The sequence below is a fragment of the Streptomyces sp. NPDC008313 genome, assembly GCF_042956125.1.
GTDB lineage: Bacteria > Actinomycetota > Actinomycetes > Streptomycetales > Streptomycetaceae > Streptomyces.
In genome coordinates, this window is record NZ_JBIBFR010000010.1 from 111673 (window position 1) to 167384 (window position 55712).

55 protein-coding genes and 1 pseudogene (2 of these 56 only partly in view) are annotated in these 55712 nt (G+C 73.6%); 29 read left to right on the forward strand and 27 right to left on the reverse strand.

Features of this window, described 5'->3' with window-relative positions:
• The 4 genes from ACFY93_RS15500 to ACFY93_RS15515 form a co-directional block, all read left to right on the forward strand.
• Positions 1-650, forward strand: the 3' portion of a protein-coding gene (locus ACFY93_RS15500; RefSeq protein ID WP_391358309.1) for an alpha/beta fold hydrolase. 208 nt of this gene lie to the left of the window's left edge; the window shows 650 of its 858 coding nt (coding positions 209-858); the start codon falls outside the window, past its left edge; its stop codon occupies positions 648-650.
• 161 nt (positions 651-811) lie between these two features.
• Entirely contained in the window at positions 812-1054 is a 243-nt protein-coding gene (locus ACFY93_RS15505) for a DUF397 domain-containing protein (protein WP_391358310.1), read from the forward strand.
• A gap of 240 nt (positions 1055-1294) precedes the next feature.
• Positions 1295-2197: a universal stress protein gene (locus ACFY93_RS15510; protein ID WP_391358312.1), complete on the forward strand. Its 903-nt coding sequence runs from the start codon at positions 1295-1297 to the stop codon at positions 2195-2197.
• Positions 2198-2260: 63 nt separating this feature from the next.
• Entirely contained in the window at positions 2261-2758 is a 498-nt protein-coding gene (locus tag ACFY93_RS15515; protein WP_391358315.1) for a hypothetical protein, read from the forward strand.
• 83 nt (positions 2759-2841) lie between these two features.
• Here the strand turns inward: ACFY93_RS15515 and ACFY93_RS15520 are convergent, their stop codons facing one another.
• Both ACFY93_RS15520 and ACFY93_RS15525 read right to left on the reverse strand, forming a co-directional pair.
• Entirely contained in the window at positions 2842-4833 is a 1992-nt protein-coding gene (locus tag ACFY93_RS15520) for an N-acetylmuramoyl-L-alanine amidase (RefSeq protein ID WP_391358317.1), read from the reverse strand.
• 331 nt (positions 4834-5164) lie between these two features.
• Positions 5165-6337, reverse strand: a complete 1173-nt coding sequence (locus ACFY93_RS15525) for a phosphotransferase (protein ID WP_391358320.1) — start codon at positions 6335-6337, stop codon at positions 5165-5167.
• 232 nt (positions 6338-6569) lie between these two features.
• Here ACFY93_RS15525 and ACFY93_RS15530 point away from each other — a divergent pair, with 232 nt between their 5' ends.
• A complete protein-coding gene (locus ACFY93_RS15530) occupies positions 6570-8081 on the forward strand; it encodes a hypothetical protein (protein ID WP_391358322.1) in 1512 nt (503 codons plus the stop codon).
• Between the two features lie 39 nt (positions 8082-8120).
• On the opposite strand, the gene ACFY93_RS15535 is transcribed toward ACFY93_RS15530, so the two are convergent.
• The 5 genes from ACFY93_RS15535 to ACFY93_RS15555 form a co-directional block, all read right to left on the reverse strand.
• Positions 8121-9551, reverse strand: coding sequence for a SpoIIE family protein phosphatase (locus ACFY93_RS15535; protein WP_391358325.1), 1431 nt, complete (start codon positions 9549-9551; stop codon positions 8121-8123).
• 570 nt (positions 9552-10121) lie between these two features.
• Positions 10122-11144 carry a Gfo/Idh/MocA family oxidoreductase gene (locus tag ACFY93_RS15540; protein WP_391358328.1) on the reverse strand — a complete coding sequence of 341 codons (1023 nt, stop codon included), beginning with the start codon at positions 11142-11144 and terminating at the stop codon, positions 10122-10124.
• Positions 11145-11352: 208 nt separating this feature from the next.
• Positions 11353-12450 carry a chemotaxis protein gene (locus tag ACFY93_RS15545; protein ID WP_391358329.1) on the reverse strand — a complete coding sequence of 366 codons (1098 nt, stop codon included), beginning with the start codon at positions 12448-12450 and terminating at the stop codon, positions 11353-11355.
• A 51-nt stretch (positions 12451-12501) separates the two neighbouring features.
• On the reverse strand, positions 12502-13011 hold the full coding sequence (locus tag ACFY93_RS15550; protein ID WP_391358331.1) for a DUF4232 domain-containing protein: 510 nt from the start codon (positions 13009-13011) through the stop codon (positions 12502-12504).
• A gap of 130 nt (positions 13012-13141) precedes the next feature.
• Positions 13142-14731: an alpha/beta fold hydrolase gene (locus tag ACFY93_RS15555; protein WP_391358334.1), complete on the reverse strand. Its 1590-nt coding sequence runs from the start codon at positions 14729-14731 to the stop codon at positions 13142-13144.
• A gap of 255 nt (positions 14732-14986) precedes the next feature.
• On the opposite strand from ACFY93_RS15555, the gene ACFY93_RS15560 reads away from it, so the two are divergent.
• Positions 14987-15850 carry a GNAT family N-acetyltransferase gene (locus tag ACFY93_RS15560; RefSeq protein WP_391358336.1) on the forward strand — a complete coding sequence of 288 codons (864 nt, stop codon included), beginning with the start codon at positions 14987-14989 and terminating at the stop codon, positions 15848-15850.
• Between the two features lie 55 nt (positions 15851-15905).
• On the opposite strand, the gene ACFY93_RS15565 is transcribed toward ACFY93_RS15560, so the two are convergent.
• The gene (locus ACFY93_RS15565; protein WP_391358645.1) at positions 15906-16961 is read right to left on the reverse strand and encodes an acyltransferase family protein; all 1056 of its coding nucleotides are present in this window, start codon (positions 16959-16961) and stop codon (positions 15906-15908) included.
• 212 nt (positions 16962-17173) lie between these two features.
• Here ACFY93_RS15565 and ACFY93_RS15570 point away from each other — a divergent pair, with 212 nt between their 5' ends.
• Positions 17174-17968, forward strand: coding sequence for a GNAT family N-acetyltransferase (locus tag ACFY93_RS15570; RefSeq protein ID WP_391358338.1), 795 nt, complete (start codon positions 17174-17176; stop codon positions 17966-17968).
• A gap of 30 nt (positions 17969-17998) precedes the next feature.
• Here the strand turns inward: ACFY93_RS15570 and ACFY93_RS15575 are convergent, their stop codons facing one another.
• The 3 genes from ACFY93_RS15575 to ACFY93_RS15585 all read right to left on the reverse strand — a co-directional run bounded on the left by ACFY93_RS15575 (position 17999) and on the right by ACFY93_RS15585 (position 19949).
• Positions 17999-18880: a GNAT family N-acetyltransferase gene (locus ACFY93_RS15575; protein WP_391358341.1), complete on the reverse strand. Its 882-nt coding sequence runs from the start codon at positions 18878-18880 to the stop codon at positions 17999-18001.
• Between the two features lie 237 nt (positions 18881-19117).
• Positions 19118-19381, reverse strand: a complete 264-nt coding sequence (locus ACFY93_RS15580) for a GlsB/YeaQ/YmgE family stress response membrane protein (protein ID WP_391358344.1) — start codon at positions 19379-19381, stop codon at positions 19118-19120.
• A 127-nt stretch (positions 19382-19508) separates the two neighbouring features.
• Entirely contained in the window at positions 19509-19949 is a 441-nt protein-coding gene (locus ACFY93_RS15585; RefSeq protein ID WP_391358346.1) for an SPW repeat protein, read from the reverse strand.
• Between the two features lie 279 nt (positions 19950-20228).
• Here ACFY93_RS15585 and ACFY93_RS15590 point away from each other — a divergent pair, with 279 nt between their 5' ends.
• Positions 20229-21470 carry an FAD-dependent oxidoreductase gene (locus ACFY93_RS15590; RefSeq protein ID WP_391358348.1) on the forward strand — a complete coding sequence of 414 codons (1242 nt, stop codon included), beginning with the start codon at positions 20229-20231 and terminating at the stop codon, positions 21468-21470.
• Positions 21471-21501: 31 nt separating this feature from the next.
• Here the strand turns inward: ACFY93_RS15590 and ACFY93_RS15595 are convergent, their stop codons facing one another.
• A complete protein-coding gene (locus ACFY93_RS15595) occupies positions 21502-23016 on the reverse strand; it encodes a DUF2867 domain-containing protein (protein ID WP_391358351.1) in 1515 nt (504 codons plus the stop codon).
• Between the two features lie 325 nt (positions 23017-23341).
• On the opposite strand from ACFY93_RS15595, the gene ACFY93_RS15600 reads away from it, so the two are divergent.
• The 3 genes from ACFY93_RS15600 (at position 23342) to ACFY93_RS15610 (ending at position 26144) form a co-directional block, all read left to right on the forward strand.
• Positions 23342-23509: a hypothetical protein gene (locus tag ACFY93_RS15600; protein ID WP_391358354.1), complete on the forward strand. Its 168-nt coding sequence runs from the start codon at positions 23342-23344 to the stop codon at positions 23507-23509.
• A 234-nt stretch (positions 23510-23743) separates the two neighbouring features.
• Positions 23744-24634 carry a glycoside hydrolase family 19 protein gene (locus ACFY93_RS15605; RefSeq protein WP_391358356.1) on the forward strand — a complete coding sequence of 297 codons (891 nt, stop codon included), beginning with the start codon at positions 23744-23746 and terminating at the stop codon, positions 24632-24634.
• Between the two features lie 130 nt (positions 24635-24764).
• Entirely contained in the window at positions 24765-26144 is a 1380-nt protein-coding gene (locus ACFY93_RS15610) for a phospholipase (RefSeq protein ID WP_391358358.1), read from the forward strand.
• Between the two features lie 23 nt (positions 26145-26167).
• Here the strand turns inward: ACFY93_RS15610 and ACFY93_RS15615 are convergent.
• Positions 26168-26876: pseudogene (locus tag ACFY93_RS15615) on the reverse strand (dienelactone hydrolase family protein).
• Between the two features lie 339 nt (positions 26877-27215).
• Here ACFY93_RS15615 and ACFY93_RS15620 point away from each other — a divergent pair.
• Together ACFY93_RS15620 and ACFY93_RS15625 are read left to right on the forward strand one after the other, a co-directional pair.
• Complete coding sequence (locus ACFY93_RS15620) at positions 27216-27632, forward strand: VOC family protein (RefSeq protein ID WP_391358360.1); 417 nt, start codon at positions 27216-27218, stop codon at positions 27630-27632.
• A complete protein-coding gene (locus ACFY93_RS15625; RefSeq protein WP_391358363.1) occupies positions 27629-28717 on the forward strand; it encodes an adenosine deaminase in 1089 nt (362 codons plus the stop codon). The genes ACFY93_RS15620 and ACFY93_RS15625 overlap by 4 nt, the downstream gene beginning before the upstream one ends.
• A gap of 4 nt (positions 28718-28721) precedes the next feature.
• On the opposite strand, the gene ACFY93_RS15630 is transcribed toward ACFY93_RS15625, so the two are convergent.
• Both ACFY93_RS15630 and ACFY93_RS15635 read right to left on the reverse strand, forming a co-directional pair.
• The gene (locus tag ACFY93_RS15630) at positions 28722-29222 is read right to left on the reverse strand and encodes a DUF664 domain-containing protein (protein ID WP_391358366.1); all 501 of its coding nucleotides are present in this window, start codon (positions 29220-29222) and stop codon (positions 28722-28724) included.
• A 53-nt stretch (positions 29223-29275) separates the two neighbouring features.
• Positions 29276-30205, reverse strand: coding sequence for a LysR substrate-binding domain-containing protein (locus ACFY93_RS15635; RefSeq protein WP_391358369.1), 930 nt, complete (start codon positions 30203-30205; stop codon positions 29276-29278).
• 111 nt (positions 30206-30316) lie between these two features.
• Between ACFY93_RS15635 and mgrA the strand changes: the two genes are divergently transcribed.
• On the forward strand, positions 30317-31315 hold the full coding sequence (mgrA, locus tag ACFY93_RS15640) for an L-glyceraldehyde 3-phosphate reductase (protein WP_391358648.1): 999 nt from the start codon (positions 30317-30319) through the stop codon (positions 31313-31315).
• A 92-nt stretch (positions 31316-31407) separates the two neighbouring features.
• Here mgrA and ACFY93_RS15645 read toward each other — a convergent pair whose 3' ends face one another.
• On the reverse strand, positions 31408-31785 hold the full coding sequence (locus tag ACFY93_RS15645; protein ID WP_391358372.1) for a nuclear transport factor 2 family protein: 378 nt from the start codon (positions 31783-31785) through the stop codon (positions 31408-31410).
• 415 nt (positions 31786-32200) lie between these two features.
• Between ACFY93_RS15645 and ACFY93_RS15650 the strand changes: the two genes are divergently transcribed.
• Entirely contained in the window at positions 32201-32611 is a 411-nt protein-coding gene (locus tag ACFY93_RS15650) for a hypothetical protein (RefSeq protein ID WP_391358374.1), read from the forward strand.
• Between the two features lie 12 nt (positions 32612-32623).
• Here the strand turns inward: ACFY93_RS15650 and ACFY93_RS15655 are convergent, their stop codons facing one another.
• Together ACFY93_RS15655 and ACFY93_RS15660 are read right to left on the reverse strand one after the other, a co-directional pair.
• Complete coding sequence (locus ACFY93_RS15655) at positions 32624-33907, reverse strand: streptophobe family protein (RefSeq protein WP_391358375.1); 1284 nt, start codon at positions 33905-33907, stop codon at positions 32624-32626.
• A 110-nt stretch (positions 33908-34017) separates the two neighbouring features.
• Positions 34018-34662: a GNAT family N-acetyltransferase gene (locus ACFY93_RS15660; protein ID WP_391358377.1), complete on the reverse strand. Its 645-nt coding sequence runs from the start codon at positions 34660-34662 to the stop codon at positions 34018-34020.
• A 195-nt stretch (positions 34663-34857) separates the two neighbouring features.
• Between ACFY93_RS15660 and ACFY93_RS15665 the strand changes: the two genes are divergently transcribed.
• The 5 genes from ACFY93_RS15665 (at position 34858) to ACFY93_RS15685 (ending at position 40475) form a co-directional block, all read left to right on the forward strand.
• Positions 34858-35310, forward strand: a complete 453-nt coding sequence (locus tag ACFY93_RS15665) for an ATP-binding protein (RefSeq protein ID WP_391358380.1) — start codon at positions 34858-34860, stop codon at positions 35308-35310.
• A gap of 161 nt (positions 35311-35471) precedes the next feature.
• Positions 35472-36713: a SpoIIE family protein phosphatase gene (locus ACFY93_RS15670; protein WP_391358383.1), complete on the forward strand. Its 1242-nt coding sequence runs from the start codon at positions 35472-35474 to the stop codon at positions 36711-36713.
• Positions 36710-38392 carry a CHASE3 domain-containing protein gene (locus ACFY93_RS15675; protein ID WP_391358384.1) on the forward strand — a complete coding sequence of 561 codons (1683 nt, stop codon included), beginning with the start codon at positions 36710-36712 and terminating at the stop codon, positions 38390-38392. The genes ACFY93_RS15670 and ACFY93_RS15675 overlap by 4 nt, the downstream gene beginning before the upstream one ends.
• Complete coding sequence (locus tag ACFY93_RS15680; RefSeq protein WP_391358386.1) at positions 38389-38832, forward strand: response regulator; 444 nt, start codon at positions 38389-38391, stop codon at positions 38830-38832. The genes ACFY93_RS15675 and ACFY93_RS15680 overlap by 4 nt, the downstream gene beginning before the upstream one ends.
• A 176-nt stretch (positions 38833-39008) precedes the next feature.
• The gene (locus ACFY93_RS15685) at positions 39009-40475 is read left to right on the forward strand and encodes a diacylglycerol kinase family protein (RefSeq protein WP_391358389.1); all 1467 of its coding nucleotides are present in this window, start codon (positions 39009-39011) and stop codon (positions 40473-40475) included.
• Positions 40476-40562: 87 nt separating this feature from the next.
• On the opposite strand, the gene ACFY93_RS15690 is transcribed toward ACFY93_RS15685, so the two are convergent.
• A complete protein-coding gene (locus ACFY93_RS15690) occupies positions 40563-41453 on the reverse strand; it encodes a SigB/SigF/SigG family RNA polymerase sigma factor (protein WP_391358391.1) in 891 nt (296 codons plus the stop codon).
• 158 nt (positions 41454-41611) lie between these two features.
• Positions 41612-43081 (reverse strand): esterase, encoded by a 1470-nt coding sequence (locus tag ACFY93_RS15695; RefSeq protein ID WP_391358394.1) that lies wholly within the window; start codon positions 43079-43081, stop codon positions 41612-41614.
• A gap of 205 nt (positions 43082-43286) precedes the next feature.
• Here ACFY93_RS15695 and ACFY93_RS15700 point away from each other — a divergent pair, with 205 nt between their 5' ends.
• Positions 43287-43751 (forward strand): helix-turn-helix domain-containing protein, encoded by a 465-nt coding sequence (locus tag ACFY93_RS15700; protein ID WP_391358397.1) that lies wholly within the window; start codon positions 43287-43289, stop codon positions 43749-43751.
• Positions 43752-43800: 49 nt separating this feature from the next.
• On the opposite strand, the gene ACFY93_RS15705 is transcribed toward ACFY93_RS15700, so the two are convergent.
• Together ACFY93_RS15705 and ACFY93_RS15710 are read right to left on the reverse strand one after the other, a co-directional pair.
• The gene (locus ACFY93_RS15705; protein ID WP_391358400.1) at positions 43801-44403 is read right to left on the reverse strand and encodes an ATP-dependent Clp protease proteolytic subunit; all 603 of its coding nucleotides are present in this window, start codon (positions 44401-44403) and stop codon (positions 43801-43803) included.
• Between the two features lies 1 nt (position 44404).
• Positions 44405-45058, reverse strand: a complete 654-nt coding sequence (locus ACFY93_RS15710) for an ATP-dependent Clp protease proteolytic subunit (protein WP_391358401.1) — start codon at positions 45056-45058, stop codon at positions 44405-44407.
• Positions 45059-45328: 270 nt separating this feature from the next.
• Here ACFY93_RS15710 and ACFY93_RS15715 point away from each other — a divergent pair, with 270 nt between their 5' ends.
• The 4 genes from ACFY93_RS15715 (at position 45329) to ACFY93_RS15730 (ending at position 48088) form a co-directional block, all read left to right on the forward strand.
• The gene (locus ACFY93_RS15715) at positions 45329-45811 is read left to right on the forward strand and encodes a VOC family protein (RefSeq protein ID WP_391358403.1); all 483 of its coding nucleotides are present in this window, start codon (positions 45329-45331) and stop codon (positions 45809-45811) included.
• 161 nt (positions 45812-45972) lie between these two features.
• The gene (locus ACFY93_RS15720; protein WP_391358406.1) at positions 45973-46347 is read left to right on the forward strand and encodes a hypothetical protein; all 375 of its coding nucleotides are present in this window, start codon (positions 45973-45975) and stop codon (positions 46345-46347) included.
• 177 nt (positions 46348-46524) lie between these two features.
• A complete protein-coding gene (locus ACFY93_RS15725) occupies positions 46525-47322 on the forward strand; it encodes a VOC family protein (RefSeq protein ID WP_391358409.1) in 798 nt (265 codons plus the stop codon).
• Positions 47323-47383: 61 nt separating this feature from the next.
• Positions 47384-48088, forward strand: a complete 705-nt coding sequence (locus ACFY93_RS15730) for an RNase H family protein (protein WP_391358650.1) — start codon at positions 47384-47386, stop codon at positions 48086-48088.
• 59 nt (positions 48089-48147) lie between these two features.
• Here ACFY93_RS15730 and ACFY93_RS15735 read toward each other — a convergent pair whose 3' ends face one another.
• On the reverse strand, positions 48148-48627 hold the full coding sequence (locus ACFY93_RS15735) for a hypothetical protein (protein ID WP_391358411.1): 480 nt from the start codon (positions 48625-48627) through the stop codon (positions 48148-48150).
• 216 nt (positions 48628-48843) lie between these two features.
• On the opposite strand from ACFY93_RS15735, the gene ACFY93_RS15740 reads away from it, so the two are divergent.
• From ACFY93_RS15740 to ACFY93_RS15750, 3 genes are all read left to right on the forward strand, one after another.
• Positions 48844-50058, forward strand: coding sequence for an FAD-dependent monooxygenase (locus ACFY93_RS15740; protein ID WP_391358413.1), 1215 nt, complete (start codon positions 48844-48846; stop codon positions 50056-50058).
• 150 nt (positions 50059-50208) lie between these two features.
• The gene (locus ACFY93_RS15745; protein WP_391358416.1) at positions 50209-51723 is read left to right on the forward strand and encodes an MFS transporter; all 1515 of its coding nucleotides are present in this window, start codon (positions 50209-50211) and stop codon (positions 51721-51723) included.
• The gene (locus ACFY93_RS15750) at positions 51720-52361 is read left to right on the forward strand and encodes a TetR family transcriptional regulator (RefSeq protein WP_391358652.1); all 642 of its coding nucleotides are present in this window, start codon (positions 51720-51722) and stop codon (positions 52359-52361) included. Before ACFY93_RS15745 ends, ACFY93_RS15750 begins: the two co-directional genes overlap by 4 nt.
• Positions 52362-52387: 26 nt before the next feature.
• Here the strand turns inward: ACFY93_RS15750 and ACFY93_RS15755 are convergent, their stop codons facing one another.
• Positions 52388-52768, reverse strand: a complete 381-nt coding sequence (locus ACFY93_RS15755) for a DoxX family protein (protein ID WP_391358418.1) — start codon at positions 52766-52768, stop codon at positions 52388-52390.
• 278 nt (positions 52769-53046) lie between these two features.
• Between ACFY93_RS15755 and ACFY93_RS15760 the strand changes: the two genes are divergently transcribed.
• Positions 53047-53793, forward strand: a complete 747-nt coding sequence (locus tag ACFY93_RS15760; protein ID WP_391358420.1) for a nitroreductase family protein — start codon at positions 53047-53049, stop codon at positions 53791-53793.
• A gap of 22 nt (positions 53794-53815) precedes the next feature.
• On the opposite strand, the gene ACFY93_RS15765 is transcribed toward ACFY93_RS15760, so the two are convergent.
• From ACFY93_RS15765 to ACFY93_RS15775, 3 genes are all read right to left on the reverse strand, one after another.
• Positions 53816-54442, reverse strand: a complete 627-nt coding sequence (locus ACFY93_RS15765) for an alpha-ketoglutarate-dependent dioxygenase AlkB (RefSeq protein ID WP_391358422.1) — start codon at positions 54440-54442, stop codon at positions 53816-53818.
• Between the two features lie 156 nt (positions 54443-54598).
• Positions 54599-55276, reverse strand: coding sequence for an AIM24 family protein (locus ACFY93_RS15770; protein WP_391358425.1), 678 nt, complete (start codon positions 55274-55276; stop codon positions 54599-54601).
• A gap of 85 nt (positions 55277-55361) precedes the next feature.
• On the reverse strand, positions 55362-55712 hold the end of the coding sequence (locus ACFY93_RS15775; protein WP_391358654.1) for a DUF2264 domain-containing protein. It continues 1641 nt past the right edge of the window; only the last 351 of its 1992 coding nucleotides appear in the window; the start codon falls outside the window, past its right edge — the gene reads right to left on this strand; it ends in the stop codon at positions 55362-55364.

Sequence of the window (55712 nt, forward strand, 5' to 3'; positions counted from 1 at the left end):
GCTGCGACCGCCTCGTCGGCGACGTCGAGGCGCTCCGCGTCCATCTGGGGCTGGAGCGCGTAGACGTCCTGGCGCACTCGGCGGGCGGAAATCTGGCGATGCTCCACGCGGCCCGCCACCCTGAGCGCGTACGGCGGCTCGCGCTGATCGCGGCCACCCCGTGGGCCCTCGGACTGCCCGTCACCGTCCAGGACCGCCTGGCGGCCGCGCGAAGGCGCGCGGGCGAGCCCTGGTTCGCCGAGGCGTATCCGGCCTTCGAGGCGCTGTGGTCCGGACGCGAGGCGGACGACCCCCTGTCCTACGCGCCCTTCTTCTACGGCCGCTGGGACGAGACGGCACGGGCCCACATGGCGGCCGACGAGACCCAGACCAACGACGAGGCCGCAGGCCTGTACGGCTCCGCGGGCGCCTACGACCCGCCCGCGACCAGGGCGGCCCTCGCCTCGCTGACCGCACCGGTCCTCGTGTACGCGGGAGAGCTGGACGGCGGGCCCAGCCCCGAACTCGCCGGGCGTGTCGCGGCTCTGCTCCCCACCGCCCGGCGTGTCGTGCAGCCGGGCGGCGGCCACTTCCCGTGGCTGGACGACCCGGAGTGGTTCACGCGCTATGTCGCGAAGTTCCTCGCGGCCCCCGTGGAGCCTCCCGCGTAGCCGGAGCCGTCGGCGGCCGCCCGCGCCGGAGGCGGCCCGGAGCGGCGGGCGGGCGGGAACGGACCCTTCATCTTCCGGGGGTCGTCCCGCCCCGCGGCCTGTCCGCCGCCGGGGCCGGTCGCTAGGCTGGCCGCGGACGACGAACCGGGAGGAGCACGGACGTGGCCGAGAGCACCATCCAGCAGCACCCGTTCACGGGCTGGGACAAGCCGGAGCTGGACCTCAGCAACGCGCAGTGGCAGTCCAGCAGCCGAGGACGGGGAGACGTCCAGATCGCTTTCGTCGAGGGCTTCATCGCCATGCGCAACAGCGGCCGCCCCGAGAGCCCCTCCCTGATCTTCACTCCGGCGGAATGGGGCGCGTTCGTGTCGGGAGCGCGCGAGGGCGAGTTCGACCTCACCTGAGACAGCCCGCACGGCGACGGGACCCCGGAACCGGGCGACCGGGCCGGGCGACCGGGCCCTGCACCCATCGGTGGAGCCCACCGGTGGAACCCATCGGTGGAGCCGACCGGTGGTTCCCGGGAGGTGAATCCTCGCTTTTTCCGGACACGTGACCTACGACCCCCTCCCTGGGGCGGCACCTGAGTCAGTCTGGCCCCGGGAAGCAGTCGATCGGGGCTTCGTGCCGGAGGCGAGGAATCCATGAGCACTCTGCCGGTCATCGCGGCAGTCGACGGATCGGACGACGGTCTGCGCGCCCTGGACTGGGCGGTCACGGCCGCCCGTACGCGCGGGGCGACGCTGCGCGTGGTCCACGTGAGGCAGTACGCGGTCTGGCCGCAGTCGGTGGTCCTGGTCGCCGGACCGCCTGACCCGGCCGTCGACCCCGTCCTCGACCAGGTGCGCGACCACCTGGAGAAACGGACCGACCGGCCGGAGACCGAGTACGTCGGACTGGAGGGCGCCCCCGGCGCGCTGCTGCCCGAACTCGGCTCCACGGCCCAGCTGATGGTGCTCGGATCCCGGGGCCGGGGCGGGTTCGCGAGCCTGCTGCTCGGCTCGAACGGCATGGCGGCCGCGCGGGACGCCGAGTGCCCGGTCGTCGTCGTGCCCGGCCCCGGGCGCCACGTCGACGAGGAGCTCGACGTCGAGCCGGGACCGCGCGTGGTCGTCGGCCTGCACGCGGAAAGCCCCGACGACGCGACGCTCGCGTTCGCGTTCGCCGAGGCCGGCATGCGCGGCGCCCGCGTCCACGTCGTCGCCGCGTACCCCTGGCCGGTCCAGACGTGGGCCGCGCCGGGCGAGTTCACGCTCGACGGCGCCGATCTGGAGGCCCTCGAACGTGAGACCAGGGCCCTCGCCGAAGGCTTCCTCGCCCCGCACCGCGAACGCCACCCGGACCGCGCCGTCGACCTCCGTGTCCCCCCGGGCGACGCGGCCGGGCTGCTGGTGGCGGCGTCCCGGGACGCCGTTCTCGTCGTCGTCGGCCGCCACCGCCGCCGGCTGCTGGCACCGGCGCGCATGATCGGCTCGGTGACCCAGGCCGTCCTGCTGCACGCGGCGAGCCCCGTCGCGGTGGTGCCGCCGGCCGCCCCGGACAGCTGACGCCGCGGGCGCACGCCGGGCGCCCGCGGGTGGTGCGTGCGGCCGGGCACGTACCATGGCCGCATGTCCTTCCTCCGCCGCCGCAGCGCCACCCCCGCCGGGCCCGAATTCGATGTTCTGGCCATGGATCCGGGTGACTGGCCGGGCAATCTCGGCGCGGGCCTGCTGCCCGCGCCCGACGGCAGCTGCCAGGGTGTCTTCCTGCGCTACGACCTTTTCGGCGGCCGCGGCCCGGCGATGATCATCGGCAATCTGCCGGAGGGCTCACCGGCCCGGGAGGTCGCCGACGACGAGGTCCCGTTCGAGGTCGCCCAGCTGCTGCTGGCCCTGGAGAACGAGGAGGACGTCACCGTCGTCGGCTCCGAGGACATGCCGGTGATGCAGGGCGACAACCTCCTGATCGTGCGCCGCCTCAAACTCTCCGAGGGCCGGATCTCCTGCGTCCAGTTCGACCGCAGCGACAACGTCCTGGTGACCATCGCCGCCTGGGACCGGCCCATCACCGACGACCTCTACGCGCTCCTGAAGCCGCTCCCGGCGGAACTCTTCCAGCAGCGCTGACGTTCTCCCTCACGTCCGCGTACGTACTTCACGTACGGATGAGGGGCCGGGTCGCCTCCCCGCGAGCCCGGCCCCGGCCCGTGTCAGGACGTCGACGGCACCAGCCGCACGTCGGCCGCCCTCACGTACGCCACCCGGTGACCGAACTGGATCTCGTAGTACATGTCCTTGCCGGTCACCACCCGGTGCACGGACGTGTCGAAGGTCGGGGCGTAGAAGTACTCGCCCGGCATCCTGTCACCCGCCGCGTACCGCTGGCCCGCGAGCAGTTTGTACGGCAGCGGGGAGACGGACTGGACGGGAACGCCCGCCGGGTACGCCTCCTTCTCCGGGTAGGCCCGCCCGTAGACCGGGACCTCCGTCAGGCCGTCCCTGGGGGTCACCACCAGGCCCGCGGCGTCGACGGCCGTCGGGTGCTTTCGCGGGTTCTCGAACCAGGCCTTCTGGCCCAGGTACCAGATCGCCGTCCAGTCACCGGCGCGCTCGGCGACCGCGTACCGCTGGCCGGTGGAGACCCGGGACCCGACGTCGTTCACGTCGATCGTGGAGTCGCCGCCCCCGGGACGCAGCCCGATGTCCTTGATCAGCGGTGCGCTCTCGTCCGGTTGGGTGTGCAGCCGGACCTCGCTGGAACCGTGCGCCGGGCACGGCTCACCGGCGGCGGTGCAGCCCGTGTACAGCGGCTGGTTCGACGCGTAGTCCGGGGCGACGGTCACCAGCCCGCCGCCGGGGCCCGCCGTGCGGTGGAAGGGGCGGCCGAGCAGCGTGAAGTAGTGCTGCCAGTCCCAGTACGGGCCCGGGTCCGTGTGCATCCCCGGGATGCCGGACGCCGTCGGCGCCTGCACGTTGTCGTGCCCGAGGATGTGCTGCCGGTCCAGCGGGATGCCGTACTTCCTGGACAGGTACTTCACCAGCCGCGCCGAGGACCGGTACATCGCCTCCGTGTACCAGGCGTCCGGCGAGGTGAGGAAGCCCTCGTGCTCCAGGCCGATCGACTTGGAGTTGACGAACCAGTTGCCCGCGTGCCAGGCCACGTCCTTGTTCTTCACATGCTGGGCGATGTGCCCGTCCGTCGAGCGCAGGGTGTAGTTCCACGACACGTACGTCGGGTCCTGGACCAGCTTGAGGGTGGTCTCCCAGGACCCCTCGGTGTCGTGGATGACGATGTAGTCGATGCTCGACGAGTCGGGCCGGTCACCCAGATCGTGGTTGCCGTAGTCGCCGTCGCCGAACTCCTCGTACGGCGCGGGAACCCACTCGCACCCCACGGACGCCGGGCACTCGGTGCCGGAAGGGGAGGCGGCCCGCAGCCCCGCGCCGCGCAGCTGGGCCGTGTCCGGGGCGAGGTCCGGCTCGGCGGCGAGTGTCACGCGCTGGCCGGCGTCCGTGGTGCGCCGCTCGCCGTCGCCGATCACGTCGTAGACGTCGTCGGCGTAGGCCGCGGCCGTCGCCCGGTCGTCCGCGCCGGAGAAGCGCGCCACCGCCCCGTACCAGGCGGCCGGGTCGTCGCTCAGGGGCCGGCCGAGCTCCTTCTGCGCGGCGGCGAGCAGCGCGGCCCCGCCGGCCACGTTCGCCGCCGGGTCGCTCCGCAGCCGCTCGGCCGGGAGGCCGGTGAGCTTCGCCGCCCGGGGCAGCGTCTTCAGCCGGGCGGGCAGCTGCGCGTTCTCCGGCACCTTCACCTCGGGCAGCAGCGCCGGGCGGGAGTCGTCGCCGCGCGCGTCCTCGGTGCCCTCGCCGTGGTGGGGGGCCTCCGCGATCGCGGTCCGCGCGTCGGTCAGGTGCATCGGCCCGTAGCCACCGCCCGCGCTCGCCGCTCCGTTGTGCTCGTCCCAGCGGGACTGCAGATAGGAGACGCCGAGAAGGACACTGCGCGGGACGTGGTAGTCGGCGGCGGCGGACGCGAAGGCGCTCTGCAGCCGGGTGGCGGACGACGGCTGCGCCGCACTGTCGGCACCGTCGGACGGAGCCGCGCCGATCAGCGGCAGCAGCAGCGCCGTCGAGGCGACGGCGACCGCGGTCCTGCGGGAACGTCTGGGGCCGTCGGCGGCGTTGGGGTCGGTGGCGGATCCTCGCAAAGCAGCCTCCTGGGACGGTCGAGCGCGATGGGGCGTGCGGGGGCCGAACGCGTCAGTGCTACCGGCTCTCCGACGATCCGTCAATCATGCCCGGGGCACCGCGATTTCCCACGTCAACGGCGAGCGGCCGGGTTTTCGTGGCGGGCGGGGCGGCGGCCTGCGGAGCGTCAGTGGCGTGGACCTCTGACCCACTCGTGTGACCTGCGGAATCCCGTGGAGGCGAGGCGGGCGCGCGGCGCCCGGGTGACGGGGTCGCGCGGTACGCGTGCCGGGGCAGCACGAGGTCCGCGGTGCGCCGTTGTCCCGGGCGCACCGCGGACCGTCGTCCCCGTCAGCGAGTCCCGACCGCCGCTCGGACAGCCCTGCGGGCCAACTGGCAGTCGTCGTGCAGCCGCCTCAGCAGCAGCCGCTGTTCCTCGCCGGACGGCGCGGCACCGGGGTGGGCCGGCCCTGGTGCGGTGGGGGCCGCGTCGTGCATCGAACGCTGCACGGCCGTCTCGTAGGTACGGATCTCCCGCGTCAGCACCAGCATCAGGTTGACCAGGAACGCGTCGCGCGCGGCGGGCCCCGCCGACTGCGCGAGCTGGCTGATCTGCCGCCGGACCACCGGAGCGTCCCCGAGCACCGCCCAGAGCGTCGCCAGGTCGTACCCCGGCAGATACCAGCCGGCGTGCTCCCAGTCGACGAAGACCGGGCCCGCTGGGGACAGCAGGATGTTCGAGAGCAGGGCGTCACCGTGGCAGAACTGGCCCATGCCCTGGCGCCCCGACGAGTGCGCGATGCCGTGCACCAGCTTCTGCAGGTCGCCCATGTCCCGGTCCGTGAGCAGCCCCAGCTCGTGGAAGCGCGAGATCCGCTCCGCGTAGTCCAGTGGGGCGCCGAACGTCCCGGCCGGCGGACGCCACGCGTTGAGCCGGCAGACGGCGCCCAGCGCGGCCCTGATGTCGGCCCGTGGCGGAGCCTCCAGCGGATGCCGCTGCAACGCCGCCACCCGGCCGGGCATCCGCTCGATGACCAGGGTGCAGTTGTCCGGGTCCGCCGCGATCAGCCGGGGCGCCCGGACCGGCGGCCGGTGCCGCACGAAGGAACGGTAGGCGGCTATTTCGTGCCGCATCCGCTCGGCCCGGAGGGCTGAGTGCTCCAATAAGCACTTGGCCACGGCGGTGGTGCGGCCCGTGGTGCCGATCAGGAGGACCGAGCGCCCGGTGCGGCGCAGCACCTGTACCGGGGCGAACTCCGGGCAGATGCGGTGCACCGCCGTGATCGCCGTGCGCAGCTGCGCGCCCTGGGGGCCGGACAAGTCGATTCTCCCGCTGACCGGTTGAGTGCCGAGTCCCGCCGCACGCCGCGTCCTGCCAGCATCCATCGCCGGGGCCGCCATGCGCGCGGGATCGAGATAGGGGCCGCCGCGCGCCAGGGCCGACGCCTGCCCCGCACGGGGGGAGCCGAGCGGCTGGCTGAGCGGCCGGGGCGGGGCGGACACGGAGGACGATGCTGTGTACATGGGCTGAACAGATCCCTTCGTGTGCCTGCGAGTTGCCGCGCTGCCCGGCCCCGGACGACGGGGATCACCCTGGGGAGTGGTCCCCGCGACCGGGTCGGGGTGGCGCATTCCTACCTGACACCCGGTGGCCACTGGCACACCATCTGGCGCAGCCTGGCGAACCCTGGCGAATAGTCGCTCAGCAACTGACAGAGGGCTACTGTCAACTCAGCCGAGAACCTGGGGGCTTGACGTGAGCGGACAACCCAACACCCGCTTGGCGGACCTGTTCGGCCTGGCCGGCTGGTCCAAGGGCGAACTCGCGAGGCTGGTCAACCGGCAGGCGGCGGCCATGGGCCACCCCCAGCTGGCGACCGACACCTCTCGGGTGCGGCGGTGGATCGACACGGGAGAGATCCCGCGCGATCCGGTGCCGAGGGTGCTGGCAGCACTGTTCACCGAGCGTCTCGGCCGTGTCGTGACCATCGAGGACCTCGGTCTGGTCCGGCACGGGCGCGTGGGTGGACGGCAAGGCGGCGGAAGCGCTGAACATCCCGACCACATGCCCTGGGCGCCCGAGCGGACTGCTGCGGTCCTCACCGAATTCACGGGAATGGACCTCATGCTCAACCGACGCGGCTTGGTGGGCGCGGGCGCCGCGCTCGCCACGGGATCCGCACTCAGCACCGCCATGCACGACTGGCTGCACACCGATCCGGCCCTCACGGCCGACGCCCCACGGCACCACGATCCGCTGCGCGCCGAGCCCGCCGGGTTCGACCGCTACGAGGCCGCTCCCATCGGGTCGCAGGAGATCGAGGAACTGGAGCGTTCGGTCGAGGTGTTCCGGGCCTGGGACGCGGCCCGCGGCGGCGGACTGCAGCGCAAGGCTGTGGTGGGCCAGCTCAACGAAGTGGGAGGCATGCTCTCCTACCGGCACCCCGACCATCTCCAGCGGCGCCTGTGGGGCGTCGCCGCCAATCTCGCCGTCCTCGCGGGCTGGATGTCGCACGACGTCGGCCTGGAGCCCACGGCCCAGAAGTACTTCGTCATCGCCGCGCACGCGGCGCGGGAGGGCGGCGACCGGCCGCGCGCCGGGGAGGCGCTCTCACGCGCCGCCCGCCAGATGGTGCACCTGGGTCGGCCCGACGACGCCCTCGACCTGATGAAGCTCGCCACGTCGGGATCGGGCTCCGAGACGCTGCCGCGCACCCGGGCCATGCTCCGCACCATCGAGGCCTGGGCGCAGGCGTCGATGGGCAAGGGGCAGGCCATGCGGCGCACGCTCGGCGAGGCGGAGGAACTGTTCGTCTCCGACAAGGGGGACGTGCCGCCGCCGAGCTGGATGCAGATGTTCGACGAGGCGGACCTGCACGGTATGCAGGCCCTGGCCTACCGCACCCTCGCGGAGCACGACCCGGACGCGGCGGCCACCGCCCAGCGGCACGCCAAGGCCGCGCTGGGACTGCGGGAGAACGGGCGGCAGCGGTCGCAGATCTTCGACTGGCTGTCGCTGGCCTCCGCCTGTTTCATCGCCGACGATCCCGAACAGGCCGACCGGTACGCGCGGCTGGCCCTCGTGTCGATGGGGGCGAACTCCTCCCACCGCACCTGGGACCGGCTGCGCGAGATGTACCGGCTCACCGCCCAGTACTCGGGCTACCCGAAGATCAGCGAGTTGCGGGAGGAGATCCAGCTCGCCCTTCCCAAGCAGGTCTCCAAGCAGGTCTCCAAGCAGCGCGGCGGCGCGAGCGCCCGCGCCTAGGAGAGCGGAGCGGAAGCGGGAGGGGCGGCGGGGACGGCGTCAGCCGATCCGGGCGACGAGCACGCAGGCGTCGTCGGCACGCTCGGCGTCACCGAACTCCTCCACGACCGTCCGCAGGCAGTCCTGGGCCGTGCGGGCCGCGCACAGGCGCGGGGCCAGGCCGAGGAGCCTTCGGACGGCTGCCGGTCCGCCGTGCCCGGAGACCAGTCCGTCGGTGTGCAGAACGAGGAGGTCGCCCCGTTCGAGGACTTCGTCGGCCTGCCCGTACGAGGTGCCCGGTGCCGCCCCGAGCAGCACGCCTCGCGGTGGGCTCAGCAGGCGCCCCGTCCCGTCGCGGAACAGCAGCGGGGCGGGGTGCCCGGCCTGCGCCCAGGTGAGGGTGCGGGTGCCGGGCCGGTAGCGGGCGCACAGGGCGCTGCCCAGGGCGGGCCGCGCGGAGACGTCGACCAGCCGGTTCAGCGTGCCGAGCAGCCGACCCGGTGCGATGCCGGCCGTCGCCGTGCCGCGCAGGGCGCCGAGCAGCGTCGCCATGCCGGAGGCCACGGCCACCCCGTGGCCCGTGAGGTCGCCGACGCCGAGCACCGTCTGCCCGTCGGGCAGTTCGAGGACGTCGTACCAGTCGCCTCCGACGGGTGATCCGGCGGAGGACGTCAGACAGTGGGCGGCGAGGTCGAGGGCGCCCGGCTCCCGCCGCGCCGGCCGCTGGAGCCCGCGAGGCGGTGGCAGCAGGGCCTCGCGCAGTTCGGCGGCGGCCCGCAGCTCGGCGGCCCGGGCGCGGTCGCGCCGACGGCGCAGTGAGTCGTGGCTCTCGCGCACGGTCCGCTGGCTGACGCGCAGTTCGCTGACGTCGCGCAGGACGGCCCACATCGAGGCGGTGCTGCCGTCGGGGGCGAGCACCGGTTCCCCCATCATGTGCACGGTCCGTACTCCGCCGTCGGAACGCCGGACGCGGAACTCCCCGTCGATGGGCTTCGCGTCGACCAGGCAGTCGGTCACCATCGCGGTCAGCATCGGCCGGTCCTCGTCGACCACCAGGGAGGGCAGTTCGTCGAGGGTGAGCGGGGGAGCGGTGGGGGCGCGTCCGAGGATCCGGTACATCTCGCCGGACCAGCTGGCCTCGTCCGTCAGCAGATTCCATTCGGCGCTGCCGACACGGCTGAGCAACGCGCCGTGCGGGGACGCGGCGGGCAGGGCCCCGGCGCCGGACACCGACGCCGTCGGGTCGGCGGGTACGGGGGGCGGGCCGTCGCGCAGCTGTTCCAGATGGGTGTCGAGATCGTCGAGCTGATGCATCGCCAGATCGCACAGCGCGCGCTGCCACCTGTCCTCGGGCTCCGTGCCGTCGACGGGTGCCTCCCGCCGGACGGCGTCCATCTCGCCGCGCAGCCGCCGCGTCTGCGAGATGAGCGCGTCGACCGCGCCGCGCCGCGCCGGGGCGGCTGAGCGGTCCGCGGAGAGGGGGGACGGCATGACGTACTCCGATGGCGGGGACGGTACGACCAAGGCTGACGGAAGGACCGTTACGACTGTGGCACAGCCCGCGGAGCGCTGTAAGGCATTTGGCAACACACGATGCGGTGGTGCTTGTGGCATATGCCGCCGTCCTCCCGGAGGCAGCGGCTCCGCATCGCCCGACTCGTCGGGCCTTTGATCAACTCCCTTGCACGTCAGGGTACTTGAGCCCGCACGGCCCGTGCTCGGGCACGCGTGAGCCTATGCCGGGCAGTTGTTCGAATGGGGAGAAATCCCCCGCCGGAGCGCCCGGTGGCCGGCCGGGCGGCTCGCGGCCGTGGACCGTGTACTTCGCACCTGGGCGCGGCGGACACCAAGAGCTGACCTTCCGTGAGAACCGCCCGCCGCTGCTCCGGTACCCGCCCGGCGCTGAGCCGGTACGTCCCCGAGGGCGCGGGCCGCCGCGGTCGTCGGCAGTACCGGCCCGGACGCACCGTCGCCTCCCGATACCCGGCCGACGCCGCCGGGCCACCCGGTCGAGATCCCCGCGTCGGGCGGAGGGCCCCGCAGGGGTTCCTGCCGGCCGCCTCAGGCTTCTTGGGTGTACAGGGCCGGGCGCGGGGCGAGTTCGACTGTGTGGCGGGCCCCGGTGCGCTGGGACCGGACGCCGGTCTCGGCGACAAGGGCGGAGGCGTAGCCGTCCCAGGCGCTCGGGCCCGAGACCCGGCCGCGACGCGTCTGCTCCACCCACTCCCGCACCTCGCGGTCGTAGGCGTCCGCGAACCGTACGAGGTAGTCCTGGGCCACGTCCTCGACCGCTCCGGCGGCCGTGGTGACGACCATCCCGTGCTCGTCACCGATCCGGGCGCTCCCGGACTCGCCGACCGCCTCGCAGCGCACCTGGTAGCCGAACCCGGAGTTGACGAAGATCTCCACGTCGACGAGCGCGCCCCCCGAGGTCTCGAAGAGCACCAGCTGGGGGTCTGCCAGCCCCTCGGGAGCGTTCCCGGAGGGGCGTGGGCGCAGGACCGTCACCGCGGTGAGTTCCTGGTCCAGCAGCCAGCGGGCCGCGTCGATCTCGTGCGAGACGGAGCTGTCGACCAGCATGGCCGTGGTGAAGCCGGGCGGCGAGGAGACGTTGCGGTGCGTGCAGTGGAGCATCAGCGGACGCCCCAGCGCCCCGCTCGCCAGAAGGGACTTGAGCCGGCGGTACCCGGCGTCGTAACGGCGCATGAACCCGACCTGCACCAGCCGTCGGCCCAGCCGGGCCTCGGCCTCCACCACCCGCAGCGCGCCCGCCGAGTCCGGGACCATCGGCTTCTCGCAGAGCACCGGCAGGCCCCGCTCGAAGGCCCCCAGCAGCGCCTCCTCGTGCGCGGGACCCGGAGACGCGATCAGTACCGCCTCGACTCCCGGCGCGTCGAGCGCGGCCAGGGCGTCGGCGTGCAGCGACACGCCGTCGATGCCCGCCGTCGCCGCCTCGGCGCGGCCCCGGTCGGGGTCGGCCACCGCGACGACCCGCGCGCCGCTCACCACGCGGTCGAGCCGGCGTATGTGGTCGGCACCCATGTGCCCCGCGCCGAGAACCGCCACGCCCAACTGACCGCCCATGCTCTCGCACTCCGTTCGCCCGACTGATTCACCCGTGCGGCCCGGCTGTCCGGCTGCCCGGGCCGCGCGTGCGGAAGGGGCCGCGCGCACGGCCCGCGGTGCGCGGTCGGCGCAGGTCCGTACGGTGATCAGCCTTTCACGCCCGTCAAGAGCCGGCTCCGCGCCGGGCCGGCGGCGCGGAGCCGGCAGGGGGAGCCGGATCGCGGGGTCAGAAGCGCAGCGCTCCCGCGATGCCCTGGGCGTCGGTGAGCGAGCCGTCGGGGACGAAGCGGACCTGGGCCCCGGTGTCCAGGCAGCGCTCGATGATCTCGTCCACGACGTCCTCACGCGCGTCCAGGTCACCGCCCTCGGCCGGGACCAGATGGTCGCCTCCGTCGTCGCGCACCGTCACGCGGTAGTTCTCCTCCACGGCCAGCAGCCGGATCCGGCCCTCGGTGGCGTTCTGCCACACCTCGTCGACCCCCGCCGCGAACTCCTTGCGCCCGCGGGCCGCGTCCAGGTCCCGGGCCACCGCGTCCGCCTCCTTGCGCTCCTCTGCCGCGACCAGCGGACGCACCGCCTGCCACACGGCCTCGGGTCCCGCGTGCGCGAGGCCGCCGTGCGTGACGTGGGTGGCGCTCCGGCCGACCGTGCCGACCTCGTCGAGAAGGGCGAGCGCGGCCGGGTCGCCGGTGACGTACAACGGCCGGTGCCGCTCGCGCAGGAGAGCCGCGAGGGCGACGTCGGCCTCCCGCAGGAACTGCCGTGTCCGTTCGTCACGGAAGGTGCTGGGCACGTCCCCGACGCGCTCGTTGCGCTCGACGTCGGGGTCCTCGAGGCTCCGGGTCATCGGGAACCCGCCGCTGTGCTCCTCGACGACGCGTTCGTTGCCGCCGTTCCACAGCGAGATCCGGTCCGCCGAGACCGACAGCACCCAGAACGCCCGCTCGGAGGCGTGCGCGGCGACGAGGTTGCGGGTGAGGAAGGTGTCCGAGAGCACGACTCGCTCGGGCACCGTCCGGGCGAGCGACCAGACCTGGTGCTCGCCCGGCGCCGCGAAGATCAGCAGCCCCTCCTCGGCGTGTGCGAGGTCCACCTCGGCCACCGCCTGGTCGAGCTGCCGGACGAGGTCGGAGCGCCGGTCGCGGGTGACCGCGGGATCGGCTTCGAGCTGCTTCTTCGCCTCGGCGACGACATTGCGCAGCCGCACCGCGTCCTGACTGTTCTCGGGCTCCCGGCGGTGGGTCGGCGTCAGCACGGACACCGCCGGGTAGGGCCGCGGACGGCGCAGTTCGGTGAGAGCCGCAGGGCTCAGGGCTTGGTCCATATCAGCACGATAGGTCTGAATCGGATGTACGGCATTCGGGGCAACGGACGCCTACCCGGCCGCGTCCGCCAGCGCCTCGTCCGCGGCCGCCGCGGACGGCTGCCACCAGGTCGTGACCGGCTCCCACACGAGGACGGCGTCACCCGCGCCGATCTCCCGCGCGGTGAAGGTGCGCCCGTGGTGGGAGGGCGCGGCCGCCACGCCGACCGTGCCGACCCGCCGTACCCGCGGGTCCGCCGGGTCGACGACCGTCCGCAGGGCGGCGTACGCCGTTCTCCCGGGGCCGAGGCGGTACGACGCGCTCTCGGCCGGGGGCACCGGCACGGCCGGGCCGTCGAGGTCCCCGAAGACCACTGTCGGGAAGCGGTCGACGGCGCAGTGGCGCGCGCTGCGGTTGGTGACGCCGAGGTGGATCACCGTGGGGTCGGCCGTCGCCGCCGCCGACACGACGACGGCCTTCTCGGGGCAGACGGCGGCCGACGGGGCGGCCCAGCTCTGGGGCGTCGTGAGGGCGAGGGCGGCGACGGCGGTCGGGACGGCGAGGACGGTGCGGGTGCGCATGATTCGGTTCCCCCTGATGGGTGGCCTACGGGTGTGGCGCGCGGGAGGCGTCGCCTGCCCGGTATGACCGCCGAGCAGGCCCGCAGGTTGCCCCCGTCCCGCGAGCCCGGCCCGCTCCGAACGGGTGACTCTAGTGGTCCCCGTCCTCCGGTCCGCACGAACTGCCGTCGTGCGGAAGGGATCCGTACAGGAGGAAGTCGTCGACCTTCTTGTGGACGCACGCGGAGGAGGCGTAACCGGTGTGGCCCTCGCTCCTGTTGTCCAGGACGACGGCGGAGGGGCCGAGCCGGTCGGCGGTCTCCAGGGTCCAGCGGTAGGGAGTGGCGGGGTCGCCGCGGGTGCCGACGAGCAGCATCTTCGCGGTGTCGACGTCGTGCACCTTCTCCCGGATGTAGTCGGTGCCCGCCGGCCGTCCGTAGCACATCAGGACCTGGGTGAGCCGGTACTCGCCGAAGACGGGTGACGCCTCCTCGTACGCGGCCCGCAGTCTGCCGATCTCGTCGGTGGCCCCGGTCTCGGTGAGCCGGTCGGGGTCGTCGGCGCAGTTGATGGCCATGAGGGCGGCCGGCAGGTTGTCCATCGGGACGTCCTCCGCGTCGACGAGCCCTCCGTCCGTGCCCCCCGTCCCGCCGGTACCGGGGCCGAGGGGGCGCCGGGTGGCCGGGAACGCGGTGCCGTACGAGAGCTGTTCGAGCCCGCGGGTGTCGCCGTCCTGGATCAGCGAGCCGAGCGCCTGCTCCAGCACGGGCCACATCTGCCGGCTGTACAGCGCCTGCCCGATGGCGCCCGCGAGGTCCTGGTCGGTGAACTGCCCGCCGAAATCGGTGGGAACGGGATCCCTCTCCAGCGAGTCGGCGAGCTGGACGACCCGCGCCCTCGCCGTGCGCGCGTCCTGGCCGAACGGGCAGGCGATGTTCTCGGTGCACCAGCCGAGGAAGCTCTCCAGGGCCGTCTGCTGCCCCTCGGCGGCCACCAGGCCCTGCTCGGACAGCGGCTCGGTGAGCGTGTCCACGCCGTCGAGTGCCATCCGGCCCACCTTGCGGGGGAACTGGGCCGCGTACACCGCGCCCAGCCGCGTCCCGTAGGAGAAGCCGAGGTAGTTGAGCTTCTTGTCGCCGAGTGCCTGCCGCATCACGTCCATGTCCCGCGCGGCGTTCACCGTGCCTATGTGCTCCAGGACCGGTCCGGAGTGCTTGGCGCAGTCGGCGGCCGTCTTCTTCAGTGCGCCGAGCACGGCCCGGGGGTCGTCGTCACCGGGGCCCGTGGCCGAGGTGTCCGGGGCCTGCCCGGGGGTCTCGCCGCAGCTGACCGGAGAGGACCGGCCGACGCCGCGGGGGTCGAAGGTCACCACGTCGTACCCGTCGGTCAGCCCCATGAAGTCCTTGCCGCCGAGGGCGAGCTGGTCGATGCCCGAGCCGCCGGGGCCGCCGAAGTTCAGGAACACGGAACCCCGCGATCCGCCGGTGGCGCGGAAGCGGGCCAGCGCCACGTCCATCGTGCCGTCCGCGGGCCGCTCGTAGTCCAGCGGTACGGTCACCTTCCCGCACCGCATGTCCTCGGGCATCCCCTCGCCCTCGCACGCCGACCAGGTGATCCGCTGGTGGTAGAACCGGGACAGGTCCGGGTCCCCGCCGGCCGCCGCGGCCGGCGGAAGACCGGCCCCGAACAGGGTCAGCGCCGCGACCGAGGCGCACGCACAGCGTTGGTGCACGGTCAGCATGGATGCCTCCAGGGACGTCCGGCTGCGAACGGGCGGGCGCCGCGGCCGTCGGCCACGAGCGCCCCGGATCACCATAGGCGGGCCGTCGCACCCCTGCCTCCGGGCGGGCGGACCGGCGCCGCGTGGCCTACCCTGCGCCCCTTCGGCGCCCCGCTGCGCGCGCCGGGGCGCCATGGCGTCGGCCGCGCCGATCCGGAAGGATGCCCCGTGCGGCCGATCACCGCACCACGCGACCCCTACGAACGGAGCGCACCGATGACCTCTCCGGGTCCCGACGAACTCGTCGTCACCCAGGCCTCGCCCGGCGACTGGCCGGTGATCCGCGGCTGGGCGGCGGACGAGGGCTGGAACCCGGGCACGTCGGACGGCCCGAGTTTCTTCGCCCAGGACCCCGAGGGCTTCTTCCTCGGCAGGATCGGCGGCGAGCCGGTCTCCGCGATCTCCGTCGTCAACTACGGCGACGACTACGCCTTCCTGGGCTGCTACCTCGTACGGCCCGACCTGCGCGGGCGCGGATACGGGTTCGCCACCTGGAAGACCGCCCTGGCGCACGCCGGAAGCCGCACGGTCGGCCTCGACGGCGTCCCGGCGCAGCAGGACAACTACCGCAGGTCCGGCTTCGAACTCGCCCACCGCAGCGCGCGGTTCAGCGGTGTCGTGCCCGAGGCCGCGCTGCGGGAGCCCGCCCCCGGTGTCCGGCCGGTCACGGCGGCCGACCTGCCGGCCGTCACGGCGTACGACAGCGCGTGCTGCCCGGCCGACCGCCCCCGGTTCCTGGAGAGCTGGCTGACGACGCCGGGACACCGGGCACTGGTCCGCGTCACGCGGGGACGTGTCACCGGCTACGGCGTCGTCCGCCCCGGCAGGGAAGCGCCCCGCGTCGGCCCGCTGTTCGCCGACACCGCCGACGACGCCCGCGCGCTGCTCACCGCGCTGGCCGCCGGAGCGCCGGGAGAGGCCGTCGCCGTGGACGTGCCCGGGACGAACAAGGAGGCCGTCGCGCTCGTCGAGGGCCTCGGCCTCACGCCGTCCTTCGAGACGGCCCGCATGTACACGGGCCCGGTGCGCGCCTTCGCCCAGGAGCGCGTCTACGGCATCACGACGCTCGAACTCGGCTAGCGGCACCGGCCACGCCCCGCCGCGTCCCGCTCCATCCGCTCCGGTCGGGGGCATCTCAGCCCCCGCCGGCTCCGGCGGCCCGTGCCGGGGCACCGTCGCGCGGCCGGAAGGCCCAGTCCATCCGCGGCTCCACCACGTACCGGAAGGCGGACCGGACCGGGGGCGTGCACAGCAGCGTCATGACAGCGACCGCGGCGGCGGTGACGGCGAGTTCACCGAGCGGGGTGTGCAGCCAGGGGCGGTCGTACCAGTCCCAGAAGCGCGACGACTTGATCAGGAAGCCGTGCAGCAGATAGCCGTACATGGTGCCCGCGCCGAGCGGGGTGAACCAGCGACTCCGCCCCGGCACCCAGGCGAGGAAACAGGCGGTCAGCAGCAGGGCGAGCACGAACAGCGCGGGGGTGGTCAGCAGGCCCGCCCAGCGCGGCGCGCCCTGGCCCGTCACACTGCCCCGGTGGTAGAGCCAGCCCGCGTCGAACCGGGGCGCCACCGCGTACGCGGTCACGAGCGCGCAGCCGGCCACCGGCAGCGCCGCCAGCCGCACCCGCCGGGCGCGGAGCCGCTCGAAGTGCTCGGGGCGCAGGGTCAGACCGAGCACGAAGCACGGCAGGAAGCCGAGCACCCGTTGCAGGGCGAGGTCCCCGCCGAGCTCCGGTGAGACCGAGGCCAGCACCGCGAGGCCCAGCGCGAGCGGCAGCGGATGCCGCAGGGCCGCCCACACCGGGGCGGTCATACGCCAGACGAAGAGCGCGACCAGGAACCACATCACGTACCAGGGGTCCAGCAGGCTCAGCGGATACCCCGGATCGTCCTGGGCCCAGCGGTAGAAGAGCGTGTAGGCGGTCTCGAAGACGAGGTACGGCGCTACGACACCGGTGACCAGCCTGCGCAGTCGTCCCGGCGCCATGTCGAACCCGCGGGAGAAGTATCCGGAGATCAGCGCGAACGCCGGCATGTGGAAGGCGTACACCGTCAGATACACGGCCGTAACGGCCCGGCTGCCGTACGTCAGCGGCTCCCACGCGTGACCGCAGACCACCAGGACGATGGTGAGGTACTTCGCGTTGTCGAAGTACGGGTCCCGGCGTGCGGCCCGGGGCGCGGGCGGCACCGCGGTGCCGGGTGGCGACGACGCGGTGGGCGTGCCGTCGGCCGGTACCGGCGCGAGCCTTTCGTCGTGCTGCACCACGTGATCCCCGGGCGAGGTCGATGGGTCCGGACCCGGGGCGCCTGCCCCGCCCCGCCCGTCCCACACCTCCCGGCGGCGTCGCACCGGGCCCGACTCCGTTGCCGTACGCGCGCGGGGGTGGTGAGGTGGCGTCCATGGATCACGCGGCGGTACGGGACATGTTCGACCGGGACATGCGCGAGGGCGCGCCGCCCGAGGGGCCGGGCGCCCGGGTGGAGCGTGTCGGAGCGGTGGTGCGTCACACCGGTGCGGAGCACGGCTGGAACGGCGTGCTCTGGTCCGCTCTCGACGAGGCGGGCGCGGACGAGGCGATCGCCGGGCAGATCGGCCACTTCACCGGGCTCGGGCGCGCCTTCGAGTGGAAGCTGTACGGCCACGACCGGCCGGCGAACCTCGGGCAACGGCTGAGCGGCGCCGGTTTCGACGCCGGGCCCGAGGAGACGCTCATGGTCGCCGAGGTGGCGGACCTGGCCCTCGACGCGGCGCCGCCCGAAGGCGTACGCGTCCTGCCCGTCACCGACGCCGCCGGTGCCGCCCTCGTGGCGGACGTCCACGAGAGGGCCTTCGGCGCGGACGCCTCACGGCTGCGCCGGCAGCTCCTCGACCAGCTCGCCGGGGACCGCGACACGGTCGTCGCCGTCCTCGCCCTCGCGGGCGGTGAACCGGTGGGCGCGGCCCGGCTGGAGCTCCTGCCCGGCACACGGTTCGCGGGCCTGTGGGGCGGCGGCACGGTCGGGGAGTGGCGCGGCCGGGGTGTCTACCGCGCGCTCGTCGCCCACCGCGCCCGCGTCGCCGCCGAACGCGGCTACCGCTACGTCCAGGTCGACGCGGGCCCGCTGAGCCGGCCGATCCTCGCCCGCCTCGGCTTCACGCCCCTGACGACGACCACGCCGTACGTGTACACGCCGGACGGCGCAGGGACGCGGTAGCACCGGATGCCGCGCGACCGCAGCCCCGTGTCAGAGGGCGAGCTGGTACTCGACCGCGCTGTGCGTGGGTACGTAGCCGAGGGTGTCGTTGACGCGGCGCATCGGCGCGTTGCTGTCGGCGGTGTCGGTGAGCAGTCCGGACAGCTCCGGGTGGCGCTGCCGCACGCGGCGGATGGCCTCGGCCTTCATCCACAGGCCCAGTCCGCGGCCGCGGTGTCCGGGCAGGACGCCCGTGCCGTAGTGCTGTCCGTCGCCCCGGCCGTCGCCCGGTACCACGAGTTCCGTGAATCCGGCGATCGAGCCGTCGGAGACGTCCACGGCGGCGACGGTGTGCAGCGACTCCCCGCGCCTCGCGACGGCTTCGGCCGCCGACACGACCCGCTCGACGTCCCAGACGACGGTGCCGTAGTCGGTCTCCTCCATCGGCATGTCGTCCATGGCCCGCCGTGACGCGGCGAAACTCCGCGCCAGGGCGGGTGGCACGGTGCCGTACCACTGCGTCAGCTCGTAACCGGGACGGGGCTGCTGCGCGATCGCGTCGATCCGGTCGAGGTCCACCTCGGCGAGCGGCAGCCGCGCGTACGTCAGGGCCAGCACCTGCCGGAAGCCGCGCGCGGACAGGAACAGGTCGGCGGGGGAGCCCTTCCCGGCCTGTGCGACGACCGACCGCCGGCCCTCGTCGCGCGCCATGGCGACGGCGGCGTCCAGCAGCCGCGTGCCGACGCCCCGCCGCCGCTCACCCGGGTGCACCGCGACCTCCAGCTCGGCGAGGTGCCGCTGGCCCTCCCGCGTGAACAGACGCAGGAAGGCGGAACCGAGGGGCACCCCGTCGGTTCCGGTGGCCAGCCACGCCAGTCTGCGGCTCGACGCAGTGACGTCGGGGTCGGTCAGTGCGGTGATGCGCAGGGGCAAGGTGTCTCCGAGTCACGGGTGCGGGTCCGTCCGGCGCCGGTGTGCGGGCGCCGGGTCCGATCGCCGCCGGGGGCCGGGGGCGAAGCCCGCAGACCGTAGCCGGGGGGAAGTCCGCCACGCAACGCTATTTCGGTGCTCGTCGCGGCGGTGACGCGGCACGCACGGCGGCCGGCCGGAGCGTTCACCGTGTGAACGTTCCGGCCGGCGTGCCGCCGGGTCGCGCCGCGACCCGTGCCGTCAGCGCCGCGCCCGCGACCTGTCCAGCGCGGCCACGCCCACCGCGGCCAGGGCGATCTGGATCAGCCACTCGACCCAGTCGACGCCGTCGGTGTCGGCGACGTCCAGCCCGGCCGCGATCCACGAGCCGATGAAGGCGGCCACGATGCCCACAAGAATCGTCCACAGAACGCCGATCCGCTGGCGGCCGGGGAGGACGAGCCTGCCCAGTACACCGATGACGATGCCGATCACTATGGCGCTGATGATGCCCGAGATCTCCATGTCCACCCCTCCTGTCGTGTGTCCCCGCAGCTATTCGGTGCCCCGGGTCGGCGGGGGCAGTCCTGGGCGGACCGAAACACGGGTGCCGGCCCGCTGGGCGGGCCGGCACGTCGAGCGAGCCGCGACGCTACGTCCGGGACGCGCTCCGCATCGCCGTGACCGCGCACACCGCTCCGAGCAGCACGGCCAGGACGCCGATGACGATGTTGTTCACGACGACTCCGGCGTCCGGGCTGTCGCCGACGATCCACGGTGAGATGATCATCCACGCGCCCATCGCGCAGATGGCCCAGCTCATGCCGTACATCCTCTCCGGTGTGATGGTGAACCCGAGGGCCAGCAGGCCGATCGCGATGCCCATGATCAGGTTGTGCGTCACGAGCGCGGGCTGGCTGGTGGTGTAGTGCAGAATCCACGGCGACACGGCGCAGTACAGACCGAGCAGGAACACCGGTCCGTCCACGAGCGCCACGTCGCGGCCCTCGGCCATGCGGGCGTACCTGGCCCGCATCTCCGAAACGTCGGGGTGGCTGGTGATGTCACCTCTGGTGTGTGAGACGTCGGCCATGACTCGTCTCCTTCGGTCTCGCAGGCCTGACCGCGCGTCGTGCCGTGCGTGCGGTATGCGGTGAAGCGCCGCGTACCGCACATTCTGCTCTTATTTCCTCTTTATGTGTAGACGTCGGCGTCACCTCTTCGGCGTGGGAACGGTGCCGACGACGCAGACGCCGGCGTTCACCGGGCGGCGTGGTTTCACCCCGGCCGGTCCGTGGAACCGGGGCAGGACGACGCGAGGGCGGCGAGCCGGGCCCCCGGCCGCACAGGCCGTACGAGAAGGGTGGTACCCATGACCGCGACCGGTGGCGCCCCCGACGTACTGGTGGCCGGGGCGGGGCTCGCGGGCCTCGCCTGCGCCCGCGACCTGCTCGCCGCCGGGCTCGCCGTCCGGGTGCTGGAGGCGTCGGACGGGGTGGGCGGACGGATGCGCTCCGACCGCCACAACGGTTTCGTCATCGATCGCGGCTTCCAGGTCTTCAACACGTCATATCCCCAGTCCCGGCAGCGGCTGTCCCTGCGCGACCTGCGGCTTCGGCCCTTCACCCCGGGAGTCCTGGTCCACACCGAGCAGGGCCGGCGCCGCTTCGTGGACCCGACCCGGCGCCCGCGCGAGAGCGCCGACCTGCTGCCCGGACGGCTCGCCGGACCCCGCGACCTGCTCGCCCTCGGCGCCCTGTCGGCCCGCTACATGCTGGCGCCCGTGGGAACGCTGAAACGCGGGGAGGAGAGAACCACGCGCACCGCGCTCGCGGCGGCGGGCTTCTCCGAGGAGTTCGTCGACCGCTTCTTCCGCCCCTTCCTGTCCGGCGTCTTCCTGGAGGACGGGCTGGAGACCTCGAGCCGCTTCTTCCACCTCGTCTGGCGCAGCATGCTGCGCGGCACCCTGTGCCTGCCGACCGACGGCATCGGCGCGGTTTCCCGGCAGCTCGCGAGCGCGCTGCCCACCGGGGTCCTCGCCCTGGAGACGCCCGTCGAACGGCTCACCGACGACGGGGTGGAACTGGCCACCGGCCGCGAACTCGAGGCCCCCGTCGTCGTGGTGGCCACCGGGCCGGGCCCGGCCGCCGCGCTGCTGCCCGGGCTGCGCCTGCCCGCCTACCGTGTCGTCACGACGTACTACCACGCGGCGCCCCGCGCACCGCTCGACGAGCCCACGCTGCTCACCGACGTCCGCCACCGCTTCCTCAACACCTGCGTGCTCAGCGAGGTCGTCCCGCAGTACGCGCCGGAGGGCGCCTGCCTGGTCGCCACGTCGGTGCTCGGCGGGGACACCGAGGGCCGGGAGACCGCGCTGCGGGAGGCGCTGGCCGAGGTGTACGGGACGGACACCACCGGCTGGGACCGGCTGGCGGTCCGTACGGTGCCGGACGCGCTGCCGGCGATGCCGCCGCCGCTTCCCCTCAGCCGCCCGGCCCGGACCGGCCCGGGACGCTACGTGTGCGGGGACCACCGGGCCACCGGCTCCGTCCAGGGGGCGCTGGCCTCGGGTGCCAGGGCGGCCCGGGAGATCCTGCGGGACCTGGGCCGGTGAGGCGCTGGCCCGCGCGGGCCGGGGCGGGCGGTCATGAGGTGACGCCCGTGCGGCGGGCGTCACCGGCGGCGGTCCGCGCGATGTTGCGGGCCATGCCGCCGAAGACCACGGCGTGGAACGGCGAGACGCTCCACCAGTACGCGTGTCCGAGCAGTCCGTGCGGATGGAACAGGGCCCGCTGCCGGTAGCGGGTCACGCCGTCGTCCCCCACGTCGGCCCGCATCTCCAGCCAGGCGAGTCCCGGCAGCCGCATCTCGGCGCGCAGCCGCAGCAGCCGGCCCGGCTCGATCTCCTCGACGCGCCAGAAGTCGAGCGAGTCCCCGGCCCGCAGCCGCGACGCGTCGCGGCGGCCGCGGCGCAGCCCGACGCCGCCCACCAGCCGGTCCAGAGCGCCGCGTGCCGCCCAGGCCAGGGGGAAGGAGTACCAGCCGTGCTCGCCGCCGATGCCCTCGATCACGCGCCACAGTGTCTCGGGCGGTGCGTCCACGGCGCGTTCACGGTGGTCGGTGTAGAGGCTTCCGCCCGCCCAGTCGGGGTCGGTGGGCAGCGGGTCGCTGGGGGCGCCGGGCACCGAGGCGGACGACCACCGGGTGGCGACCCGCGCGTCCCGGACCCGCCGCAGCGCCAGCGACACCGCCTCGTCGAAGCCGATCGGCCGCCCGGGGAGGTCGGGCACGTAGCGGGCGATGTCGTGCTCGCGGCACACGACCTCGTGGCGCAGCGACTCGGTGAGCGGGCGCGCGATGGACGCCGGGACCGGTGTGACCAGGCCGACCCAGTGACTGGACAGCCGGGGGGTGAGTACCGGCACCGGCAGGATCAGCCTGCGCGGCAGCCCGGCCACGGCCGCGTAGCGCCGCATCATGTCCAGGTACGTGAGGACGTCGGGACCGCCGAGGTCGAACGTGCGGCTGACGTCGGCGGGCATGCGCGCGCTCGCGACGAGAGCGCGCAGCACGTCCCGTACGCCGATGGGCTGGATGCGGGTGCGCACCCAGCTCGGGGTGACCATGACCGGCAGCCGTTCCGTCAGGTACCGGAGCATCTCGAAGGACGCGGAGCCGGAGCCGATGATGACGGCGGCGCGCAGCACGGTGGTCGGCACGCCCGAGTCCAGCAGGACGCGGCCCACCTCGGCGCGGGACCTGAGATGCGGTGACAGTTTCCGCTCGGGGACGCCCGCGGGGGTGAGACCGCCGAGATAGACGATTCGCCGGACACCGGCCGCGCGGGCCCGCTCCCCGAAGATCCGGGCCGCCTCGCGGTCGGTCCGCTCGAAGCCGCGCCCCGTGCCCAGCGCGTGCACCAGGTAGTACGCGACGTCGATGCCGCGCATCGCCTCGGCGACGGAGACGGCGTCGGTGACGTCCCCGCGCATCACGTCCACGTCTCCCGCCCAGGGATGGTCGCGGAGCTTGCCGGGGGAGCGGGCGAGACAGCGCACCCGGTGCCCCGCGGCCAGCAGTTCGGGCACCAGCCGTCCGCCGAGGTAGCCCGTGGCCCCCGTCACCAGGCAGTCGAGGGGGCCGTCCGCGTCGGCGCTCATGAATTCCTCCGGATCTCGGCGTCGCTGTCGCTCGTCTCCCTCACCCCTTCCCCGCCGCGGACCCGTGCGACGGGGCGCGGCCTCGTTCGGCGCAACGCGGGGCCGGCGCGGGACCGGCTCGGGAACCGGCGCGCGGCCGGGCGGGGGACGGAGGCGCGGCCGGCTCGGGCACGAAGCGCGGCCGACGCGGAGTCGGTACGGGGCCCACGCGCGGCGTCGCGTCCGAGCCGGGGGACATGTCCACGGCTGTCGCGGGCATCCGTAACGCACGGTCACGTGAGCCGGACGGGCCGGGTCGGCGGTCGAGGGTGGAGGTGCCTGCCGTATGGGCGCGAAGGTGTTGGAGCGGTTCCCCGCGGGAGGCCCGCGCGGTTCGTGGCTGGCCGAGGAGTACGCGGCCCGGCGCCGCGCCGAGGGCCAGCCCGCGACGGTGGTGATGGACCTGACCACGGACGCTTTCCTCGTCGTGGTCCCCTCCGGCGACGAGGACTGAGACCGCGGTGGACACGCGGCGGCCGGTACGGGGCGGTGACTCGCCGCCTCCCGGGCGGAGTTGACTGGTCTACACCCTTGACTGGTACAGACCAAAGCGGTTGAGTGTGTGCCCACACCCCCCTCCACGGCCGCCCCCCACGTCGTGGCCGGTCGACCCGGCACGTGCGCACAAGGCTCTGCTTCGTCCTGCCCTGACCGGGCCGCGGCCGTGCTCCGCGAAGGAGTTGGTCCCATGTCGAGGCGTCGCCTCTCCGCCGTCCTGGCCGCCGTCGTCGTCGCGAGCGCCGCGCCGGTGCTCGCGCCGGCCACCAGTGCCTCCGCCGCCACCTGTTCGAGCTACCCGAACTGGCAGGCCGGCAGGAACTACGTCACCGGCGACATCGTCCGCTACACCGACGGCAAGGCCTATCGCGCCGAGCACGACAACCCGGGCTACGACCCGGTCGTCAGCACCTGGTTCTGGGAGCCGTACGCCTGCGACGGCGGCTCCACCACGCCGTCCCAGGGCTTCGTGGTGAGCGAGACGCAGTTCAACCAGATGTTCCCGAACCGCAGTTCGTTCTACACGTACAGCGGGCTGAAGGCCGCGCTCGCCGCCTATCCGGCGTTCGCCGGCACCGGCAGCGACACGGTGCGCAGGCAGGAGGCCGCCGCCTTCCTCGCCAACGTCAGCCACGAGACCGGCGGGCTGGTGTACGTGGTCGAGCAGAACACGGCCAACTACCCCCACTACTGCGACTGGAGCCAGCCCTACGGCTGCCCGGCCGGTCAGTCGGCGTACTACGGCCGCGGCCCGATCCAGCTCAGCTGGAACTTCAACTACAAGGCGGCCGGCGACGCCCTCGGCATCGACCTGCTGAACAACCCCTACCTGGTGCAGAACGACTCGGCCGTGGCCTGGAAGACCGGCCTGTGGTATTGGAACACCCAGACCGGGCCCGGCTCGATGACCGGCCACAACGCGATGGTCAACGGCGCCGGCTTCGGCCAGACGATCCGCAGCATCAACGGCTCGCTGGAGTGCGACGGCAAGAACCCCGCGCAGGTGCAGAGCCGGGTCAGCGCCTACCAGCGGTTCGTCCAGATCCTGGGCACCACGGCGGGGAACAACCTGTACTGCTGACCGGCCGGCCGCCGGTCCCGCCCCGGCGGAGCACCGGCATGACCCTGTCAGGAGCATGCCATGGTGGGGCATCCTGGGTCCGCCTGTTCACTCCGCTCGTCCCCCGGCACGGAAGGAACACGACCCAGTGATGCCACCCCCACGTTCCCTGCTCGCCGGCGCCGCCTGCACCGCGGCGCTGGCCGCCGTCCTCGCCGCCCCCGCCCCCGCGCCGGCCCGCTCCGCCGACGTCCCCGGCGCGGGCGCCTACTACGTGCAGAGCGCCGTCACCGGACTCAACGCCGCCGACAGCCAGGGAGCGGTCCTCCAGCACCGTCCGAAGGGCGACGAGGACCACCAGCGCTGGACGCTGCGCGCGAGCGGATCCTCGTACGTCCTGGAGAGCGCCGACACGGCGGGCGCCTGCCTCGGCCGCGCGGGCGACCAGGCCCGGACCGTGCCGTGCGCGGGCGCCGACGCGGCCTGGGAGATCGCCCCGGCCGGTGCCGACCGGTACACCCTGGAGGTACCCGGCACCGACCGCCGCCTGACGGTGGGCGAGAAGCCCCCCGGCGCGAACTACCCCGCCCAGCTGGTCGTCGGCCCGGCCACGGATCTCGCCGACTGGTACCTCACCCCGGTGGACCCGGCGACCTCGCCCATGCCGCCCGAGGACCGGCGCACCCTCGACCAGGTCACGTTCCTCACCGCCCACAACGCCTACGCCAACGGCGTCGACGGAGGCTTCGCCCCGCCCTTCGTGAACCTGGTGCCGAACCAGACGCGCGGGATCCAGCGGCAGCTCGCCGACGGCGTACGGGGTTTCATGCTGGACATCCACCAGACCCCGGACGGCGCGATCCTCTGCCACAACAGCTGCACCCTCGTCAGCAGACCCGTCGCGCTGTGGGTCGACCTCCAGCGGATGGTCGACTTCCTGGACCAGCACCCCGACCAGATCGTCACCGTGTTCCTGGAGGACTACGTCGACCCGGGCGTCCTGCGCGACGAACTCGCCCGCGTGGACGGCCTCTCCGACGTCCTCTACCGCCCCGACAGGGCGGGCGTGCGGGAGAACGGCTGGCCGACGGTGGCGCGGCTGCTGGCCGACAACGACCGGCTGCTCCTCCTCACCGACCACAGCCGGTCCGCCGACGAGGCCGCCGGGCTCACCCGCGACAGCTTCGGCGTGATGTACCAGCGCGAGTGGACCGTGGAGAACTACTGGTCCATGGGCCCCGGCATCGGCACCTCGGACTGGTCCTGCTACAGCCGCTGGTACGACGCCGGCACCACGCTCCCGCTGACCCGCACCGAACCCCGTTTCCGCCCGCTGTTCGTGATGAACCACTTCCGGGACGTGCCGATCTCCTCCACGGCGGCGGGCGACAACACCAAACTCGCCGACCGGGCCGAGCGGTTCTGCCGCCCGGCGGCCCGCAAGAAGCCCAACTTCCTGGCCGTGGACCGCTACGACCTGGGCGACCCGCAGGCCGCGGTGAACCGGCTGAACACCTACACGTATCCGTGATCCGCCCGCTCGGCGGCGCGCGCTCAGCCCAGCCGGTCGTGCAGGAAGGCGACCGTGTCCCGCCAGGCGCGTGCCGCCGAGCCGGGCTCGTACGCCTCGGGGCGGCCGTCGTTGAAGAAAGGCGTGGCCGGCCGGGTGGAGACGGAAGTCCGGAGTGATGCCGGACTGGCTCCGGATCGTCCCGGCCAGCTCCTCCAGGCTCTCGGGCGGGACCGTCTCGTCCTGTTCGCCGTAGTGGCCGAGGATCTGCGCCCTGAGGCCGGAGAAGTCGGGCGACTCGCCCTGGATGACCCCGTAGAAGGGTACCGCCGCGCCGACGCGGGGGTCGGCGGCCGCCTGGTACAGGACGAAGCCGCCGCCCATGCAGAAGCCGACCGAACCGACCGTGTCCGAGGTGACCTCGGGCAGGGCGAGCAGATGGTCGACCGCCCCGGAGAGCAGTTCCACGGCGCGCGCCACGGGCAGCTCCCGCATCATCCGCAGCGCCTCCCCGCTGTCGTGGGCGACATTGCCGCCGAACAGATCGGGGGCGAGCGCGACGAACCCCTCCCGGGCCAGCCGGTCGCAGACGTCGGCGATGTGGTCGGTCAGCCCCCACCACTCCTGGATGACGACGACACCCGGCCCCCGTCCGGACGGCGGCAGGGCGAGGTAACCGTGCGCGGTGGCCCCCGCGCTGGGGAACGTCACGTTCTGGTGGGCCGGGGCCCCGGTCGGCTTCGGCTCGGACACGGGATCAACTCCTGTACGGCGCGGCGGGGGTGGCCGCTCCCTGACCGGGGCGGCGTGTCACCGGGCGGGCCGTGCGCGGCTTCCGGCCCCCGTGCTCCACCCTGCCACGCGGGTGATCGCCGCGCGGTGCGGCCGCGGCGCGGCACGGCCGGATCCCGCCCCGCACACCCCTGCTCGGACGCCCCGCCCCCTGCTCCGGGAGCCTCGTCCGGTCCCGCACCCCCTCTCCTCGGGCGCCCCGCCCCGCACACCCCGATCCGGGCTCCCCCTGCGATGACGTACCCTGCGTGTTACGTATAACCCCACGTGACCCCCACGACCGGAGAGGACCCGACCGCGATGAGACGACTCGCCCTGGTCACCCTCGTCGTCGACGACTACGACGAGGCGATCCGCCACTACACCGAAGCCCTCGGCTTCCGGCTCGTCGAGGACGAGCCGCGGCCCGACGGCGGGCGCTGGGTCGTCGTCGAGCCGGGGACGGGAGGCGCCGGTGCCGGGCTCCTGCTGGCCCGCGCCAAGGACGAGGCGCAACGCGACCGGGTCGGCGACCAGACCGGCGGACGTGTGGGCTTCTTCCTGCACACCGACGACTTCACCCGCGACCTCACGCGCATGCGTGCCGCGGGCGTCACCTTCCTGGAGGAGCCGCGCCACGAGCCCTACGGCTCGGTCGTCGTCTTCCAGGACCTCTACGGAAACCGCTGGGACCTGCTCCAGCCCGCACCACGACCCACCGAGGAAAGCCACGCATGACCGCGCCCCGCATCGACACCGACACCCTCCGCAGGCTCCCCAAGGCCGTGCTGCACGACCACCTCGACGGCGGCCTGCGCCCCGCCACCCTGGTGGAACTCGCTGACGAGGTCGGCCACACCCTGCCGGCCACCGACCCCGAGGCACTCGCCGCCTGGTACTACGAAGCCGCCAACTCCGGTGACCTGGTGCGCTACATAGCCACCTTCGAGCACACGCTGGCCGTGATGCAGACCCGCGAGGGCCTGCTGCGCACCGCGCGCGAGTACGTCCTCGACCTCGCCGCCGACGGCGTCGTCTACGGCGAGGTCCGCTACGCCCCCGAGCTGATGCTCAAGGGCGGCCTGGCCCTGCCCGAGGTCGTCGAGACCGTCCAGGAGGGCCTCGCGGCCGGAATGGCCGAGGCGGCCGCCGCCGGCACTCCCGTCCAGGTCCGCACCCTGCTGTGCGGCATGCGCATGTTCGACCGCACCCGGGAGGTCGCCTCCCTCGCGGTCGCCTTCCGGGACGCCGGCGTCGTCGGCTACGACATCGCGGGCGCCGAGGACGGCTTCCCGCCCGCCGACCACCTGGCCGCCTTCGAGCACCTGCGCCGCGAGAGCGTCCCCTTCACCATCCACGCCGGCGAGGCGCACGGGCTGCCCAGCATCCACCAGGCGCTCCAGGTCTGCGGCGCCCAGCGCATCGGCCACGGCGTGCGCATCATGGACGACATCGTGGACGGCAAGCTCGGCCGCCTCGCCGACTGGGTGCGCGACCGCCGCGTCGCCCTGGAGATGTGCCCCACCTCCAACCTCCAGACGGGCGCGGCCACCTCCATCGCCGGCCACCCCATCACCGCCCTGCGCGACCTGGGCTTCCGCGTCACCCTCAACACCGACAACCGTCTGGTGTCGGGTACCACCATGACCCGCGAGATGTCGCTGCTCGTCGACGAGGCCGGCTGGACGCTCGACGACCTGCGCACGGTCACGGTCGACGCCCTCAAGAGCGCCTTCATCCCGTTCGACGAGCGCGGCGCCCTCATCCGGGACGTCGTGCTGCCCGGCTACGCGGCGGCGTCCCGGGCGCACGCGGCGGCCTGACCGCTCACAGAAGTCCCCGTACGTACGCGGCCTGGCCGGCATGCTGCAGATCGTCGGCCAGGACGCTCACCAGCCGCACGCCCAGGGTGACGGCCGGGGTCCAGTTCTCGTCCACGATCCGCTCCAGGTCCTTGTCGCCGAGGCCCCGCACGAACCCCAGGGTCTGCTCGTGCACGGCATCGTAGTAGCCGACGAGCGGGTCCGGCGAGTCGACCCGCACCGCGGCGACCTGCCGGGGAGTGTGGCCGTACCCGGTGTCGGCGTGCGGGAGGCCGAGCCCGAAGCGGTCGGCCCAGCCCTGGGCGAGCCAGACCTGTTCCAGGCCGGCCGCGTCGGCGACGTGGTCGTCCTGGACGCGGGTGAGATGCCAGACCAGCCAGGCGATCGAGTTGGCGCCCTTCGCGGGCGTGGCGGCGAGCTGTTCGGCGCCGAGTCCGTCGACGGCGGCGTGGACCGCCTCCTGGACGCGCCCGAACGCCTCGGTGAGAACGTCGTGGGAATGCATGCATCCCACCTTCCCGCAGGACGGCCGAGGGCGCGATCGCCCGCCCGGCCGGCTCAGCCCCTCCCGTGTCCCGGGCGGGGCGGCGAGGACGCGGCGGGCCGGCCGGCGTGCGGCAGGGCGGCCATCAGCTCGCGGGCCGCCGGGCTCGTGGCGTCCGCGTGCGGCAGCAGGGCGACGGTCTCGTACGACGTCTCGGACGTGCCCTTCAGCGGCAGCGAGGCGAGACCGGCCGCCTCGCGCTTGTGCCCGAAGTGCCGCGGCACCACGGCGACACCGAGGCCCTCGTGGACGAGTTCCAGCAGGCTGTGCACGTCACCGACCTCCAGGGCCACCGTCCGCTGGACGCCGGCGGCCGCGAAGACCGCGTCCGTCACCCGGCGCGGCCCCCAGTCCGGGTGGAAGTCGACGAACGCCTCCTCGCCCAGCTCCTCGGGAGCCGACGCCGCGGCGGCCGCGAGCGGGTGCGCCGGATGGCACAGCACGGTCATCGGCTCGGCGGCCAGCGGCACCGACCGCAACTGGTCGGTGTCCGGCCGGGTCCGCACCGCGAAGGCCAGGTCCAGACGTCCCGCGGCGACCTCCTCGGCCAGCGCCCCCGACCCCGCCTGCCGCAACCGGATCTCGACGTCCGGATGGCGCCTGCGGAACGCGGCCAGCAGCCGGGCCACGTGCACCCCGGCGATGCACTGCTCGGTGCCCACGGAGAGCGTGCCGCGCAGCACCCCCTGGACGGCGGCCACCGCGTCGCGGGCTGCCCGCACCTGGGCGAGGACCCGCTCGGCCTCGGTCAGCAGGGCGCGGCCGGCCTCGGTCAGCGTGACCCGGCGGGTGGTGCGCACGAAGAGCGGGGCCTGCAGCTCCCGCTCCAGCGCGCGGATCGACGCGGACAGACCGGACTGGGACACCATCAGCCGCTCGGCCGCCCGGGTGAAGTGCTGGTCCTCGGCGACCGCGACGAAGTGCTGGAGGTGGCGCAGTTCCATGATTGAGCAGCCTAACCGCACAATCCCATCGGATTCTCCTGTTGGACCGCTGCCGGTGCCCGCGCCAGAGTGGAGGTCCGTCCCCGGTTCCCTGCCTCCCAGGAGCACGTGTTGTACACCGCACACCCCGACCGCTACGCGGCCATGCCCTACCGGCGCACCGGACACAGCGGCCTCAAGCTGCCCGCGCTGTCGCTCGGCCTGTGGCACAACTTCGGTCCCGACCGGGCGGCCGACACCCAGCGGCGGATCCTGCGCCGCGCCTTCGACCTGGGCGTCACCCACTTCGACCTGGCCAACAACTACGGCCCGCCCCCCGGCGCCGCCGAGTCGGCCCTCGGCGAGGCGCTGCGCGCGGACTTCGCCCGCCACCGGGACGAGCTGGTCGTCTCCACCAAGGCCGGCTATCTGATGTGGCCCGGCCCGTACGGCGAGTGGGGCTCGCGCAAGTACCTGCTCTCCTCCCTCGACCAGAGCCTGGGCCGGATGGGCCTGGACTACGTCGACATCTTCTACTCGCACCGCCCCGACCCGGAGACTCCCCTGGAGGAGACGATGGGCGCCCTGCACTCGGCGGTCGTCCAGGGCAAGGCGCTCTACGTCGGCGTCTCCAACTACTCGGCCGAGCAGACCCGTGAGGCCGCCCGCATCCTCGGCGAGCTGGGCACGCCCCTGCTCATCCACCAGCCGCGCTACTCGATGCTCGACCGGCGCCCCGAGGACGAGGGGCTGCTGGACACCCTGGAGGAGCTGCGGGTCGGGTCCATCGCCTACTCGCCGCTGGAGCAGGGCCTGCTGACCAGCCGCTACCTCGACGGCATCCCCGAGGGTTCCCGCGCCGCGAGCGACAGCCCGTTCCTCAGCGCCGACAAGGTCACCGAGGACCTGGTGCGGCGGCTGCGCGCCCTCGACGTGATCGCCGCGGCGCGCGGGCAGTCCCTGGCCCAGATGGCGCTGGCCTGGGTGCTGCGCGGCGGCCGGGTGACCTCGGCCCTGATCGGCGCGAGCAGCACCCAGCAGCTGGAGGACAGCGTGACGGCCGTCCGCGCGCTCGACTTCGAGCCGGAGGAGCTGGCCCGGATCGACGCCATCGTGCGCGACCAGGCGTAGGCACGTCCCCGGGCCGGGTGCCTGTCCGCCCTGCCGGACCGGCACCCGGCGCGCCCGCGGTCCCGGGCGCGCCCCGCCGGGTCCCGCCGGGATCAGGCCGGCACCCGGTCCAGGAATCCGTGGACGGTGCGGATGCGGCCCTCGCCGGCCAGGGTGATCACGTCGAACCCGGCCACGGGGGCCGATCCGTCGGCTTCGCTGACCAGTTCCCAGCCGAAGCGGGCCGTGTCGTGATGGCCGTCGACGGGGCCGCTGGGCCGGAACGAGAAGCCCGGAAACTGCTCGTGCGCGCCCGTGATGAGGGCGGTGAGCTGCTCATGACCGCGTACGTCGGCGAGCGGGTCGGTGTAGCCGCAGTCCGGGGCGAACGCGGCGGCGACCGCCTTGGCCAGGGTGTCCGGGTCGCCGGCGTTCCAGGCCTCGAAGTAGCGGGCGACGGCGGTCTCGTAACGGTCGGTGTTCGCGGACATGGGAGGTCCCCTCCATCTGGTTCGTGCACGCCGGTCGAAGACCGATTCCCGGGGGCCGTGGGGCCGCCCCGGAACCGATGTCGCAACCATGCCCGGCACCACTAGGACGCGTCGATTACCTCCGGAGTAAGGCGGCCGGTGCCCGGCGGCGAGGGGGCCGAGCCGTTTCGGCCACGGCGGGCGCTGAATATGCCAGGAGACTGGCTGGAATGGCATGGTGACAGAGTGTCAGGAGTGGCGATACTCGGTAGCTAGGGCAATTCGGCCATGAAGCCCCGCGAAACGCCACCGGAACGCCACCGAAGCGTCATGGACGCGCCTTCGACGCGCTGCCGAAGTACCGCCCGTGACAGCGGACGAGCCGTGAGGAAAGCGAGGCAGGACCGGCAGCGAGCGACGCGATGGGGGACCGAGCGTGCACGACGAATTCCTGTGCCATGTCACCGCCTACGGCATCTGCGGTGGCCGTCGCGTCGGCGTCCCGCTGGGGACCTACCGCGCACCCACCCTGGCACTTGCCCTGTGGTGGATGCGGGACCGCGCGTCGTGGATCGCCGAGCGTCTCGACCCGCACCCCGACGACCCCGCCTTCCCGCCGAACTCGATCGTGCCGATGGCCGCCACCGTCCCGGACGTGCCGCGCCTGCTGCGCATGTGGTGCGGTGACGCGGCGCAGCAGGAACTGGTCGCCGAGGAACTGGCCGCCGGGAAACTCGTGCGCATCGCCACCAGCGACGACACCACCGAGTACGAACTGCTGGCCGAGTCCGTGGACGCCCTGCGGATGCAGCGGATGCTGCCCGGTCTCGCCACCCCCGTCGCCTGACCGCGCGGACCCTCAGGCGCCGGGTGTCCGCCCGTCCTCCGGCCGGTTCCTCCGGCGAAGACGCCGGGCCGCGGCGCCTGCCGCGAAACCGGCGACGAGTCCCCACAGGAGGGCGAACCCGAGGGCCGTACCCCACCGCGGCCGCAGCAGCACCGTCCCGGACAGGCCGCCGCCGACGTCGCCGAGGCCGAGCAGCGACAGCCCGTAGCGGGCACTGAGACGGGCGGCCAGGCAGATCACGAGGACGGTGAGCGCCAGGGCCACGGCGGTGGTCACGGCGTGCCGCCAGGCCCGTACCCCCGACGGCGAGCGGGCGGCGGCCAGGTACGCGGCGGCCGAGACCAGTACGGCGTCGACGGCCACCAGCCACCACACCCTGGCGTCGTGCTCGGCGAGCGTGGACAGGTTCAGCGCGGAGATGTCCGGGGTGCGCAGCACCTCGTCGAGCAGGTGCGGCATGGGCAGCCCGAACGGGCCGTCCACCCGGCCCTCCCAGGTGGCGCCCAGCCCGATCGTGAACACCGGCCAGACGAGGTTGGGAAGTCCCAGCAGGATCACCGCGAAGGTCTCCGCGGGGTATCCGCGCGAGAAGGCCACGACCAGCCCGACGGCGATCCCGAGGGCCACCTGCGCGAGCAGCAGCGCGGCCATCGCGTACGCCGCCGACCGCACCGCCCGCAGGAAGCGCCCCCACCGGCCCGGGGGAGCGGGCCCGCGCGACACGAGGAGGGCGAGGACCATCACCCCCGCGAGCCACAGCAGCCCGAGGACCAGGGTGAGCGGCACATCGGCCTCGAAGGACACCGTCGGTGAGGCGTCGAACAGGTCACCGATGGCGCCGAGGGCCCCGTCGCCCAGCGAGACGGCGAAGGTCTGGCGGGTGGCCAGAGCCAGCCCGAGGAGTGCCAGGAACCACACCGCCGCGATCCGGGCCGCCCAGCCGGCCGTCCCGGCCGGGCTCGTGAGGGCCCGGTGTCGCAACGGCCGCAGGAACCCGGCACCGATCACCAGTACACCGGTCAGGGTGACGGACAGCGGCACCACGGTCAGCTCCGCCCGCGTGCCGGCGAACACTCCGGCGTCGCCCGAGAGGTCCACCGAGCCGCCGACCGCCAGCACCACGACGGCCGCGGCGACCCGGGGGAACGCGGCGTCCGGCAGGCCGGCCGCGCCCGCCGCCCAGAGCCCGAGCGCCGCCACCAGGCCCATGGCGGCCGTCCCGGCCAGCACCGTCGCGAGCGCCTGGACCCAGCCGTGCCGGGCGGCCGTCGGGCCGGGAGGGGTCTGGGAGATCACGCTGCCACGCTAAGCAGGCGGGCCGCGCTCCGCTTCCCGGGAGGGCCGGTCGCGCCGGCCCGCGCGGCACGGCGGCAGGACGGGCCCGGGCCCGTCCTGCCGGGGAGGCCCTAGAGTCCCCCGGGACCGTCCGCGGTTGCGGTGGCCCGGCCCAGATAGGTGAGGGGGCCGGGGTCCTCGACCGGGACGACGTGGAAACCGAGCCGGTCGTAGAAGGAGCGGGCGGCACGGTTGGCGGTGACCATCCCCAGGTGCACCCGTGCGACGCCCCCGGCCTCCAGCGCCCCGAGGAACGTGCGCATCAGAAGGCGGCCGTGGCCCCGGCGCTGATACCGAGGCAGCAGGTCGATGTGCAGGTGAGCCGGGTACCGGGCGAGTTCCGGCACCAGCATCCGTTCGGGCCGGTGCAGCAGGTCCACCATGACCTCGCTCGGGGTCACGGGCGGCCTCACCGGCCGCGGATAGCGGGCCTCCACCCGGGGCAGCCACTCCTCGCGGAACCGGCGGACGAACGTCGCGGTGTCGGCCGTGCCGAGGATGTAGCCGACGACCCGCTCGCCGTCGTCGGCGACGAACGCGAGGCCGGGTTCGAGGTGCGCGTAGGGCGCGGCGAAGATGCCCGGCATCAGCTCCTCGTCGGGATAGAGCGCGCGGGAGTCGCCCCCGTCGTGCGCGGTGCGTACGCAGACGTCGTACAGACCGGCGCGGTCCTGCGGCCGGTAGGGCCGGATGATCACTGTTCCGTTCGTGGACATGGCCCACAGCATCCCGCTCGCGGGAGCGCTCCCACAACCCTCTGGTTCCACCGCCATCAGGCGAATCAGCATCCATAACCGCAGGTCGGAGCCTCTTTCGAACCGGTTCGAGATGGGAGTGACTGGAAACGGAGTCTTGGGGTACGAGCCCTTTGGCAGCATCCGGTCACGACCCGGCCTTCGAGAGAGACACGCATGATCGACCACTTGGACGGAGCAGTGATACCAACCGGCTTCGACGTGCCCGTGGAACCGCTCAGGTGCACGGCGCACTACAACGGGGAGCCCGGTTGCATCGCCGCGGCGCGATCCTTCACCGAGCTCTTCCTCGAACGCCTCCGGCGCGAGTGGTGCGCCACGATCGACGCACGTGCCCTCGGGGACCTGCTCCTCGTGGTGAGCGAGCTGATCACCAACGCCGACCGGCACAGCCACGGCCCGTACATCCTGGAACTCGAGGGCACGGACGCCTATGTGACCGTCACCGTCTACGACAGCAGTGCCACCCTGCCCCAGCGCTACGCGCGCGACCCCGAGCGGGTCGGCCGGCACGGCCTGGAGATCGTGCACGCCCTCGCGTCGAGCGTCCGCGTCGGCCGGGTGCCGGTGGGCAAGTGCGTCAGTGCCTCCCTGGACCTGCGCTGTTGAACCGGACACCCTCGACGGGGCGCGGTACCGGCAGTAGCGGGAGACGCATGGCCCGGACGGACACGGAACCGGTCACCGGAGGGTATGAGCGCGCGGGCACTTCAGTAGGCTCGGCCCGTCCGGCGGCCGTCGCCGGTCATCGGTCACTCGAGGGGGTGGGCGTGGCTGACCGTCCGCCGCGGCACGGCGCACACGGTGCGATACCCGGTCCGCAGGAGGAATCCGGCTACCGCTGGGGCCTGGACACCACCCCGGTCCTGCTGCTCGTCGAGGACGACGCCGGCGACGCGCTGCTCGTCCGGGAGGTGCTCGCCGACACGGGCCTGCCACTGGACATCACCTGGTGCAAGTCCCTCGCCGAGGCCCGCGCCTTCCTGCGCCACACCCGGCAGGCCGTCTGCGTCCTGCTGGATTTGCACCTGCCGGACACCCACGGACTCAGCGCCGTCCGGCTCGTCCGCGAGACCTCGCCCGACGCGGCGGTCGTCGTACTGACCGGACTCGCCGAGAACGAGGCGGGGCCCGCCGCGCTCGCCGAGGGCGCGCAGGACTTCCTCGCCAAGGACGGACTCCAGGCGGAGGGCCTCAGCCGCGCCGTCCGCTACGCCCTCCAGCGAAAACAGGTGGAGCGCTCCAACGCGGAACTCCACACCAGCCGCCTGCTGGCCCGGGAGAACGCCCGGCTGGAGCGAGGACTGCTGCCCACACCCCTGCTGCGCGGCGGCCGGTACACGGTCGACTCCCGCTACAGCCCGGGACGCGACCACGCGCTGCTCGGCGGCGACTTCTTCGACGTCGTCGAGACCGAGGACGGCTCGGTGCACGCGGTGATCGGCGACGTCTCCGGTCATGGCGCGGCCGAGGCGGCCCTCGGCGTCTGTCTGCGGGTGGCCTGGCGCACCGCCGTGCTCTCCGGCTGCGCGGGCGTCGCACAGATCCGGCTGCTGGAGGAGATCATCAGGGCCGAGCGGGCCGCCGACTACATCTTCGCGACCCTGACCGTCGTCCGGTTCAGCAAGGGCCGCGACCAGCTGCGGGTGATCCGGGCCGGACACCCCGGACTGCTCGTCAGCACCCCGGCGGGCGTCGAGCTGTTCGAGCCGCCCGCCGGTCCGGCCCTCGGGCTGATACCGGGCCGGGCGCACTGGCCCGAGACGGAGCTGCCCGCGCACGACATCGACGCCGTGACGCTGTTCACCGACGGCCTCTTCGAGGGCGTCGTGGCGGCGGACCGGCGACTGGGAGAGGAAGGGCTGCTCGAAGTGGCGAGGAGACACCGGGGCCTGAAGGGGCGTCCGTTCGTGGACGCCGTCGTGGAGGAGGTGGCCGCGCTCACCGCCGCCCACGGAGGCCTCGCCGACGACGTGGCCGTCCTGCACCTGGCAGCGGAAGCCCGCTCATGACGGGTCCCGTCGTGCCCCCGGGGACGCCGGACGGGCCGCGGACGTCGCCCTCCGTCGCCACGGACGGGCCGCAGGCGAGTCCCCGGGCCGTCACGCGGCTGACCGTGCAGGGCTGGATCCAGCTGGTCGTGGCCGTGAAGGTGCTGCTGCTGATCGTCTTCGCCGTGGCAGGCGGGGCCCTGCAGGCACAGGCCGACGACCGCACCGAACGGCTCACCGACCACATCCAGCCCGCGAAGGCCACCGCCTACCAGCTGGAGACCTCGCTGGTGGACCAGGAGACCGGCGTACGCGGCTACGTGATCAGCAAGGACGACGGTTTCCTCGAACCGTACGAGTCGGGGGTGCGCGACGAGCGGACCCTGCACGGCCGGCTGGTCGAGGAGCTCGGGGACCAGCCGGGCATCGCGGCGGACCTGCGGGCCATCCAGCAGGCCTCCGAGGCCTGGCGCGGCGACCACGCCGGCCCGCTGCTCGCGGCGGCCCGTTCGTCCGACGGCGTGGGCGCGCCCGCACTGAAGGCGAGCAAGGCCCAGTTCGACGACACCCGCGAACTCGTCGCGTCCCTGGAGAGCGACATCCAGCGGCTGAGCGAGCGGACCCACGCGTCCGTCGCGGACATCCGGCGGCTGCGCGACGTCTTCTTCCTCGCCATGCTCGCCGCGTTCCTGGGGAGCGGCGTCGCGACCGTGCTGCTGCTGCGACGTCTCGTCGGAAAGCCCCTGCGCGTGCTGGAGGCTGCCTCGGTGGACGTGGCCTCGGGCGCGTTCGACCACCGGATCCGGCTCGACGCGCCGCGCGACCTGGACGCCGTCGCACGGGCCGTCGAGGGCATGCGCCGCAGGATCGTCGAGGAACTCTCCGCCTCGGTGGCCAGGGGAAGGGCCCTGGAAGTGCAGGCCGCCGAGCTGGACGCCCAGACGCTGGAGCTGAAGCGCTCCAACGCGGAACTGGAGCAGTTCGCCTACGTCGCCTCGCACGACCTCCAGGAACCGCTGCGCAAGGTCGCCTCGTTCTGCCAGCTCCTGGAGAAGCGCTACGGCGACCGGCTCGACGACCGGGCCCGGCAGTACATCGACTTCGCCGTGGACGGTGCGAAGCGCATGCAGGTGCTGATCAACGACCTGCTGACGTTCTCCCGGGTCGGACGGGTCGGCGAAGAACAGGCACCGGTCGCGCTCGACGCCGTACTGGACCAGGCCCTCGGCAATCTGAGCGTCGCCCTGGAGGAGAGCGGCGTCCGGGTCGTGCGCGAGGGGCCGCTGCCCACCGTGACCGGCGACCGCACCACCCTGGCGATGCTCTGGCAGAACCTGATCGGCAACGCCGTCAAGTTCCGTCACCCCGACCGGCCGTCCGAGGTCGTCATCGGCTGCGACACCGCCGAGGACGGCATGTGGCGGCTGTGCGTCCAGGACAACGGCATCGGGATCGACCCGGAGTTCAAGGAGAAGGTCTTCGTCATCTTCCAACGCCTGCACGGCCGGGAGGAGTACGAGGGGACCGGGATCGGGCTGGCGCTCTGCCGCAAGATCGTCGAGCACCACGGGGGCACCATTACCCTGGAGGGCGCCGTCGGCAAGGGCACGCGTGTGTGCTTCACCCTGCCCACGACGCCGCCCGCGACCGACACCAGGCCCGACGACACGTCGCGTCCGTCCGAAGGAGCACGTACGTGACCAGCCCCGTCGAACCCATCCAGGTCCTGCTCGTCGAGGACGATCCCGGCGACGAGCTCATGACCCGCGAGGCGTTCGAGGACAACAAGATCCGCAACACCCTGCACGTCGTACGGGACGGCGAGGAGGCCCTCGACTTCCTGTACCGCGCGAAGCAGTACGCGGACGCCCCGCGCCCGGACCTGATCCTGCTCGACCTCAACCTGCCGAAGTACGACGGGCGTCAGGTCCTGGAGCGGATCAAGTCGGACGACGAACTGGCGCACATCCCCGTCGTCGTCCTCACCACCTCCTCGGCGGAGGAGGACATCCTGCGCAGCTACAAACTGCACGCCAACGCGTACGTCACCAAGCCGGTCGACCTCGACCAGTTCATCGCGGCGGTCCGGCAGATCGACGACTTCTTCGTGACCGTGGTGAAGCTCCCGAAGACCCAGTGACCGCCCGCCCTTCCCCGCCCGCCCGGCCCCCGTCCGCCCCGCCCGCGGCCTCCGCCCCGTTTCCCAGCTGACCCGTCCCTCCCCGCGTCCATGAAACCGGGATGCGGGGGCAGAGTGGGGGAGTCGGCACCGGGCCGGCGGGGATCGACGGGCGAAGGACAGGGGTGGGGCGACTCATGGCACGGCGCAGCGTGTGGCCGCGACCGGGCGGCGGGGCGGTCAGGGACGCGGGCGCCCGGGCCGTCGCGTTCGCGCGGGCCCGGACGGGACACCAGACCCGGCCGGGCGCTCGCCGCATCGCCGCGGGAGGGCTCCTGTGGGCCGGTGCCGCCGCCGCGCTCGGCGCGTCCGGGGACAGGACCGCGCGCAGGGCGGCCCTGCGCGGTATCGGGGCCGTGGCCATGGCGTCCGCCGTGACCCGCGCGCTGGCGCGCCCGGCGGCGGCCAAGGTGCCGCCGCTCGACGCGTCCGGGCACGCGGCGTCCGCCGCCGCCTTCGCCGCGGGTGTGCTCCTGGAGGCCCCCCGTCACAGACTGGTCGTCGTCCCCGGCGCCGTCGCCCTGACCGTGGCACGCATACGTTCGGGCGTACGGCACCCCGGTGACGTGGCGGTGGGCGTCGCGATCGGCGTCGGCGCCGCCGCGCTGACCGCCCGGTGGTGGCCGGTCAAGCCCGGCGCCGCCGCCGCGGCCGCGCCCCCGCGCCGCCCGGCCCCCGCGCTGCCCGAGGGCGCGGGACTGCACATAGTCGTCAACCCCTCCTCCGGTCCCGCGTGGAGCGCCGACGCCCCCGACCTGTCGGAGCGCCTGCGGTCCCTGCTGCCGAAGGCCGGCGTCACCGTGGCGGAGGACGGGCAGGACCTGGCGGAACTCATGGAGCGGGCCGCCCTGCGGGCGAAGGAGGAGGGCGGCGCCCTCGGCGCGTGCGGCGGCGACGGCACGGTCAACGTGGCGACGAGTACCGCCGCCCGGATCGGTGTGCCGCTCGCGGTGTTCCCCGGCGGCACCTTCAACCACTTCGCCGTGGACCTGGGCAACCAGACCCTGGACGACGTCGTACGGGCGGTGCGGGACGGGGACGCGGTCGTGTCGGACCTCGGCCGGGCCCGGGCCCCGGGCGGCCGGGAGCAGGTGTTCCTGAACACCTTCAGCCTCGGCGTGTACTCGGACCTGGTCGGCGCGAGGGAGCGGCTGGAGCGGCGCATCGGCAAGTGGCCGGCGCTCGTGGTCGGGCTGGCCCAGGTCCTCGCCACCGGCACCCCGGTGAGCATCTCGGTCAACGGCACGCCCAAGCGCCTGTGGCTGCTCTTCGCGGGCAACGGCATCTACCATCCCGCCGGGTTCGCGCCCACGTACCGCACCCAGCTGGACGACGGACTGCTGGACGTCCGCGCCGTCGACGGCGCCGCTCCGCTGGCCCGGACCCGGCTGCTGCTGGCCGTACTGACCGGAACCCTGCACAACAGCCGTGTCCTGACCACCGCACAGGTCCGGAACCTGCGGCTCGAGGTGCTGGAGGGCGACCCGCAGTACGCGTACGACGGCGAGGTGACGCGGGCCGAGCGGGGGCGGCTGGTGCTGGACAAGCTGAACCGCGCGGTGACGCTGTACCGGCCCGCCGAGAGGGACCAGTGGCTGCGCTGACCGGCGCCGGAGCGAGGGGGGAAGGGCGCGCGTGCGCGGCGCGGTGCCGTCCGGGCCGCGCACGCGGGCGGGCCGGGGGCGCCGTCGTCAGGCGGTGTCGACGCGCAGCACGTCGTTCAGCATTCCCGCCCGCAGCCCGGCGACGATGCGCTGCAGGAGCCGGGAGACGTGCATCTGCGAGCAGCCGAGGCGCTCGCCGATCTCGGCCTGTGTGGCCTCCTCGACGAAGCGCAGGTGAAGGATGGTGCGGTCACGGTCGCTGAGCGCGGCCACCAGCGGGGCCAGCGTCCGGAAGTCCTCCACCAGCCGGATGCCGTCGTCCTCGAAGCCGATGAAGTCGCTGAGGGCCGTCTCGCCGTCGCTGCCCGCCTCCCCGCTCAGGGCGGCGTCCAGGGACGTGGAGGTGTAGGCGTTGGAGGCGATCCGGGCCTCGGTCACCTCGCGCTCGGACAGGTTCATGAGGGTGGCGAGTTCGGGGACCGTCGGCTCGCGGTCCAGGCGGCCGGAGAGCTCCTCGTGGGCCCTGGCCAGCTCCACGCGCAGTTCCTGGAGCCGGCGCGGCACGTGCACGGCCCACGTCGTGTCACGGAAGAAGCGTTTGATCTCGCCGACGATGTAGGGCAGCGCGAAGGAGGTGAACTCGACCTCGCGGCTGACCTCGAAGCGGTCGATGGACTTGATGAGGCCGATCATCCCGACCTGGACGACGTCCTCCACGTCGTCGGCGCGGTGCCGGAAGCGCCCCGCGGCGAAGCGGACCAGCGACATGTTCAGCTCGATGAGGGTGTTGCGCGCGTACTGGTACTCGGGCGTGCCCTCCTCCAGTTCCGCCAGACGCCGGAAGAACTGCCGGGACAGTGCCCGCGCGTCCTGGGGAGCGACGGTCCGCGGGCTCTGCACGTCCGGCAGCGGGCCGTCGGCGACGCCGGCCCACGAGGACGCGCCGGTGATGTGCGACGGGCTCGTGATGGTGTCCATCGTCTCTCCCGGTGAGTCGTCGTTCGCCGTGCCGGCATGGTGTGCGGCCGGTGACCCCGCGGCCGCGAGTCCATGTGTCCCGAATGGTAACGAACCGGAGTGATGATGCGACGGGAGGCGCCGGATCCGCCGCCGGCGGCACCGGCACCTCCCGGGCGTCACTCGTCGATCGCGGCGCCGAACGCCGCGTCCCGCGCGGGCGCGTCCAGCGAACCCGCTCCGTACGTCCACGAACCCGACGCCGTGATGCCGCCCCGCACGGCGGACAGCACCCAGATCACGCCGTCGCCCGTGTTCTCCCCGGGCGCCGCGGCGAGCAGCCCGGCGCGGCCGTCGGCGTTCGGGTCGGCCAGCCGGACCTGGCCGCCCCACCGGTCGCCCTTCTCCGCGACACCCGGCACGTTCGCCGAGTTCTGGTCCCAGGACCTGGCGCCTTCCGCGGTGAGCCCGGCGCCGCTGCCGCGCAGCACCCACACCGCTCCCGCGTCCGCGACCGAGCCGATGTCCTCGCCGGACGCGCCGATCGCCACGTCCGCGTATCCGTCGCCGTCGGTGTCCCCGACGGACAGGTCGCTGCCCCAGCCGTCACCGACCTCGGCGGTACCGGGCACGCCGTCGTTCTCCTGCGTCCACCAGTCGGCGTCGGCCGAGGGGCCGTCCGGGCCGCCGCGGTGCACCCCGATCACGCCTCCCGTCCTGGTCTCGCCGTACACGTCGTCCGGGGAGTGCGGTTCACCGGTGACGAGGTCGTCGTAGCCGTCGCCGTCGATGTCGCCCGACGCGGTGACGGGGCCGCCGGGGAAGTCGCGCTCGTAGGTGAGGCCGTCCGGGTGGCCGGACAGGTACGAGGACCAGCCGTGGCCCGGTTCGTCGCCGGTGCTGGTGCCCGACACGACGAGGTCGGCGTAGCCGTCGCCGTCGTAGTCGCCCGTGGTGAGGGACGTGGGCCGGAGGCCGGGCCCCTCGGCCCGCGCGGACAGCCGGGTCGTCGACCGCCGTTCGAGGGCGGCCGGCGCGTCGGACGCGTAGGCGAACAGTCCGAGGCCGTCGCGGTCGAGGACGGCGAGCAGATCGCCCGGCGTCCCGGCGGAGAAGTGCGCCGCCGCGAGCCCCGTCCCGAACCGCGCGCCGGCGGCGGGCCCGTCCGCCTCCAGCCAGTCGGAGGCCGAGCCGGACAGGCCGGACCCGGAGCCCCACAGGACGACGGCGCCGCCCGCGTCGGCGACGGTGCCGATGTCCTCGCGGGGGATGCCGACGACCGCGTCGTCGTAGCCGTCCCCGTCGAGGTCGCCGGTCGCGACGGCGGTGCCGAAGCCGTCGCCGGTCTCGGCGGCACCGGCGACACCCGGCGTCGACTGGCTGAACCGCGCGACGTGCGTGAGCCCCATGCCTCTGGAGGAGCCGTACTGCACGGTGACGAGACCGGCGCCCTTCCGGCCGCCGACGGTCGCGCCCGGCGCCCCGACCAGGACGTCCTCGTATCCGTCCCCGTCGAAGTCACTGTTGCGGTCACTGGCGCGCGTGCCGCCGGGCGTACCGGCGTGGGCGGAGGGGGCGGCCGCGAGGGCGGCGCCGCTGACGAGGAGGAACGAGGCCGCGGCGAGGGCGGCCGAACGGTTGGTGCGCACGAGCGGCTCCTGACGGGAGGGGGCCGGGCGGCCGGGCCTGTCCGGAAAGGGCCCGTTCCTTGTCCGGTGTCCTGTTCGACACCCGGCGGGGGACGAGGGTTGTACGGGGCCCGCCCCGGGGATTCCGCCGTCGAGGAACCGGCATTCCACCGAGAGCGGAACGCCGCCGGCTTCCCCATCCGTCCGCCGCTCCTAGGCTGGGAAGATGAGCAACCAGGCGAGCAACCCAGCGTCGGACGAGGCCCGTGTCATCCCGCTGCGCCCGGCCGCCGTGCCGCGTCCCGCCGTGACGCCGCGTCAGGCCATCGCACCCGGGAGGCCGGTGGCCGTGCCGGGCCGGCCCGGCACGGCACCACCGGCCCCCGCCGGCCGGGAACCGCTCTGGCGCGACCTGGTGGGCGAGGTGCTGCGGCGTGAGCGCCGCGCCCAGGAGCGCACCCTCAAGGACGTGGCCGACGCGGCCCGCATCTCCATGCCCTACCTCTCCGAGGTGGAGCGCGGCCGCAAGGAGGCCTCGTCCGAGGTCCTCGCGGCCGCGGCCCGGGCCCTCGGCCTCGGCCTCACCGACGTGCTCTCCCTCGCCCAGCGGGAGCTCACGCGGCACACCGCGGCCAGGACGGCGCACACCCGCACCGCTCCGGGCCACAACGGCATGTGCCTGGCGGCCTGACCGCTCCCGACGGCCGCCCCGCGGTGGCCCGGTCCGCCTCGCGGCGTTCTCAGAACGACGCGAGGCGGCGGCTGAGCACCTCGTCGGCGAGCCCGTACTCCACCGCCTCCCGCGCGGTGAAGACCTTGTCGCGATCCATGTCGGCGCGCAGCGTCGCCGCGTCGTGGGGGGTGTGCCGGGAGAGGACCTCCTCCACCTGGGAGCGGATCCGCAGCATCTCCTTGGCCTGGAGGCTGAGGTCGGACACCGTCCCCTGCCGTCCGCCGCTGGCCGGCTGGCCGAGCAGCACCCGGGCGTGCTCCAGCACGAAGCGCCGCCCGGGATCGCCCCCGGCCAGCAGCACCGCCGCCGTCGACGCCGCCTGGCCGACGCAGAACGTGGAGACCGGCGCCCGCACGAACGTCATCGTGTCGTAGATCGCCATCAGCGAGGTGAACGATCCGCCGGGCGAGTTGATGTAGATCGCGATCTCGTTCTCCGGAGCCGACGACTCCAGATGGAGGAGTTGCGCGATGACGACGTTCGCGACGCCGTCGTCGATCTCGGTGCCGAGAAAGATGATCCGCTCGGAGAGCAGCCGGCTGAAGACGTCGTACGACCGCTCGCCCTGCGGCGTCCGCTCGACGACATTCGGAATCGTGTACGAACCCATGTCAGAGCCCCATCCGTCGCCGTGACGCGGCCGGGCGCACGTCGTCGAGCGACTCCACGACCCGGTCGACCATGCCGTACTCGCGTGCCTGCTCGGCCGTGAACCACCGGTCGCGGTCACCGTCCCTGGAGATCGTCTCCTCGCTCTGGCCCGTGTGCTCGGCCGTGATCCGCTCGATGGCCTTCTTCGTGAACTCCAGGTTCTGCGCCTGGATCTCGATGTCGGCCGCGGTCCCGCCGATCCCCGCGGACGGCTGGTGCATCATGATCCGCGCGTTCGGCAGCGCGAACCGCTTGCCGCGTGTGCCGACGCTCAGCAGGAACTGGCCCATGCTCGCGGCGAACCCCATGGCCAGCGTCGACACGTCGTTCGGGATCAGCCGCATCGTGTCGTAGATCGCGAGCCCGGCGGTCACGGAACCGCCCGGACTGTTGATGTACAGGCTGATGTCGGTCCGCGAGTCCTCCGCCGACAGCAGGAGCAGCTGCGCGCAGACGCGGTGCGCCGAGACCTCGTCGACCTGGGTGCCGAGGAAGACGATGCGCTGTCCGAGCAGCTGGGCGGCCAGATGGTCGTCGAACCGTGTCGCGGGGGTGTCGCTCTCCTCGGCCCGTGGCGCGAGGGCCGGGTGGTGGCCGGTGATGAGTGGAGTCATCTCTCCTCCTTGTCGTGAGCGGCTGCCGTCGCCGCCTCTGCACTCACTGTCGGCCGAGACCGGCCCTCCCATGGGTTTTCTCTGCCCGCGGCAGATTCGCCACGGGCAGAGGCCGGGAGGGAACCGGGCGCCGCACGCCGCGCGGACCCGGGCACGTCGTGCCGGACGACGGTCCGGCACGACGTGCCGCGCCACCGATGAGTTTCCGGGCGAGGATCGGTCGAGAACAGTGACGGCGTTTCGAGACGTTTCCACCCGAGGAGGTAAGCCATGGCAGCCGACGGATTCACCACGTGTCTGTGGTTCGACGGTCAGGCCGAGGAGGCCGCGAACTACTACGTCTCGGTGTTCAAGAACTCACAGATGGGACCGGTGGCCCGCTACACCGAGGCGGGCCCGGGACCGGCCGGTTCGGTGGTGATCGCCGAGTTCACGGCGAACGGCCAGAGGTTCGTCGCGCTGAACGGCGGCCCGCAGTTCACGTTCAGCGAGGCGGTCTCCTTCGAGGTCCACTGCGACGACCAGGCGGAGGTGGACCACTACTGGAACAGGTTCATCGACGACGGCGGCGAGGCGGGCCCGTGCGGCTGGCTCAAGGACAAGTACGGCCTGTCCTGGCAGATCGTCCCGGCGAGGCTCTACGACATGGTGCGGGACCCGGACCAGGAGAAGGCGGCGCGCGCGACCCGGGCGATGCTCCAGATGCACAAGCTGGACCTGGCCGTCCTGGAGAAGGCGTACGCGGGCGAGTAGCCCACCCGTCCGGCACGGTCCGCCGGGGCGGCGCTCTCCCCGGCGGCCGTGGCGGACAACGCGCCGCGCGGGCCTTGGAACCGCCGCGTCCGGGGACCACACTGGCGGTACGCACTCGGTCCCCCCGTCGGGACCGGGTCCCGTGGGGGAGGAGCGCAGGGGTGGATCCGGTAGACCGAGCGCTCACCGACGCCATGACGATCCGGGGCGCGCTCGGCGCGGCCGTCGTGGACTATCTCAGCCGGGTCACCCTGGGTGCACGCGGCGGCCTGCCCGGACTCGACCTGCAGAAGGCCGGGGAGGCGGACACCGACGTCGTACGGGCCAAGCTCCACGCGCTGTCCGTCCTGGGGTATCCGGCGGAGAGCCTGGAGGACATCCTGGTGACGCTCACCGACGAGTACCACCTCATACGCCCCGTCACCCGGCGCAAGCTCCAGGGCATCTACCTGTACCTGGTGCTGGACCGGCACCGGGCCCCGCTCGCCGTGGCCCGGGCCCGGCTGCGGGAGATCGAGTCGCGACTGGACATGTGAGGACCCGCCGCCCGGCCACGGGGGCACCCGACCGGCCACGGGGGCACCCGACCGGCGGCGCCCTGCCACAGGCGCACCCGTTCGGCGCGCGGCCCGCGCGGAGTCTGGCTAGCGTGAGACCCGGAGGACCATTTCCTCCCCTTCCCACACGCCCCGACGCGGAAAGAGCCGACTGCCATGGCCGTGGAACCTGAGGGAACACCCTGTTGGGCCGACGCGATGTTCAGCGACGTCGAGGCGGCGAAGACCTTTTACGGCGACGTGCTGGGCTGGACGTTCGGCGAGTCGTCCTCCGAGTACGGCAACTACACGCAGGCGTACGCGGACGGCAAGGCGGTGGCCGCCGTCGTACCTCCGATGCCCGGGCAGGAGGGCCAGTCGGCCTGGTGCCTGTACCTGGCGTCGCCCGACGCCGCCGCCACCGCCACGAAGATCCGGGACAACGGCGGGGAACTGCTGATGGAGCCGATGCAGGTCGGCGACTTCGGCACGATGCTGCTCGCCCGTGACCCGGGGGGCGTCGTCTTCGGCGTCTGGCAGGGCGGCACCCACGAGGGCTTCGAGGCGAAGGCCGTGCCCGGGGCCTACTGCTGGGCCGAGATCTTCACCCGCGAACCCGAGAAGTCCGACACCTTCTTCCCGGCGGTCTTCCCGTACAAGGCGAAGCAGTTCCAGGACGAGTCGATGGACTTCCGCATGTTCGACGTCGGTGAGAACACCGTGCTCGGCCGGATGAGGATGACCGACGACTTCCCGCCCGAGGTGCCGCCGTACATCAACGTCTACTTCACCGTCCCGGACTGCGATGCCGCGGTGGCCAGGGCGGCCGAGCACGGCGGGGTGCTGCGCTTCGGGCCGATGGACACCCCCTTCGGCCGGTTCGCCGCGCTCAGCGACCCGCAGGGCGCGTCGTTCTCCGTGATCGACATCACCAGGACCGAGGGGGAGATGCCGAAGGTGTCGGACGCCGGCTGAGTCCCCGCCGTCAGGCGACCCGGCCGAGGGGGACGGTCGGGCCGTGTGCTCCGTCCGTGGCATGATCGGGGTCATGCCTGAACGCGTTGTGGCCGCCTGTGACGGGGCTTCGAAAGGAAATCCCGGGCCCGCCGGCTGGGCCTGGGTCGTCGCCGACAGCGACGAGACGCCCACCCGCTGGGAGGCGGGCCCGCTGGGTACGGCCACGAACAACGTCGCCGAACTCACCGCGCTGGAGCGCCTGCTGACGGCCGTCGCGCCGGACGTCCCGCTCGAGATCCGGATGGACTCGCAGTACGCGATGAAGGCGGTCACGACGTGGCTGCCGGGCTGGAAGCGCAAGGGCTGGAAGACGGCCGCGGGGAAGCCCGTCGCCAACCAGGAGCTCGTCGCGCGCATCGACGCCCTGCTCGACGGCAGGTCCGTCGAGTTCCGTTACGTACCGGCGCACCAGGTCGACGGCGACCGCCTCAACGACTTCGCCGACCGCGCCGCCAGCCAGGCGGCGACGGCCCAGCAGGCGGCGGGCAGCGAGCTCGGCTCACCGCGGCCGCCGTCCACGCCCGACACCGTCCCGTCCGGTGCCACGCGCGCCCGTACGGCGGCCAAGGCGCCGCGCAAGAGCGCGTCGGCCCGCACCATCAAGGCCAAGTTCCCCGGCAGGTGCGTCTGCGGGCGTCCGTACGCGGCGGGGGAGCCCATCGCCAAGAACGACCAGGGCTGGGGCCACCCCGAGTGCCGGACGGGCAGCACACAGGGCGCGTAGGCGTCCCCGTCAGGTCCCGTCGCGGTGCCGGGCGCTGCCGTCCGGCCCCGTCGCGGTGCTCAGTCGCGGAGGGGTGAGCCGCACCGGTTGCAGTAGCGGGCGTCGCTCTCGGTCGCCATGCGCCCGCACTCCGCGCAGACCTGCTGGAGCAGGCAGGCGGGCTCCCCGCCCCCGGAGGGCGCGGGCAGCGTGACGAACGCCCGGCGGCGTGTGCGGACGACCGCGCAGAACAGGCCGGCGTCCGCCGCGGAGAGCCGGACGCCGGAGCCGCGCGGTACCCACACCGCGGTGTGCGCGGTGACGTCGAAGCGGCCGGCCGCCGTACGGAGGGCGCCCGAGCCGTCGAGGACGATGACCAGGGCGTCGGACGTTCCGTCCTCGGACCAGTCGGCCTCCGCGCCGGGAGCCACACGCAGCGCCGCCGCGTCCAGACCCGACCGGTGGTCCTCCGGCCACCCCGAGGGCCCGCCGCCGTCGGTCCGCGCGAGCAGTTCCTCCAGCGCGGCCGGAGCCGGATCGGCGTCGGTCGGACGGGTCATGGTCTCTCCTGACTGCTCTGCGGCCGGGGCCACACCGGGCCGGTCAGGCCCGGGGCCTCGCCGGACCTCGCCCGCCCGGACCGGGCGGGGAGAACGATCGTACGACCGGTCGTCGGCGCGCGAGCCGACGCGTCCCGTCCTGCCTCGGACCGTGATCACTCCCTGCTACTGTTCGTCACCAATTGACCGCTTCGTGCACAAAAAATGGGAGTGCGCGTGAAGATCGCGTGCGTCGGCGGCGGACCCGCGAGCCTGTACTTCTCGATCCTGATGAAGCTCCAGGACCCGTCCCACGACCTGACCGTCCACGAGCGGAACCCGGCGGGTTCCACCTACGGGTGGGGTGTGACCTACTGGGCCGGACTGCTCGACCGGCTCCGAAGCCACGACCCCGAGTCGGCGCGTGCGGTGAGCGACAACTCGGTGCGCTGGGACCACGGAGTCGCTCACGTCCGCGACAGCAGGACGGAACACAAGGGGGACGAAGGATTCGGCATCGGCCGCCGAAGGCTCCTGGAACTCCTCGCCGACCGGGCCGCATCGCTCGGGGTGCGCATCGAGTACGAACGCGAGATCGACTCCGCCGCGCGACTGTCCGGCGCCGACCTCGTGGTGGCCGGCGACGGAGTCCACAGCGTCCTGCGGGAGCAGGACGCCGGCCGCTTCGGCTCCGAGGTCACGCTCGGGCGCAACGTCTACATCTGGCTCGGCACCACCAAGGTCTTCGACTCCTTCACCTTCTCCTTCGTCGAGACCCCGCACGGCTGGATCTGGTGCTACGCCTACGGGTTCAGCCGGGAACACAGCACGTGCGTCGTCGAGTGCTCCCCGCGGACCTGGACCGGTCTCGGGCTCGACCGCCTGGGCGAGGCGGACGGCCTGGCCCTCCTGGAGCGGCTCTTCGCCGGCATCCTCGACGGCCACCCCCTGATCGGCAGGTCGCAGGGTGACGGCAGCGCGCGGTGGCTGAGGTTCCGCACCCTCACCAACCGCACCTGGCACCACGGCAACGTGGTCCTGCTCGGCGACGCCGCCCACACCACGCACTACTCGATCGGCGCGGGCACCACCCTCGCCCTGGAGGACGCCATCGCGCTCGCGGGGGCCCTCGGCGAGCACCGGGAACTGCGGCCGGCCCTCGAACGCTACGAACGCGAGCGCAGGTCCGCTCTCCTGTCCGTCCAGAGCGCGGCCCGCCACAGCGCCCAGTGGTACGAGAACGTCCCGCGCTACATCGGCCTCCCACCGGACCGGATGTTCGCCCTGCTCGGGCAGCGGCACTCGCCCCTCCTGCCGTACGTGCCCCCGCAGTTGTACTACCGCATCGACCGGGCTGCCGGGCAGGTGGAGGCGCTGCGGCGGCTCAAGCGCTGGCTCGGCCCCCGGCTGGCGCGGACCGTGCAGGCCCGCTCACCGGGCCCGCGCGGCTGAAAGCCCTCCCCCCTCCCCGGCCCGCCCCTTCCGTCGGCCCTTCTGGCCCGGCAGGTCCCCCGCCCCTCCCCGGCGCCGGGTGAATAGTGATTCACTGGATATGGTGAATCGCTATTCACCAGGATTTCCGTGCCGAGGACAGGAGGGGCCATGGCGCCCGTACCGATAGCCGGTGGACCCGCCGGTGCGCCCGGACAGGGGCCCGGGCGCGGGGTGCGTGACCGGCTGACGGTGCCCGTCCTGGCCTTCGGCGGCATCCTGATGGCCGTCATGCAGACCGTGGTCGTGCCGCTGCTGCCCGACCTCCCGCGGCTGACCGGGGCCTCCGCCGCCGCGGTCTCCTGGACGGTCACGGCGACCCTGCTGTCCGGCGCCGTGCTGACACCGGTGCTCGGACGCGCCGGCGACATGTACGGCAAGCGGCGCGTGCTGCTCATCGCCCTCGCGCTGATGACGGCCGGCTCGGTGCTGTGCGCCCTGACCTCGGACATCGGCGTGCTCATCACCGCGCGGGCACTGCAGGGCGCGGCGGCCGCCGTCGTACCGGTGTCGATCAGCATCCTGCGTGACGAACTGCCCCCGGAACGCACCGGTTCCGCGGTGGCGCTGATGAGTTCCACCGTGGGCGTCGGCGCGGCGCTCGGTCTGCCGCTGGCCGCGCTCATCGTCCAGTACGCCGACTGGCACGTCATGTTCTGGGCGACCAGCGCGCTCGGCGCGACGGGCCTGGCGCTGGCCTGGTGGGCGGTGCGCGAGTCGCCCGTACGGGAGCCGGGCCGGTTCGACACCCCGGGCGCGCTGGGCCTGGCGGCGGGACTGGTCTGTCTGCTCCTCGCGGTGTCCCAGGGCGGCCAGTGGGGCTGGGGGAGCGCGCGGGTCGTGGGCCTGTTCGCCGCGGGCGTCCTCGTGCTCGCCCTGTGGTGGGTGCAGCAGCTCCGCGCCGAGCGGCCCCTGGTGGATCTGCGGCTGGCCGCCCGCCCGCGCGTCGCCCTGCCCCACCTGACCGCGCTCCTGGTCGGCTTCGGCTTCTACGCCAACTCCCTGGTCACCGCGCAACTCGTCCAGGCCCCGAAGGCCACGGGCTACGGCCTCGACCTGAGCATCGTCGCCACCGGCCTGTGCCTGCTTCCGAGCGGCCTCACCATGCTGCTGCTCTCCCCGGTCTCGGCCCGCATCTCGGCGGCGCGCGGGCCCCGCGTGACCCTCGCCCTCGGGGCCGCCGTCATCGTCGCCGGGTACGTCGTGCGCATCGTCGACAGCCGCGACCTGTGGGTGATCATCCTGGGCGCCACCGTCATCTCGTCGGGCACGACCTTCGCCTACTCGGCCCTGCCCACCCTGATCCTGCGCGCGGTCCCGGCCGGGCAGACCGCGTCCGCCAACGGCGTCAACGTGCTGATGCGCACCATCGGCCAGGCCGTCTGCAGCGCGGCCGTCGCCGCCGTCCTCGTCCATCACACCAGCCTGGTGGGCGGGGCCGAGGTGCCCACGCTGCACGGATACCTGCTGTCGTTCGCCATGGCGGGTACGGTCGCCCTGGTGGCGTGCGCCGCCGCCCTCGTCATCCCGGCGGACCCCACGTCCGGCGGCACCCGCCGCGCCCTGGGCCCCGGCAGGCCGTCCCACGACGGGAAGCGGGAGGACGAGGCCCTGGAAGGAGCCTGAGCACCGTGACCACCCGGCCCGCCCGGCACCCGGCACCCGGCACCGGGGAGCCCCGCCCCGGCACCGCCGCACCACGCGGCGAGGCCGCCGCGCCCCGGCGTGACGCCGAGGCGACCAAGGCGGACATCCTGCGCGCCGCCCGGTACCTCCTGGCCCGTCACGCCCACGCCGACATCACCCTGAAGTCGGTGGCCGACCGGGCCGGGGTCAGCCCACCGCTGATCCTCAAGTACTTCGGCAACAAGGACGCGCTCTTCGCGCGGGTGATGTCCTTCGAGAGCGACGCCGCCGCACTGCTGGACGCCCCGCTGGACGAACTCGGCCGGCACATGGTGCGCCATCTCGTGACCGGCCAGCGGGAGCGGGGCGCCGACCCGGTCCTGCGGATCGTGTTCGCCCCGCTCCACGGCGAACAGGGCGACATCCTGCGGTCCAACTTCCGCGCCCAGGTCAGCGACCGCCTCGCGGCCCGGCTCGGCGGCCCCGACGCGGGCCTGCGCGCGGAACTCGCCGTGAGCACCCTGCTCGGCCTCGGCGTCATGTACGGCATCGCGCGCGGCAGCCGGCTGCGTGCCACCGACGTCGAGGACATCGTCGACCGCTACGGTCCCACCGTGCAGGCCCACCTCACGCCCTGACGGGACCCCGACCCGCTCAGCCCCGGTCAGCCCTGGTCCGCGTGGCCGCGGGCGACACCCCGGGCCCAGAGCACCAGCGGCACCTGCAGCGGCAGCCGGCCGAGCGCGGCGGCCCGGTAGGGGGCCGGCCGGTGGCGCCAGTCGACGGCCATCTGGACGTTGGCGGGGAAGACCCCGACGAAGAAGGCCGCGGCGGCCCGCGCCGTGGTGCGCCGCGTACGGGGGAGGGCGATCCCCGCGGCCAGCGCCAGCTCGACCGCGCCGCTCGCGTACGTCCAGGTCCGGGGCGTTCCCGGCAGGAATCGGGGGATGGTCGAGTCGAACGGCTCCGGCGCGGCGAAGTGCGCGACGCCCGCGGCGGCCAGCAGACCGGCGAGCATCAGGGGCGAGCGGCGGGACGGGGACATGGCGCTCCTCATCGTGGCGTACCGTGCCGGGCCGGCTGTGAGCCGGGCCGCCGGTCGGGGCACGGGGGTCAGGGGGACAGTACCGCCTCACATTACTGCCCGGTAATGACGGCGGGCGCGGCGCCTCCACCCCTGCTTCCGCGAGGCGCCGCGTCCGTCCCCGACGCCGACCCGCCCCGATGCGGGCCCGTCGGATGCCCGCAACCGCCGTGCTCCTCACGTGAGTTGCCGCACGCGGGGGGGTGCGCGGCCGCCGGACGCCCCTAGGATCCGTGATCATGACGACCTTCACGTACACGACAGCCGACGCGGCCGCCGGTGACGCGGCGAGCGAGCGGCCGGGACTGTTCGACACCATGTCGACCATGCGGGCCATGCGCCGCCTCACCCCCGAGCCGGTGCCCCGCCCCCTCCTGGAGAAGCTCATCCAGGCGGCCGTGTGGGGGCCGAGCGGCGGCAACATGCAGCGTTACGAGTACGTGGTCGTCACCGACCCCGAGGTCATGGCCCGGCTCGCGCCGCTGTGGAGCCGGTGCGTGAACGCCTACCTGGCGACCACCGGCAAGCACGCGCCCGAGGGCATGGACGCGGAGGCGTACGCGCGCATGGTCGCCGCGATCGAGTACCAGCGCGACCACTTCGCCGAGACGCCCGCCCTGGTCGTGCCCTGCTACCGCTTCCCCGAGTCGGGCATCGACGCCGAGGGTGCCCGCGTCTGGGTCGAGGAGCTGGGGACGGGTGCGGCGGCCCGCATGGCGGGAGGCCAGGAGCGGTTCGCCGCGCTGGCGGAGGGCTCGTGCGTCTACCCCGGTGTCCAGAACCTCCTGCTCGCCGCACGCGGCCTCGGCCTCGCCGCCAACCTCACCATCTGGCACCTCTTCCTGGAGGAGGAGTGGAAGCGGGAGCTGGGCATCCCCGAGTCGATGCGGACGTTCGCCGTGGTGCCGGTCGGACGGCCCGCTGGCCGGTTCGGCCCGGTGCGGCGCAGGCCGGTCGCCGATGTCGTGCACTGGGACCGCTGGTAGGAAACCGGCCCCGGTCCGCCGCTCAGCGCACCCCGCGCGGGCGGAACTGGACGCTGACGCGCGGGCCCGCCGCGCGGCTCATCTTGGGAACCGCGTGCTCCCAGGTGCGCTGGCACGAGCCGCCCATGACGATCAGGTCGCCGTGGCCGAGCGGACGCCGCAGGGTGTCACCGCCGCCCACCGGACGCAGCAGCAGGTCCCGGGGCGCGCCGACGGAGAGGATCGCGACCATCGTGTCCTCCCGTGCGCCCCGGCCGGTCCGGTCCCCGTGCCACGCCACGCTGTCGCGGCCGTCCCGGTAGTAGCAGAGGCCGGCCGTGGTGAAGGGCTCGCCGAGCTCGGCGGCGTAGTGCGCCGAGAGGGCCTCGCGCGCCTCGTCGAGGACCGGGTGCGGAAGTCTCTCGCCCGCACGGTAGTGGGCGAGCAGCCGGGGGACGTCCACCACCTGTTCGTACATCCGGCGCCGCTCGGCCTGCCAGGGCACCTCGGCCGCCAGGTGTGCGAACAGTGCGTCGGCGCCGCCCAGCCAGCCGGGGAGCAGGTCGATCCAGGCCCCGGCGCCTAGCGTGGTCCGGCGCAGGCCGTCCAGGGACCGGAGCGTGAGTTCGTCGGTCTGGTCGAAGAGTGAGCCCTGAAGGTGCGTGCCCATGAAGGCAGCGTACCTCGGTAATCGAATGCGTGTTCCCTTGCCTGGGGTGCGTCGGCCGGTGCGCCGGAAACGGACGTGTCCCCGGCTCGCGGGGAGCCGGGGACACGGTCGGGGCGTGGCCGGGATCCGGGGGACGCGCCGGTCCCGGCGCGCGGGTCAGTGCTGCTGCGGCTTCTGCGGCGTCGCCTCGCTGGGGCGGACGACGACGTACCCCTCGCCCTCCAGCTTCAGCTGGACGGCCTCGCCGGAGCCGCCGCGCAGCATGGAGCCGATGGACTGCGACCGGTGCAGCGACGTGTGCAGGTTCGCGGTCCATCCGACGACGGCGTCCGTGTCGACGAACACCGGCTGGTGCTGCGAGACGGGGATGACGAGCGGGTTGCCCTCGCACATGAGCCCGAGTCTGCCCTGCCCGGTGAAGACGCTGTTGAACAGGCCGCCCCCGGTGATGCCCGCCCCCTTCACGGTCTTTATGTCGTACGAGAGGCTGGCGTCGAAGCACAGGACGTTGCGCCCGTTGACGGTGAAGACGTCACCGGGCTCGACGTCCACGATGAAGCAGTTCTGCGCCTCGTGGGCGAACCACGCCTCCCCCTGCCCGCGGACCGCCATCAGCGGCAGCCCCTCACCGGTGACGGCGCGCTTGAGCATGCCGCCGACCCCCTGGCCCTTCCGTTCGAACTGCAGGTTCCCGCGGTAGGCGACCATGGCACCCTGACGCGCGAGCATCTCGCCGTTGACCGCGTACCTGATCGACTTGGCGTTCTGCACGGTCATGCCGGGCGCCACAGCGGGCTGCACCATGTGGTCACTGGAGAAAAGATCACTCTTCATGAGCGCATCCTGGCCCGGACTATTTCGTTCCGCCAGGATCGCGGACGTCCTGGGGTCGATCCAGGACAGAACCGGGACGTCGCGCTCATGTACGGGGCGCCGTCGTGGCCGCACGGGACACCGCGGCGCCGCCCGCCGGCCCGTGCCCGACGGCGGGCGGTGCGAACGTCTCGCCGGGCGTGGCACCGACGGCCCGCGGCCCGAAGGTCACGCGCGTCGCGGAACCGTCGTCCGACCAGCGCACCTCCACCCCGTTGCCGTCCGCGTCGGCCACGACCCGGGCCACGGCCTCCGCGAGGGGAGCGGGCTCCGGTTCGGCGGTCAGGGTGGCCAGGCAGGCGAACAGCGCGGTGCCGTCGGCCTCGCCGGTGAGCCGGGGGACGGTCGCCCACCCGTTGAAGGCCGTGCCCTGCGGCGCCCGTACCTCCTCCTCACC

Bases quoted from the DNA above. Each gene is read 5' to 3' on its own strand.
- ACFY93_RS15510 (WP_391358312.1), top strand. From the start codon at position 1,295: ATGAGCACTCTGCCGGTCATCGCGGCAGTCGACGGATCGGACGACGGT.
- ACFY93_RS15515 (WP_391358315.1), top strand. From the start codon at position 2,261: ATGTCCTTCCTCCGCCGCCGCAGCGCCACCCCCGCCGGGCCCGAATTC.
- ACFY93_RS15525 (WP_391358320.1), bottom strand. From the start codon at position 6,337: ATGTACACAGCATCGTCCTCCGTGTCCGCCCCGCCCCGGCCGCTCAGC.
- ACFY93_RS15535 (WP_391358325.1), bottom strand. From the start codon at position 9,551: ATGCCGTCCCCCCTCTCCGCGGACCGCTCAGCCGCCCCGGCGCGGCGC.
- ACFY93_RS15540 (WP_391358328.1), bottom strand. From the start codon at position 11,144: ATGGGCGGTCAGTTGGGCGTGGCGGTTCTCGGCGCGGGGCACATGGGT.
- ACFY93_RS15545 (WP_391358329.1), bottom strand. From the start codon at position 12,450: ATGGACCAAGCCCTGAGCCCTGCGGCTCTCACCGAACTGCGCCGTCCG.
- ACFY93_RS15550 (WP_391358331.1), bottom strand. From the start codon at position 13,011: ATGCGCACCCGCACCGTCCTCGCCGTCCCGACCGCCGTCGCCGCCCTC.
- ACFY93_RS15555 (WP_391358334.1), bottom strand. From the start codon at position 14,731: ATGCTGACCGTGCACCAACGCTGTGCGTGCGCCTCGGTCGCGGCGCTG.
- ACFY93_RS15560 (WP_391358336.1), top strand. From the start codon at position 14,987: ATGACCTCTCCGGGTCCCGACGAACTCGTCGTCACCCAGGCCTCGCCC.
- ACFY93_RS15570 (WP_391358338.1), top strand. From the start codon at position 17,174: ATGGATCACGCGGCGGTACGGGACATGTTCGACCGGGACATGCGCGAG.
- ACFY93_RS15580 (WP_391358344.1), bottom strand. From the start codon at position 19,381: ATGGAGATCTCGGGCATCATCAGCGCCATAGTGATCGGCATCGTCATC.
- ACFY93_RS15585 (WP_391358346.1), bottom strand. From the start codon at position 19,949: ATGGCCGACGTCTCACACACCAGAGGTGACATCACCAGCCACCCCGAC.
- ACFY93_RS15590 (WP_391358348.1), top strand. From the start codon at position 20,229: ATGACCGCGACCGGTGGCGCCCCCGACGTACTGGTGGCCGGGGCGGGG.
- ACFY93_RS15595 (WP_391358351.1), bottom strand. From the start codon at position 23,016: ATGAGCGCCGACGCGGACGGCCCCCTCGACTGCCTGGTGACGGGGGCC.
- ACFY93_RS15600 (WP_391358354.1), top strand. From the start codon at position 23,342: ATGGGCGCGAAGGTGTTGGAGCGGTTCCCCGCGGGAGGCCCGCGCGGT.
- ACFY93_RS15605 (WP_391358356.1), top strand. From the start codon at position 23,744: ATGTCGAGGCGTCGCCTCTCCGCCGTCCTGGCCGCCGTCGTCGTCGCG.
- ACFY93_RS15610 (WP_391358358.1), top strand. From the start codon at position 24,765: ATGCCACCCCCACGTTCCCTGCTCGCCGGCGCCGCCTGCACCGCGGCG.
- ACFY93_RS15620 (WP_391358360.1), top strand. From the start codon at position 27,216: ATGAGACGACTCGCCCTGGTCACCCTCGTCGTCGACGACTACGACGAG.
- ACFY93_RS15625 (WP_391358363.1), top strand. From the start codon at position 27,629: ATGACCGCGCCCCGCATCGACACCGACACCCTCCGCAGGCTCCCCAAG.
- ACFY93_RS15630 (WP_391358366.1), bottom strand. From the start codon at position 29,222: ATGCATTCCCACGACGTTCTCACCGAGGCGTTCGGGCGCGTCCAGGAG.
- ACFY93_RS15635 (WP_391358369.1), bottom strand. From the start codon at position 30,205: ATGGAACTGCGCCACCTCCAGCACTTCGTCGCGGTCGCCGAGGACCAG.
- ACFY93_RS15645 (WP_391358372.1), bottom strand. From the start codon at position 31,785: ATGTCCGCGAACACCGACCGTTACGAGACCGCCGTCGCCCGCTACTTC.
- ACFY93_RS15660 (WP_391358377.1), bottom strand. From the start codon at position 34,662: ATGTCCACGAACGGAACAGTGATCATCCGGCCCTACCGGCCGCAGGAC.
- ACFY93_RS15665 (WP_391358380.1), top strand. From the start codon at position 34,858: ATGATCGACCACTTGGACGGAGCAGTGATACCAACCGGCTTCGACGTG.
- ACFY93_RS15675 (WP_391358384.1), top strand. From the start codon at position 36,710: ATGACGGGTCCCGTCGTGCCCCCGGGGACGCCGGACGGGCCGCGGACG.
- ACFY93_RS15685 (WP_391358389.1), top strand. From the start codon at position 39,009: ATGGCACGGCGCAGCGTGTGGCCGCGACCGGGCGGCGGGGCGGTCAGG.
- ACFY93_RS15690 (WP_391358391.1), bottom strand. From the start codon at position 41,453: ATGGACACCATCACGAGCCCGTCGCACATCACCGGCGCGTCCTCGTGG.
- ACFY93_RS15700 (WP_391358397.1), top strand. From the start codon at position 43,287: ATGAGCAACCAGGCGAGCAACCCAGCGTCGGACGAGGCCCGTGTCATC.
- ACFY93_RS15705 (WP_391358400.1), bottom strand. From the start codon at position 44,403: ATGGGTTCGTACACGATTCCGAATGTCGTCGAGCGGACGCCGCAGGGC.
- ACFY93_RS15710 (WP_391358401.1), bottom strand. From the start codon at position 45,058: ATGACTCCACTCATCACCGGCCACCACCCGGCCCTCGCGCCACGGGCC.
- ACFY93_RS15715 (WP_391358403.1), top strand. From the start codon at position 45,329: ATGGCAGCCGACGGATTCACCACGTGTCTGTGGTTCGACGGTCAGGCC.
- ACFY93_RS15725 (WP_391358409.1), top strand. From the start codon at position 46,525: ATGGCCGTGGAACCTGAGGGAACACCCTGTTGGGCCGACGCGATGTTC.
- ACFY93_RS15730 (WP_391358650.1), top strand. From the start codon at position 47,384: ATGATCGGGGTCATGCCTGAACGCGTTGTGGCCGCCTGTGACGGGGCT.
- ACFY93_RS15735 (WP_391358411.1), bottom strand. From the start codon at position 48,627: ATGACCCGTCCGACCGACGCCGATCCGGCTCCGGCCGCGCTGGAGGAA.
- ACFY93_RS15745 (WP_391358416.1), top strand. From the start codon at position 50,209: ATGGCGCCCGTACCGATAGCCGGTGGACCCGCCGGTGCGCCCGGACAG.
- ACFY93_RS15755 (WP_391358418.1), bottom strand. From the start codon at position 52,768: ATGTCCCCGTCCCGCCGCTCGCCCCTGATGCTCGCCGGTCTGCTGGCC.
- ACFY93_RS15760 (WP_391358420.1), top strand. From the start codon at position 53,047: ATGACGACCTTCACGTACACGACAGCCGACGCGGCCGCCGGTGACGCG.
- ACFY93_RS15765 (WP_391358422.1), bottom strand. From the start codon at position 54,442: ATGGGCACGCACCTTCAGGGCTCACTCTTCGACCAGACCGACGAACTC.
- ACFY93_RS15770 (WP_391358425.1), bottom strand. From the start codon at position 55,276: ATGAAGAGTGATCTTTTCTCCAGTGACCACATGGTGCAGCCCGCTGTG.